The organism is Candidatus Chloroploca mongolica, assembly GCF_004762035.2.
Lineage (GTDB): Bacteria > Chloroflexota > Chloroflexia > Chloroflexales > Chloroflexaceae > Chloroploca > Chloroploca mongolica.
Genome location: NZ_SIJK02000013.1, coordinates 53,104 through 110,774, shown reverse-complemented (window position 1 = coordinate 110,774; position 57,671 = coordinate 53,104). Strand labels below are relative to the sequence as shown.

Annotated in this window: 49 protein-coding genes (1 of these 49 running past the window's edge); 11 read left to right on the top strand and 38 right to left on the bottom strand. The window is 58.3% G+C overall.

Annotation, left to right across the window (positions count from 1 at the left end; all coding sequences use genetic code 11):
• The 5 genes from EYB53_RS09595 to EYB53_RS09575 all read right to left on the bottom strand — a co-directional run.
• A protein-coding gene (locus tag EYB53_RS09595; RefSeq protein ID WP_256439694.1) for an AAA family ATPase crosses the window boundary here: on the bottom strand, nt 1-1,585 show its beginning. 1,664 nt of this gene lie to the left of the window's left edge; only the first 1,585 of its 3,249 coding nucleotides appear in the window; it begins with the start codon at nt 1,583-1,585; its stop codon lies beyond the left edge, outside the window.
• A gap of 77 nt (nt 1,586-1,662) precedes the next feature.
• On the bottom strand, nt 1,663-2,268 hold the full coding sequence (locus tag EYB53_RS09590) for a hypothetical protein (RefSeq protein WP_254150995.1): 606 nt from the start codon (nt 2,266-2,268) through the stop codon (nt 1,663-1,665).
• 27 nt (nt 2,269-2,295) lie between these two features.
• Nucleotides 2,296-5,076 (bottom strand): valine--tRNA ligase, encoded by a 2,781-nt coding sequence (locus EYB53_RS09585; protein ID WP_135477967.1) that lies wholly within the window; start codon nt 5,074-5,076, stop codon nt 2,296-2,298.
• 165 nt (nt 5,077-5,241) lie between these two features.
• Nucleotides 5,242-6,051: an SDR family NAD(P)-dependent oxidoreductase gene (locus tag EYB53_RS09580; RefSeq protein WP_135477966.1), complete on the bottom strand. Its 810-nt coding sequence runs from the start codon at nt 6,049-6,051 to the stop codon at nt 5,242-5,244.
• 24 nt (nt 6,052-6,075) lie between these two features.
• Nucleotides 6,076-7,212, bottom strand: coding sequence for an ArsA family ATPase (locus tag EYB53_RS09575; RefSeq protein WP_167857326.1), 1,137 nt, complete (start codon nt 7,210-7,212; stop codon nt 6,076-6,078).
• A gap of 223 nt (nt 7,213-7,435) precedes the next feature.
• Here EYB53_RS09575 and EYB53_RS09570 point away from each other — a divergent pair, with 223 nt between their 5' ends.
• The 6 genes from EYB53_RS09570 (at nt 7,436) to EYB53_RS09545 (ending at nt 12,897) form a co-directional block, all read left to right on the top strand.
• Nucleotides 7,436-8,074, top strand: coding sequence for a cyclodeaminase/cyclohydrolase family protein (locus EYB53_RS09570; RefSeq protein WP_135477964.1), 639 nt, complete (start codon nt 7,436-7,438; stop codon nt 8,072-8,074).
• A 9-nt stretch (nt 8,075-8,083) separates the two neighbouring features.
• The gene (locus EYB53_RS09565) at nt 8,084-8,941 is read left to right on the top strand and encodes a bifunctional 5,10-methylenetetrahydrofolate dehydrogenase/5,10-methenyltetrahydrofolate cyclohydrolase (protein ID WP_135477963.1); all 858 of its coding nucleotides are present in this window, start codon (nt 8,084-8,086) and stop codon (nt 8,939-8,941) included.
• A complete protein-coding gene (locus EYB53_RS09560) occupies nt 8,941-10,275 on the top strand; it encodes a phosphoribosylamine--glycine ligase (RefSeq protein WP_135477962.1) in 1,335 nt (444 codons plus the stop codon). Before EYB53_RS09565 ends, EYB53_RS09560 begins: the two co-directional genes overlap by 1 nt.
• Before the next feature lie 136 nt (nt 10,276-10,411).
• Nucleotides 10,412-10,897 carry a phasin family protein gene (locus EYB53_RS09555; protein ID WP_135477961.1) on the top strand — a complete coding sequence of 162 codons (486 nt, stop codon included), beginning with the start codon at nt 10,412-10,414 and terminating at the stop codon, nt 10,895-10,897.
• A 144-nt stretch (nt 10,898-11,041) separates the two neighbouring features.
• Nucleotides 11,042-11,572, top strand: coding sequence for a polyhydroxyalkanoate synthesis regulator DNA-binding domain-containing protein (locus EYB53_RS09550; RefSeq protein WP_135477960.1), 531 nt, complete (start codon nt 11,042-11,044; stop codon nt 11,570-11,572).
• A gap of 62 nt (nt 11,573-11,634) precedes the next feature.
• The gene (locus EYB53_RS09545; RefSeq protein ID WP_135477959.1) at nt 11,635-12,897 is read left to right on the top strand and encodes a patatin-like phospholipase family protein; all 1,263 of its coding nucleotides are present in this window, start codon (nt 11,635-11,637) and stop codon (nt 12,895-12,897) included.
• 82 nt (nt 12,898-12,979) lie between these two features.
• Here EYB53_RS09545 and EYB53_RS09540 read toward each other — a convergent pair whose 3' ends face one another.
• Nucleotides 12,980-13,594: a PspC domain-containing protein gene (locus EYB53_RS09540; protein WP_135477958.1), complete on the bottom strand. Its 615-nt coding sequence runs from the start codon at nt 13,592-13,594 to the stop codon at nt 12,980-12,982.
• A gap of 152 nt (nt 13,595-13,746) precedes the next feature.
• On the opposite strand from EYB53_RS09540, the gene EYB53_RS09535 reads away from it, so the two are divergent.
• On the top strand, nt 13,747-14,613 hold the full coding sequence (locus EYB53_RS09535; RefSeq protein WP_167857325.1) for a tetratricopeptide repeat protein: 867 nt from the start codon (nt 13,747-13,749) through the stop codon (nt 14,611-14,613).
• 51 nt (nt 14,614-14,664) lie between these two features.
• On the opposite strand, the gene EYB53_RS09530 is transcribed toward EYB53_RS09535, so the two are convergent.
• The 6 genes from EYB53_RS09530 to thrC all read right to left on the bottom strand — a co-directional run bounded on the left by EYB53_RS09530 (nt 14,665) and on the right by thrC (nt 20,036).
• Entirely contained in the window at nt 14,665-15,336 is a 672-nt protein-coding gene (locus tag EYB53_RS09530; protein ID WP_135477956.1) for a M23 family metallopeptidase, read from the bottom strand.
• Between the two features lie 2 nt (nt 15,337-15,338).
• A complete protein-coding gene (locus EYB53_RS26585) occupies nt 15,339-16,328 on the bottom strand; it encodes a glucosaminidase domain-containing protein (RefSeq protein ID WP_371879092.1) in 990 nt (329 codons plus the stop codon).
• The gene (locus tag EYB53_RS09520) at nt 16,325-16,849 is read right to left on the bottom strand and encodes a hypothetical protein (RefSeq protein ID WP_135477955.1); all 525 of its coding nucleotides are present in this window, start codon (nt 16,847-16,849) and stop codon (nt 16,325-16,327) included. The genes EYB53_RS26585 and EYB53_RS09520 overlap by 4 nt, the downstream gene beginning before the upstream one ends.
• 103 nt (nt 16,850-16,952) lie before the next feature.
• Entirely contained in the window at nt 16,953-18,170 is a 1,218-nt protein-coding gene (gene rlmD / locus EYB53_RS09515) for a 23S rRNA (uracil(1939)-C(5))-methyltransferase RlmD (protein WP_135477954.1), read from the bottom strand.
• Between the two features lie 12 nt (nt 18,171-18,182).
• Nucleotides 18,183-18,686, bottom strand: a complete 504-nt coding sequence (locus EYB53_RS09510) for a 3-isopropylmalate dehydratase small subunit (RefSeq protein ID WP_135477953.1) — start codon at nt 18,684-18,686, stop codon at nt 18,183-18,185.
• 6 nt (nt 18,687-18,692) lie between these two features.
• The gene (gene thrC, locus EYB53_RS09505; protein ID WP_135477952.1) at nt 18,693-20,036 is read right to left on the bottom strand and encodes a threonine synthase; all 1,344 of its coding nucleotides are present in this window, start codon (nt 20,034-20,036) and stop codon (nt 18,693-18,695) included.
• A gap of 175 nt (nt 20,037-20,211) precedes the next feature.
• Between thrC and EYB53_RS09500 the strand changes: the two genes are divergently transcribed.
• Nucleotides 20,212-21,213 (top strand): ABC transporter ATP-binding protein, encoded by a 1,002-nt coding sequence (locus tag EYB53_RS09500; protein WP_135477951.1) that lies wholly within the window; start codon nt 20,212-20,214, stop codon nt 21,211-21,213.
• A gap of 11 nt (nt 21,214-21,224) precedes the next feature.
• Nucleotides 21,225-23,465 carry a stage II sporulation protein M gene (locus EYB53_RS09490; protein ID WP_254150994.1) on the top strand — a complete coding sequence of 747 codons (2,241 nt, stop codon included), beginning with the start codon at nt 21,225-21,227 and terminating at the stop codon, nt 23,463-23,465.
• 259 nt (nt 23,466-23,724) lie between these two features.
• On the opposite strand, the gene EYB53_RS09485 is transcribed toward EYB53_RS09490, so the two are convergent.
• The 12 genes from EYB53_RS09485 to EYB53_RS09430 form a co-directional block, all read right to left on the bottom strand.
• Nucleotides 23,725-24,165, bottom strand: a complete 441-nt coding sequence (locus EYB53_RS09485; protein ID WP_209949604.1) for a nitroreductase family deazaflavin-dependent oxidoreductase — start codon at nt 24,163-24,165, stop codon at nt 23,725-23,727.
• A gap of 45 nt (nt 24,166-24,210) precedes the next feature.
• Complete coding sequence (locus EYB53_RS09480) at nt 24,211-25,158, bottom strand: hypothetical protein (protein WP_135477949.1); 948 nt, start codon at nt 25,156-25,158, stop codon at nt 24,211-24,213.
• 169 nt (nt 25,159-25,327) lie between these two features.
• Nucleotides 25,328-26,308, bottom strand: coding sequence for a class II fructose-bisphosphatase (gene glpX, locus EYB53_RS09475; protein WP_135477948.1), 981 nt, complete (start codon nt 26,306-26,308; stop codon nt 25,328-25,330).
• A 22-nt stretch (nt 26,309-26,330) separates the two neighbouring features.
• Nucleotides 26,331-28,454 (bottom strand): SulP family inorganic anion transporter, encoded by a 2,124-nt coding sequence (locus EYB53_RS09470; RefSeq protein WP_135477947.1) that lies wholly within the window; start codon nt 28,452-28,454, stop codon nt 26,331-26,333.
• Between the two features lie 43 nt (nt 28,455-28,497).
• Nucleotides 28,498-29,541, bottom strand: a complete 1,044-nt coding sequence (locus EYB53_RS09465; protein ID WP_135477946.1) for an agmatine deiminase family protein — start codon at nt 29,539-29,541, stop codon at nt 28,498-28,500.
• Nucleotides 29,542-29,546: 5 nt separating this feature from the next.
• The gene (locus EYB53_RS09460) at nt 29,547-30,431 is read right to left on the bottom strand and encodes a carbon-nitrogen hydrolase (protein WP_135477945.1); all 885 of its coding nucleotides are present in this window, start codon (nt 30,429-30,431) and stop codon (nt 29,547-29,549) included.
• A gap of 64 nt (nt 30,432-30,495) precedes the next feature.
• Nucleotides 30,496-31,512, bottom strand: a complete 1,017-nt coding sequence (locus tag EYB53_RS09455; RefSeq protein WP_135477944.1) for an MraY family glycosyltransferase — start codon at nt 31,510-31,512, stop codon at nt 30,496-30,498.
• 1 nt (nt 31,513) lies between these two features.
• Nucleotides 31,514-34,855: a hypothetical protein gene (locus EYB53_RS09450; protein WP_135477943.1), complete on the bottom strand. Its 3,342-nt coding sequence runs from the start codon at nt 34,853-34,855 to the stop codon at nt 31,514-31,516.
• A complete protein-coding gene (gene recN, locus EYB53_RS09445) occupies nt 34,852-36,609 on the bottom strand; it encodes a DNA repair protein RecN (protein WP_135477942.1) in 1,758 nt (585 codons plus the stop codon). The genes EYB53_RS09450 and recN overlap by 4 nt, the downstream gene beginning before the upstream one ends.
• Before the next feature lie 69 nt (nt 36,610-36,678).
• Nucleotides 36,679-38,754, bottom strand: a complete 2,076-nt coding sequence (locus EYB53_RS09440) for a diguanylate cyclase (RefSeq protein WP_135477941.1) — start codon at nt 38,752-38,754, stop codon at nt 36,679-36,681.
• Nucleotides 38,744-39,796: a uroporphyrinogen decarboxylase family protein gene (locus EYB53_RS09435; RefSeq protein ID WP_135477940.1), complete on the bottom strand. Its 1,053-nt coding sequence runs from the start codon at nt 39,794-39,796 to the stop codon at nt 38,744-38,746. The genes EYB53_RS09440 and EYB53_RS09435 overlap by 11 nt, the downstream gene beginning before the upstream one ends.
• Nucleotides 39,793-40,443, bottom strand: a complete 651-nt coding sequence (locus EYB53_RS09430; RefSeq protein WP_135477939.1) for a cobalamin B12-binding domain-containing protein — start codon at nt 40,441-40,443, stop codon at nt 39,793-39,795. The genes EYB53_RS09435 and EYB53_RS09430 overlap by 4 nt, the downstream gene beginning before the upstream one ends.
• A gap of 458 nt (nt 40,444-40,901) precedes the next feature.
• Between EYB53_RS09430 and EYB53_RS09425 the strand changes: the two genes are divergently transcribed.
• The gene (locus EYB53_RS09425) at nt 40,902-41,771 is read left to right on the top strand and encodes a hypothetical protein (RefSeq protein WP_135477938.1); all 870 of its coding nucleotides are present in this window, start codon (nt 40,902-40,904) and stop codon (nt 41,769-41,771) included.
• Between the two features lie 134 nt (nt 41,772-41,905).
• On the opposite strand, the gene EYB53_RS09420 is transcribed toward EYB53_RS09425, so the two are convergent.
• Genes EYB53_RS09420 through aroC form a run of 3 tightly spaced genes read right to left on the bottom strand, consistent with a single transcriptional unit; the run spans nt 41,906 to nt 44,559 of the window.
• Nucleotides 41,906-42,871, bottom strand: coding sequence for a prephenate dehydrogenase (locus tag EYB53_RS09420; RefSeq protein WP_135477937.1), 966 nt, complete (start codon nt 42,869-42,871; stop codon nt 41,906-41,908).
• 9 nt (nt 42,872-42,880) lie between these two features.
• A complete protein-coding gene (locus EYB53_RS09415; protein ID WP_135477936.1) occupies nt 42,881-43,474 on the bottom strand; it encodes a hypothetical protein in 594 nt (197 codons plus the stop codon).
• A gap of 14 nt (nt 43,475-43,488) precedes the next feature.
• Entirely contained in the window at nt 43,489-44,559 is a 1,071-nt protein-coding gene (aroC, locus tag EYB53_RS09410; protein WP_135477980.1) for a chorismate synthase, read from the bottom strand.
• Nucleotides 44,560-44,854: 295 nt separating this feature from the next.
• On the opposite strand from aroC, the gene EYB53_RS09405 reads away from it, so the two are divergent.
• On the top strand, nt 44,855-45,886 hold the full coding sequence (locus tag EYB53_RS09405; protein ID WP_135477935.1) for a gluconeogenesis factor YvcK family protein: 1,032 nt from the start codon (nt 44,855-44,857) through the stop codon (nt 45,884-45,886).
• Between the two features lie 80 nt (nt 45,887-45,966).
• Here the strand turns inward: EYB53_RS09405 and EYB53_RS09400 are convergent, their stop codons facing one another.
• The 11 genes from EYB53_RS09400 to EYB53_RS09350 all read right to left on the bottom strand — a co-directional run.
• The gene (locus tag EYB53_RS09400) at nt 45,967-46,953 is read right to left on the bottom strand and encodes an ABC transporter permease (protein WP_135477934.1); all 987 of its coding nucleotides are present in this window, start codon (nt 46,951-46,953) and stop codon (nt 45,967-45,969) included.
• On the bottom strand, nt 46,950-48,026 hold the full coding sequence (locus tag EYB53_RS09395) for an ABC transporter permease (RefSeq protein WP_135477933.1): 1,077 nt from the start codon (nt 48,024-48,026) through the stop codon (nt 46,950-46,952). Before EYB53_RS09395 ends, EYB53_RS09400 begins: the two co-directional genes overlap by 4 nt.
• Before the next feature lie 32 nt (nt 48,027-48,058).
• Complete coding sequence (locus tag EYB53_RS09390; RefSeq protein ID WP_135477932.1) at nt 48,059-49,621, bottom strand: ABC transporter ATP-binding protein; 1,563 nt, start codon at nt 49,619-49,621, stop codon at nt 48,059-48,061.
• A 120-nt stretch (nt 49,622-49,741) separates the two neighbouring features.
• A complete protein-coding gene (locus EYB53_RS09385; protein WP_135477931.1) occupies nt 49,742-51,058 on the bottom strand; it encodes a BMP family lipoprotein in 1,317 nt (438 codons plus the stop codon).
• Nucleotides 51,059-51,541: 483 nt separating this feature from the next.
• Nucleotides 51,542-52,651 (bottom strand): cellulase family glycosylhydrolase, encoded by a 1,110-nt coding sequence (locus tag EYB53_RS09380; RefSeq protein ID WP_209949602.1) that lies wholly within the window; start codon nt 52,649-52,651, stop codon nt 51,542-51,544.
• A gap of 107 nt (nt 52,652-52,758) precedes the next feature.
• The gene (locus EYB53_RS09375) at nt 52,759-53,583 is read right to left on the bottom strand and encodes a PfkB family carbohydrate kinase (protein WP_135477929.1); all 825 of its coding nucleotides are present in this window, start codon (nt 53,581-53,583) and stop codon (nt 52,759-52,761) included.
• A 24-nt stretch (nt 53,584-53,607) separates the two neighbouring features.
• A complete protein-coding gene (gene jag, locus EYB53_RS09370) occupies nt 53,608-54,303 on the bottom strand; it encodes an RNA-binding cell elongation regulator Jag/EloR (protein WP_097651801.1) in 696 nt (231 codons plus the stop codon).
• A gap of 16 nt (nt 54,304-54,319) precedes the next feature.
• Nucleotides 54,320-55,339 carry a YidC/Oxa1 family membrane protein insertase gene (locus EYB53_RS09365; RefSeq protein ID WP_135477928.1) on the bottom strand — a complete coding sequence of 340 codons (1,020 nt, stop codon included), beginning with the start codon at nt 55,337-55,339 and terminating at the stop codon, nt 54,320-54,322.
• A 105-nt stretch (nt 55,340-55,444) separates the two neighbouring features.
• Nucleotides 55,445-55,789, bottom strand: coding sequence for a ribonuclease P protein component (gene rnpA / locus EYB53_RS09360; RefSeq protein ID WP_135477927.1), 345 nt, complete (start codon nt 55,787-55,789; stop codon nt 55,445-55,447).
• A 71-nt stretch (nt 55,790-55,860) separates the two neighbouring features.
• Nucleotides 55,861-56,034: a 50S ribosomal protein L34 gene (gene rpmH, locus EYB53_RS09355; protein WP_097651798.1), complete on the bottom strand. Its 174-nt coding sequence runs from the start codon at nt 56,032-56,034 to the stop codon at nt 55,861-55,863.
• 203 nt (nt 56,035-56,237) lie between these two features.
• On the bottom strand, nt 56,238-57,671 hold a 1,434-nt coding region (locus EYB53_RS09350; RefSeq protein ID WP_216863621.1), incomplete at its 5' end, for a S1 RNA-binding domain-containing protein.

The following is a 57,671-nucleotide window of genomic DNA, read 5'->3' as shown; positions in this document are numbered from 1 at the left end:
GCATCTGGCTCAGGGTTGCCTCAAGCATTGCCATCTGAGCGGCGGCCTCCTGGGCAGCAGCGAGATCGTTGCGCCAGCGCGCCTCGTCGCGCAACTGCTTGTCGAGACGCGCCACCAGGCGGGCCTGCTCATCACGTGCCCCAGTGAGGCGCTCGGTTTCGCGCACAAAGGCACTCTGCAGATCGTTGGCACGCAGTTGCAACTCGCGCAATTGATGGAGCGTAGCATCGACCGTCTCGCGCTCGGCGAGCCGGGCCTGCTTCGCCGCTTCGAGCGGGGCGAGTGCCTCAAACTCAAGCGTCAGGCGGGCAAGATCAGCCTCGAGTTCACGCTGGCGGGCGGCGCGTTGACGCAAGCCATCGCGTCGTTCCGCAGCGCGTTCGGCGCGACTCCGCAACGCATTGGTGGCCTCACGCAATTCTTGCTGCAACTCTTTCCGCCGATCCTCCAACTGTTGCCACTGCTCGCGGAGCCCATCAAGGCGTTCGACCTCATCACGAGAGGCGGCAAGTTCAGCCAGACCAGCGAGAATCGCTTCCCGCTGCGCAAGCAGCGTCTCGGCACTTTGAATAGCCGCGTGCAACCGGGTCAGCGTCGTCTCGCGCTCGTGCTGCGCAGCGCGTAGCTCTTCGAGGCGACGGAGCACCTCTTTGCGGCGTTCGGCCTCTTGTTCAAGCACACGACGACGCTCGGTCGCCCGTTGATACTCAAGCTCAACCTGTTGCACCCGTTCTTCGATAGCCTGCACGCGGCGTTCAGCATTGTCGACCTCAAGTTGCCAGAAGGGTGCTCGTTCAGCCTCAAGGCTCAACTGTTCAATGCTGCCCCTGAGCGACATCAACTGATCGGAGAGCGCACGCGCACGCTCTTTGGCACGCCCCTCAAGCACCGCATACTCGCCGAGATCAAGAATCTCGGCGAGCACCTGCTTGCGTTCGGCGGGGGTACGAGCGGTAAACTCATCAGCGCGGCCCTGCAACAAAAACGACGCATTGATAAACGTCTGGTACGACATCCGCAGCAAACCCTCGATGAGCACCTGGGTCTCGCGCACACCCGTCTCAGCGATAGGACGCCAGCCCTGGGGCCCGGCGACCTGCAGGTCAAGCTGCGTTTTGCCAGAGGTCTGCCCGCCGCGCTTCCCGGTGCCACCGCGCTGGCGACGACGGCTCACCCGATAGCGCTGTTCGCCAAGCAGAAATTCCAGCTCGACACTCATCTCGCTGCACCCCTGAGCGATCAGATCATCATCGGGCATCCGCGCCGTGCCCCAGAGCGCCCAGGTCATTGCATCGAGCAGAGTTGACTTACCGGCACCATTTTCACCAGTGAGACAAACAACGTGCAAACCATCGAAATCGAGGGCAGGCGGGCCTGCCGTCGCACCATTTGCACGATAGCACATGAAATTATTCAGAGTTAGTCGAGTTGGAATCACGTCTTTTCTGGCTTCCCCTCTGCCGTCAAGCAACGTGCGACACTTGATCCGACCTGACGGATCTCGCCGTAGCGATATGTAATGATACCACCCGTGGGGGCACGGCGGCGCCGTGCCCCCACCATGCCCCCGCCGTGCCCCCACCATGCCCCCGCCGTGCCCCCACCATGCCCCCGCCATGCCCCCGCCGTGCCCCCGCCGTGCCCCCACCATGCCCTGCCCCATCACACCTGCCCTGCCTCCTTGCGCAATGCCGTTGACGAGACATCGAGCCGAAAGAGATCCTCAGGAATCTGCGTAAAGAGATCGGCCCATTCTTCGGCAAGATGCAGATCATCCAGGGTCGCAAACCGGCCCGCACTGAGCCGCCCGGCCACCAGGAAGTGGCATCCCGCCTCGCGCACCGAGCGCAATGCTTCGGCCATGTCCAGGTCGCCACCATAGTAGCGCGGCGCAAGCAGGCGCACTGCGGTATCGTAGCCAAGAAGGAAGCTCCGCCCTGGGTAGAGTCGGGCTTTTTCGGTGAAGAGGGGCGAGCGTGATAAGACTAGGGTGGAACGCCCAATAAATTGCCTTGCCCGCCGTTCGATCTCGCTGAGCGCCAGGGCGCCTTTGTCGGCATTGACGACCGCAAGCTCAAAGCTAACCGGTAGGCCGGTTAGCCGCGTGGCGGCCACTGCCATGCCTTCGTGGCCCGCGTGCAATGGGTTGAAAGCCCCCGAGAGGATCGCCCCCTCGGGTGGCTCATCAGGCCGAACCGCTCCCGACGGCTCCATCGTCACCGTCTGGAGCGATCCGGCCAGGAGATCAGTGATAAGCGCTGTGGGCATCAGGCGTTCGTGCATAGGCATATATGTCTAGGCCGAAAGATCGGTGAGACGGGCTTCCAGCGTCGCCAGCGTCACCCGGGCCGTCGCCAAGCCCTCACGTTCCCGTTCGACAATCGCAGCCGGTGCGCGAGCAACAAAGCCCTCGTTCGCCAGTTTGGCCTCGCGGCGCGCAACATCCGCTTCGGCGGCAGCCAGTTCCTTCTGGAGACGGGCCCGCTCGGCGTCGAGATCAATCATACCAGCCAGGGGAAGGTAACACTCCACCGACCCCAGCACAATCGTTGCCGCCTGACGCGGTTTCACGTCGAGGCTCTCAACAATCGTCAGGTCATCAGCACGCACGCGACCGAGCCGCGCAATCAGTGGCCCTTGTGCCCGCAACACATCGGTCTGAGCAGCACCAGCAATAATCGCCGTTACCCATTTCGCCGCTTCAACTTTGTACTCGCTACGAGCGTTGCGAATCGCCACAATCAACTCACGCACCAGCGCCCACTGCTGCTCGGCTGCTTCATCACGCAACTCGGGCATCGGCGTTGGATACGCGGCCAGCATGACCGTACGTGGCACCTCGGTATAGTGGCTTCGGGTTGGCATCGTGCTCGTCACATATTGCCACAACTCTTCGGTGACAAAAGGCATCAACGGGTGCAACAGACGCAGCGAACCCTCGAGGATCCCATAAAGCACGATGCTCGTTGTCTGCTTGCTCGCCGCATCGTGATCCAGCTGTACCTTGGCAAGCTCGACATACCAATCGGCAAAATCACTCCAGAGGAAATCCTGAATCTGCCGCCCCGCTTCACCAAGACTGTACGCCTCAAGCAGCCGATCCACCTCGGCCACCAGACGCGCATATGCCGAAAGAATCCAGCGATCAGCGAGCGTCAACTGGGGGCGAAGCGTCGCGATCACCCGCGCAAGATCACCCTCAGCCTCGGCAAAAGGCTCACGCAACTGATCCATGTCGAGACGGCTCAACACAAAGCGCGTAATATTCCAGAGCTTGTTGGCAAAATTGCGCGCCGCCTCGATGCGCTGCGGGTTCAGGTTCAGATCCTGCCCCGGCGTGCCACTGGTCGTCAGCGTAAACCGCAACGCATCCGTTCCCTGGGTATCCATCACCTCCAATGGATTGACGGCATTGCCAAAGCTCTTCGACATCTTGCGGCCATGCTCATCGCGCACCAGGCCGTGCAGATAGATCGTATGGAATGGCTCCTGGCCCGTCAGGTAGCATCCCATCATCATCATCCGCGCCACCCAGAAGAAGATAATGTCATAGCCCGTCTCCATGACGCTGGTCGGGTAAAAGCGCTGCAAATCCGCCGTCGCCTCGGGCCAGCCAAGCGTGCTAAACGGCCAGAGCCCCGAGCTAAACCAGGTGTCGAGCACATCAGGATCTTGCACCCCATCAGCGGGCGGGGCTTCATCAGGCCCGGGCACCACAATACTGCCATCGGGCAAATACCAGACCGGAATGCGATGCCCCCACCAGAGCTGGCGACTAATGCACCAGTCCTCGATATTGTCGAGCCAGTTGAAATAGATCTTCTCAAAGCGGTCGGGGATAATGCGTGTTCGGCCTTCGCGCACACTCGCCAGGGCCAGCGCGGCGAGCGGTTTGGTACGCACGAACCATTGCTCGCTGAGGAGCGGCTCGATCACCTCGCCACCACGCTGGCTAATGCCAACACTCATACTATGTGGCTCGGTCTTGACCAGCAAGCCCTCGCGCTCAAGATCGGCCAGCATCGCCTTGCGTGCCGCAAAGCGCTCGAGGCCAGCATAGGGGCCACCCGCTTCGTTGATCGTGGCATCTTTATTCATGATGTTGATCAACGGCAACTGATGGCGCTTGCCCACCTCATAGTCATTCTTATCGTGGGCTGGCGTAATCTTCACCGCCCCCGAGCCGAACTCCTTATCCACATAGTGATCGGCAATGATCGGGATCGTCCTGCCCAACGCCGGCAGCAGCACCTCGCGCCCAATCAGCGCCGCATAGCGCTCGTCGTCAGGCGCCACCGCGACCGCCGTATCACCGAGGATCGTCTCGGGTCGCGTCGTCGCGACCGTAATCCACTCGACCGCACCCGCGGCCCACGTTCCACTGCCCCAGGCCCCCTGCGGTGCCGACCACTCAGATGAGAGCACAGGATAGCGCACATACCAGATCGACACATTGCGCTGCTCGTACTCGACCTCAAGATCGCTCACCGCCGTCTGCAGCGCAGGCGACCAGTTGACCAGATAGGTATCACGGTAGATCAAGCCATCGTCATAGAGCCGCTTGAAGGCCGTATGTACCGCATACGAAAGGCCCTCGTCAAGCGTAAAGCGCTCACGCGTCCAATCGCAAGAAGCCCCAAGCCGCCGCAGTTGCTGACTGATCTCGCCGCCATAGCGCGCTTTCCACGCCCAGGTACGCCGCAAAAACTCCTCGCGGCCAACCTCCTGACGCGACGTGCCCTCACTCCGCAACAATTTCTCAACCTGGCTCTGCGTCGCAATCCCGGCATGATCCACCCCCGGAATCCAGAGCGTCTGATGCCCTTGCATCCGCCGCCAGCGGATCATCAGATCCTCGATCGTCACAAACATCGCGTGACCAAGGTGCAACTCACCGGTCACATTGGGCGGCGGAATCGCAATCACAAACGGCGGGCCGGGCGCATCATCGCGGGGCGCAAAAAAACCACCCTGCTCCCACCAGGCATAGAGTCGTTGCTCGACCTGCTGGTGTTCATAGGCTTTGGCCATCTCGGTAGGACGTTGCGGGGCACTCGCCTGGGCTTCCTGGGTCATAAACGCTTCCTCAATCAATGCTGCATCCGAAACTATGAGCCTGCACTATTATACACAGAGAACAGACTTGCTTCGCCCCGTTCATACAAGACAGATCGAGGCGCAAAGGCTTGATATACCTCTATACGGAGCTTTGCGCCTTTGCGCCTTTGCGTCAAAACTCTCTCAGCGTCGCTTGAGCGCGGCCTGCAAGAGTCGCCAGAGCGACCGGTGACGCGGCATCACCTCAAAGACCTTGCCCGAAACCCCGTCCGTCTTCGCAGAAGCCATCTTGAGCGCGAGCAGTGCCGTCTCTTCGGTGGTTGTGCCAAAGATCTCTTTAATCCGGGGAAACGCCTGCAGGGCCTCGGCAGCCTCGCCAAGCGCCTCCCATTCATTCGTCATATCGGTAGGCACAATGCCGGGGGCAAGCACATTAAAAGAGAGCCCCGACTGCTTGGCATGCTCGCGGGCCATACTTTCGGTCAAACGCACCACCCCGGCCTTGGAAACACTGTAGGCACCGAGAAAACGCTGCGCTCGCCTGAAGCCGCCCCCAGTGACATTGATCACCTTGCCATAGTTGCGTTCGAGCATATGCGGCAACACCGTCACACACCCATAATAGGTGCCCATCAAGTTCACCTGAATGACCCGCTCCCAATCAGCTTGCGGCACATCAAGCGTGCGGCCAAATGGCCCCGAGATGGCCGCATTATTCACCCAGATATCAACCTGGCGATACATCGAGAGCGCATGGACAAAGAGTTGCTCGACCTGCTTGCGTTCCGCGACATCGCACGCCATCCCGGTCGCATCAATTCCTTCGGCCCGTAACTGCTCGACCGTCGCCGCAACCGCTTCGGGGCGTGACGAAGAGACCACCACCCGAGCACCAGCCGTGCCAAAACATTCAGCCATTGCCCGCCCGATGCCGCGCGTGCTGCCGGTAATCACGGCCACCCGACCACGTAGAGAAATCGTTTTTCGCCCCATCACAGACTCCAGGCATAGAGAGAATTACGTACCGGTTTCTTTGCGCGGACGAATAATAAGGGTTTCGCCCTGCCGCGACGCTCGGATCGCGGTAATGCCACGCAACCCTTCTGGCATCAGCAAGTGACGACGATATGGTCCGGCACGAATAATAAGTTCATCACCACTCAACGTCAGCCCGAGCAGTTCGCGGGGGAGACCGGGGAGATCCAATGCAACCTGCGGATCAGGCAGCCCGGTCAGACGAATGGGGGCCGCTGGGGGGGCGCCAGGCAAGGGCGAGTCACCATTATACAGACGACTCCCCAGGGTCATCAGGGCCGCAAGATTATCGGGGGTTCCGAAGATCGGCAGGCCATACACCGGGCGGCCCTGCCAAATGGTACCGGCCTCTTGGATGACCGCTTGCTGTTCGGCCGCCATTGGTTCCAGTTCAGCGACGCCAGTCGGCATCAGCGGTGCAGCCACCAGCGACTCGACCGCCAATCCAAAGAGTTGCAACGCCGGAATATTGAGCCGCGCCTCGGCCAACCCTGAACGATCAGGCGGCAAAACATAGCGCACCCGCGAAAACTGGGAACTGACCATCTCGTCGCGCAAGCGCTCGAGTTGTACCCGTGCATCCTGGATCCGCCCAAGCCAGTCAGTTGAAATCGGTAAAAGCGCCGTAGGGATGATCGCCCGCGCCACCGATGCGCTCGAACGCCCTGGCCCACGATCCAACCCGATCAACAAACGCACAAACCAGCGAAAGGTGTCCGGTGCCCCCAGCGACCGTAGCAACGTCTCGGGAGGGCCGGCATCCGCACAAACCACATCATAGTCGTTCTTATACTTCTGGAGACCGGTGACAGCGAGAAAGAGATCACTCCCAGGAATAACCGGGAGCTCATCACCGGTGATCGTCGGATTTCCCCCCGAACGAATAGCCCCCCAGACTTTGCTGAGATCTTCCAACGGATCAATACACCAGAGATCAAGGTTTGGGCCAAGTGGGTGTGGTTCCACAGCGGAAGTAACCCCCAACAGCGAGGCAACTGGATGTGCCGGGCCGACGCTGGCAAGCAGCACCCGTGAGCCAGCCTGCGCCGCCGCTGCAGCCGTGACTGCCGCAGCGCGCGCGGTGACTCCGACGGGTCCAGTAAAAATTAGTGTTTGCATGCATTCCCTCTGGGCCAGAAAACAATCGCTACTCGGCAAGTGTAGCATACTTGTCGATCCTTCAGGCTGCTATAATACGTGCAGAGGCGCGGCAGCGCAGCCTGTGAACAACTTCATCACATCACGAACATAGCTGGCCGCAGCAACCAGCACCTAGTGTGCGGCCTCAGGATACCCGTCTATTGTATCAGGTCATACGAGCCTATCTGACAGGAGGCATACATTGACAGCTTCATTGGATCACCAGTCCCTTGGCACCTTTCTTGACACCCTCGCCTCACGCGCCCCAACCCCTGGCGGGGGTAGCGTTGCGGCACTCAATGGGGCGATGGCCGCTGGTTTGATCAGCATGGTCTGCGCCCTCACTATTGGCAAAGCACAGTACGCCGCAATTGAAGAAGATCTACGTGGTATCCACGACCGGGCCGAGACCCTACGGCGTGAATTGCAACACCTCGCCGATCAGGATATCGAGGCCTTCGAACGCCTCTCGGTGGCCTATCGTTTGCCCCGTACCACCGAGGCCGACGCAGCGGTGCGCCGAGCCGCCATCCAGCAAGTCACCCGTCAGGCCGCCGAAATCCCTTTGCGCACAGCCCAGGCTGCGGCAGCCCTCATCCCGCTCTGCACCTCCCTGGCCCCACAAGTTGGGCGCCTGATTGTCAGCGATATCGGGGTCGCCATCCTGATTACCAAAGCGACGATCCAAAGCGCGATCCTCAATGTCGAGATTAACCTTGCGGGGCTCGACGACCAGCAGTATGTGCGCGAAACACGGGCAAGCATTGAAGACCTTGTGGCGAACCTCAATGAAAAGACCGAGGAGATTGTCGCAATTGTGCGCGATCGCATCAATGGATAAGGATACGGCATGACACCCATCATTCTGGATGGACGCAGCCTGGCGCAAGAATTGCGTCAGGAGGCAGAATTGGAACTTGTCGAACTGCGACAGCGCCTCGGTCGCCCCGCCGGTATGGCTGTTATTCAGGTCGGTAATGATCCTGCCTCATCACGGTACGTCCGTACGATTAGCAAACTCTGTCATACCCTGGGCGCTTCGTTCCGCCTCGAACAACTCGCCGCCGACGCCCCACAAGACGATCTCCTCCGGGTTATTGCGGCCCTGAATAGTGCCGATGAAGTGGACGGCATCATGATCCAGATGCCGCTCCCGCCTCATCTTGATACCACCAGCGCAATCCTGGCCCTTGATTACCGCAAAGATGTAGACGGCGTCCATCCGATCAATGCCGGTCTCCTCGCGCAGGGTCGCCCCGGCATTGTGCCCAATACCCCCGCTGGGGGCATGGAACTGCTGCGGCGCAATGGTATTGAACTACGCGGTAAACGCGCTGCCATGGTTGGACGCAGCCCTGTGGTTGGGCGACCGATGGCCCAGTTGTTGACTACCGCTGATGCCACCGTCACCATCTGCCATTCCCGTACCGCCAACCTTGGGGACGTCTTGCGTACCTGCGAGATCGTCTGTGTTGCCGCAGGACGCCCCCGCTTGATCACCGCCGAGATGATCAGCCCCGGTACCGTCGTCGTTGACTTTGGCACGAATGTTGATGCAGAGGGTCAGTTGATTGGTGATGTTGATTTTGCTGGTGTCGCTGAACGCGCACGCGCGATTACACCCGTACCCGGTGGCACCGGTCCCGTGACCAACAGTATGTTGATCAAAAATATCATCACGGCGGCCCGTACACGGCTGGTGCAATAGTGAAGATCCTGGTACTTGGATCCGATGGACGCGCCCATGCTCTGGTCTGGAAACTCTTTCACCATACCAGCGCCGACATCCTGGTTGCGCCAGGAAATGGTGGATCATCCTTGCTCGCGCCTGTGGTCGAGCTTGATGCTACCAATGCCGTCGCGATCGCCCGCTGGGCTTTTAGCGAGCAGATCGACCTCATCGTGCCAGCCGATACGACGGCCCTGGCAGCCGGTCTGGTTGATGAGGTTGTCGCGATGCATATCGGGGTGTGTGGTCCGGCACTACGGGCAACTCGTCTCGAAACAAGCCGTTGCTTTGCCCGTGCATTTCTCGAACGCCACGGGTTACCCCTCGCCCCTGGGCGCGTCTGTGAGGATCTGGCAACAGCCGAAAAATATCTGGCCGCCCACGCACTGCCGGTTGTGATCAGAGCCGATCAACCCGAAGATAGCGATGGCGTCTATACCGAGCGCTACCCGGCGCTCGAAGGCCTCCGGGCAAGCTATGCCAATCGCCCGGTTGCTGGGCCAGAGGCCGGGGTCGTCATTGAAAGCTATCTGCCCGGGCCAACCTTCAGTTTTGCGGTACTCACCGACGGCAGCACCGCCTTGCCCCTCTTGCCCGTCCATACCTATGATCGCCTCGGGCCAGAACCAGCAAGCCCGCATGCCCCGGGGATGGGGGCCGCAACCGGCAATTCCGCCTATGCCCAGAAACTCGGACACTTCCTCCACACCCGCATCATGCAACCATTGGTTGCCGCCCTCACCCGTGACCAGATCCCCTACTGGGGCTTTCTTGGCATCGATGGAATTATTACCCAGAAGGGACCTGTCATCACCGGTCTTCGCTGCAGCCTGCGTGATATGGAAGCCCAGGCCGTTTTGCCACGCCTCGAAGACGATCTCGAACCACTGATCGAGGCAACCATTGCCCGTCGCCTCGACCAGATTGCCCCACTCCACTGGAAAGACGAAGCAAGTGTCGCCCTCGCCCTTGTGACAATGGGCTACCCTCATCACTACTCACCCGGCGCACCCATCACCGGGCTGAGCGAGCTTGATGAAGGCATCCTCGTCTTTCATGACCAGACCCGACACCCCGCCGGTCTGCAGTATGCCCCCACTCAGCCCCACCGCGGCCTCGGAACCTTATTCACTGGCAATAATTCTGGTTCCAGCGGACGACCAACGATCACCGGGGGGCATGTTCTTACCGTCGTCGCGATGGGGGCCACCCTGGCTGGTGCCCGGGGACGCGCCTTGCTCAACGCCGAACGCATCACCTTTCCGGGACGCACCTATCGTGAAGATATCGGCCTCCATCTTTTTCAGGCTTGACTCTCATGACGCAGTGTGTTATACTCTGTTTATAACGCAGTGCGTTAAAGTCTGCAAACGAAAAATGAGTGTGGTATGATACCACATAACAGGTTGCAGGGCTTGTTTATAGACACACAAGATTGAGAGGAAAATCATGACCGTAACACCTGATGAGGTCGAGGTTAACGTTCGCGAAATCGAAGAGCAGCCCGAAGCTGAAAAGCCGATGGTGCCAATCTTTGACGTTGTTCGCCGCATGATCATGGCGGGCTTTGGGGCCTTTGCGCTCACACGTGACGAAGCCGAGCAATTCCTGAACCGCCTGGTTGAGCGGGGGGAGATCGCGCAGAAAGATGCGCAGCATCTGATCGAAGAGACGGTGGGTAAATTCCGTCAGGTCGCGCAAACACCAACCGTGCAGGTCGAAAACAGCGTACAGAACCTGTCCACCCAGATGGAAACGGGCCTCGAGCAGATGCTGAACCGGATGAATATCCCTTCCAAGCGCGATATTGACGAACTGAGCGCCAAGATCGCCCAACTCGCCGCTCGCGTCGAGGAACTCCGCCGTGCGGATCCGGCCCCGGCAGCCAACAAGCCCCGTGCAGGCAAGACTGCTGATGGCAAAGCTGACGAATAGTCCTGTCATTCCCCCTGCGCTGATGAGCGCAGCAGGTCGATACAATTCGACTTGCTGCGCTCATCTGTATCGTCAACGCTGAAGCGCACGAATTGACACAGCGTGTTATAATAGACGTACCGCGCTGAAAGAGATCCGAGTGCTATGAATGTGATAAAGAAATACGCGAATCGCAAACTCTACCATACCAACCGCAAGCAGTATATTACGCTTGATGGCATTGCCAAGTTGGTACAAGAGGGCGAGCCTGTCCGGGTACTTGATAATGAGACGGGCGAAGATATTACTGCGGTCATTCTGGCCCAAGTGGTGCTTCAGTCGCGTGGGCGCAATGGCACCCAACTGCCCACCCAACTCTTAACCGGGTTGATCCAGGTTGGCGGCGATACGATCTCTAGTTTGCGACGTTCACTCGCAACGTCGCTCGGCGGGGCCGAAGTTATTGATGGCGAAATTGAACGTCGGATTGATTATTTGGTGGTTACAGGGTCGTTGACCGCCGAAGAAAGTCAGCGCTGGCGATATTTGTTGACCGGAAGTCATTTCAATCAACCTGCCGAAAATACCATTGATGCCATGCCGAGCCGCAATGACGTGGCTCGCTTACACGAACAGGTTGATGCGCTCTCTCTGATTATTGAGCAGTTAGCAAATCAACGCGAGCACGAGGTCTAAGTCGTTTGGGTAATCGCCTGGTGCGGCCCAGAGCCGTACCTACATTCCTAGATGGGGCATCTATGCAACGCAGCAAGACCGCCCTTGTGCTGGCGGGTGGTGGAGTCGCAGGGGCAGCGTACGAAATTGGTGCGATGTGCGCAATTGATCAACTCCTTGATCAAGTGTCGGTGAATGAGTTCGATATCTATGTTGGTACCAGTGCCGGTGGGCTGATCGCGTCTTGTCTCGCGAATAATATCTCCCCTCGCACTCTTCTTTCGGTTCTCAATAGTTCGCTGCTTGGCATTGACCAACTCGCACCGCAGCATCTCTTTTCACTCGATGTGCCGGGGATGTTCAAGCGGATCCAGCGGTTGCCTGGGGCTGTCGGTACGATGCTTCGCCGTATGCTGGCTGAAGGTGAAACCTTTACGCTGCTCGATACGGTTGAGTATCTCGCCTCTGGCTTGCCAACCGGGCTCTATGATACGCATATGCTCGAAAAGTATCTGCGCTCCGCTCTCTCGCAGCCAGGTCGAAGCAATCGCTTTGCCGATCTCCCCCATCAACTCGCGATTGTGGCGACCGATCTCGATACCGGTGAACGTGCGGTCTTTGGCAAACCACCCCTGCACGATATCCCGATCTCGCAGGCGGTCTGTGCTTCTGCGGCGATCCCCCTTTTCTATCGTCCTGTCTTGATCAACAATCACTACTATATTGATGGGGGTATTCGTGGTACCGCGAGCCTTGATGTCGCCATCGAGTCAGGTGCCGAGTTGATCGTTTGTATCAACCCAATGGTGCCGTTTGACAACCACAACCATAAACCCGGTGCCGGGCTCAATGATGAGGGCATTCACCGCGTGGGGAGCCAGGTCTTCCGCACCTTCATCCACGCCGGTCTTCATTACCATATGAAACAGGTGCGCCGTCGCCATCCTGAGGTCGATATTGTGCTGATCGAGCCGACCCGTGATGACCAGGTGATGTTTGGCGATAGCACGATGCGCTATCATACCCGCCTGAAGATCGCGCAACACGGCTATGAAACGGTCGCGCGCCACCTCAACGAGCACTACACCTACTACAAGGCAATGATGGGACGCCACGGGGTGCAGATCAGCAATAAACGCATTACCCACGATTTGCGCAATCTTGCCTCAGTGGGCAATGATGTGCGCAATGTCCACGCCGCCCTCGCCGCCGATGGGTCACTCCATAGCGCTCCGGCCGGGCTGGCCCATACCCTCGCTGAACTCGACCGCCTCATTACGCGCCTCGAACAACAACGCCAGAATGGCTTCCATCACGCTGCTCGGCCTGCCCATCAGGTCAGGTAATGCCGCTCGACGCGAAGAGGACACAAAGAACCGGCTAGCGGCGCTAGCCGGTTCTTTGTGTCCTCTTCGGGCCACGTCCTAGCTAACGCTTGCGCAAGAGCAGCATCCCCCCCGCAACGATCAACAACACCGGGAAGATCAAGGACATGTTGATCCCCAGTTGCTCAAGGAAGATCAAGCTCCCAATGCCCAGCAAAATGATCCCGAGTAAACGCCAGCTGCGTTTGCGCCGTGGCCCCCCCTCGATCACCAGATCGGTACCATAGGGCCGGGCAGGATCGGCGCCGACCGGAGCATGAGGATCAAGCATCTGGCCTGTATATGGGTCAAAACGGTAGACCGGTGCATCAGGTGCAGCCGCAAAACCGGCATCACCCCCGAGCCGCGTCTGGACTCCCTCCTGGCGTTGCCCAACCAGAACCTCACGCGCTATGGTGCCTTGAACCTGTTGCTGCTCATCAAGGTAGCCATAAGTTGATGAAGCCTGGTGCTGCTTCTTTGCGACCGTAGCTGCTGCGCCCCTGGGCATAATCACCCACAGGACAAGATAGATCGGGAGGCCAAAGCCACTCGTCAGCGTCACGACCACAAACAGTAACCGGACGATCACCGGGTCAATAGCAAAGTATTCAGCGAGACCACCGCAGACCCCCGCCACCATCGACTCGCTGGTGCTACGGGTAAGGCGCGCTTGCATGGGTTGCTCCTTCTCAGATCACAAGGCGGTCAATTCGCCGCTTCTATCCCTTTGACGGTGATCTAGTCACAATTGTTGCACCAGAGTGACGGTACATGTCACACGAGTCTTCTATACTGCATACAAAGCCCCACGAAAAGGAGTTTTCATCAATGTCATCACAGGCTCGCAAATCGTGGCCCACGCTCACCACCGGGCACCCCTTCAACTGGCTTAGCAAGCAACTCTTGCTTGTACCCGAAGCGGTGCTCTTGCTCGTGGTGCTGCTCTTCCACGTCCTGCTTAACGGTAGCCTGCTCACTGCCTTGATCGGCCTTGCCCTCATGCTCTATCTTGCGCTCCGCCTCAGTCTCTTGGGGATGGCGCGACAGGCCATCACGACAGCCAGCTATGCACGCGCCGAACAGGTGCTCGCATGGCTGCTGCGCCTCTATCCATACTCGGCCGATGCGTATGCCTTGCAGGGGGCTACCTTGCTGGCACGAGGCCAGAGCGAAGCCGCGATCATGGCCTTTCAGAGGGCGATCGCCCTCTTTCCTGCGCATCCCGAATTGCACGCAACGCTGAGTGCCGCGCTCCTCGATACTGGGCTCTTCCACGAAGCACGCCAGGCGGCAACCCAGGCCCTTGAGCTTGATCCACGTTCGGCAAGTGCCTACCTGCAACTCGCCGGAATCGAGGAACAACTGGGCAAACCCGTCGCAACCATCGAAATGCTCTTGCGCTCAGGGCTGGCCGTGCATCCAGCGCCTCCCGATGAAGCCGCGTTGCGCTGTGCGCTGATAGGTCTCTTGCTCAATCAGCAGCGCAGCCACGAGGCGAGACACATGCTCACCATGATTGAACCCTTGCTGCCAGCCTGTCCTGCCCCGCAACGTGCCGATATCCATTTCTATCTTGGGACGCTGCTCAACGCCATTGACGCGCCCGAGCAGGCCCGCCTCCATTTCGAGCAGAGTACGCAGCTCGACCCGCGTGGTCGTCACGCTGCCGATGCCTGGCGCGCAAGCAAGCGGTAAGCGCATACGCCCTGCGGTCCCAAAAACCATCACTGCGTATGCGCCATATGCTCAGGGTACTAGTTCGAACGGGCTGAAATCGAGGGGAGTGCGATTGACCCACGCACCATTGACCTTTTCCCAGACCTGATAATCAAGGTGCGGACCCGACGACATCCCAGTTGAGCCCATCGTGCCAATAAGATCGCCTCGGGCAACAGTCTGCCCGTTGCTCACCGTAAAGGTAGCCAGATGAGCATATCCCGTGCGATACGCATCGTTGACGATCCAGACATGATTACCAGCCGGATAACTATTTGGCGTGACGGTGACAACCCCGTCGTGGGTTGCGTAAATCGGATGGTTCCAACTACCCTGGGGATCAGCCATGCCATTACCGGTACTGTCGATCGCCAGATCAATTGCCCCCCAGATATGCGCCGGGGCATGAGAGCCAATGCCATACCCTTGCGTCATCACCGTACTGGTTGCCCGCAGCGGGTTGCCATAAGGACGTTGTGCGTCTGGTTGACCGCGCCCCTGCTGAGGTTCAGCGACTGCGCGTAGGCTATTGCCGTTGGCCGCAACCATTGCATTCGTCATGGCTGCCGGGGCAAGGCCTTGCCAACGCGTATACTGCACTGGTTCGTCGTCAGTGCGCAACCACAACGCCAGAATGCCAAGCGAGACCACAAATAAGAAGATCAACGGGCGTCGCCGGCTCTGAGCATAGTGGGCACCCATAGCTACTGTACCCCCTGGGTACGCCAGCGATCAACGAGATTCTGGACGACGTTGACATAGCCGTTGACATCATTTTCAAAGGAAGGTGCATAGACAGGAATAATATCAGCGACCGTTTGATGACCTCGCCCTTGCAGATACTCAACATCAATCAGACGGTACCAATCGGCAATGCCATCGTTCCACGAAGGATAATCACGAAACCGACCATAACAGGTTGGATACCCGGCGCAGATAATATTGCCAACATTATGCGTCGTTGAGCCATCAGGCTTGAGCCCGGCCCAACCCTGAGCGGTCCCAGCACCGCTCTCGTGAATGAAAAAGGCAACCGCAAAAGCCGGATCAATGCCACGCTGCTGCCCCAGATGAAACCATACTTCACCCGTGCCCGTAGCTGGTGAACCGTACGAAGCCAGGATGGCGTCAATTTGCTGTGGTGTCAGGCTCGGCGCGGCACGCAAGGCATAATCACCCGGAGGACGAACATCACTCAGAAAGACTGAACTGAGGCTATTAGCAACCTGCGGCTGCCCCTCAGAAAATACTTGTGTGCTCCAATTGCTGATCAAACCACCGTTACCATCAGGACGCATCAGCACCAGCACCAGCAAGCTGAGCAGGGCCACACCCCCAAGGATGATCCACTGCTTGAAACCACTGATTGATGGAGCAGAAGGCAGTGACGCAAGATGCATCCCCGTCCGAAAATGTGAGCGAGCCGTCTGATGTTCAAAGCGGATCGCCTCTTCGGTAAGCTCATCAAGACGCTGCTGCGAACGCAGCAGCGGTTCGCTTGCCTCTGCATACGCTTCACTGTCGCCAGGCAGTTCGTCGAGTGGGGTAGGACGTAGACGTGTGGGTAACGGCAGATCATCGCCTTCAAGCCAATCAATCGAAGAACGACGCATCCGTTGCACCGGTGGTGAAGCAAGAGGAGTCACCCTCGACGTACTGCGACGTCTGACTGGATCTTCGTCAAACCTGTTCACAGCTCCTGCTCCTGCATCATTTTTTGCTGCTCTTCTAGTGTTGGGAGACGGAAACCTTCGGCACGATTCAGGTAGATCATGTGCTCATTCCGTACCGTGGCGAGGAGGTCAAGGCGACCATCACGATCAATATCATATAGCGATAATATCACAGGCGTCAAATCTTCGCGTGCCCCAAAGAGGTACGGGCCAGGTAAGCTCTGCATATGCGTCGCATCTCCTCCTGGTAACGCTAGAATGACAACCTGACGATCAAGATTCAACCCGATGAACCGGGTTGGCCGACCGGCATCTTCCGCCGGATGCCCAACAAAACCTTCAAGATGGGTGGTACGAGGATGACCATAACGCACATCATCAAGCCGCTCGCCCGCCCACCCAACGGCCGCATCAATAACGACGTAACTTGCCATAGCGACAAGCAGGAGGGTGACAATATAGGCAACAATGTTGATGCTGCCTGGCAAACGTCTGACGGCGGTAGAATTGTTGCGGCCGATCTGTTCGCGTGTTGCTGCCATAGAGGCTCCCCGCTTTCCTCATACCACGGCTGGTAATCTTCAAGTTAAGAACTTTTGTTCTATAAAGATGATAGACATATGATATCAGAACAGAAGTTCGATGTCAAGTAGATCGATCGAGGATCGCCATGGTTTCAACATGCGGGGTATGGGGAAACATATCGTAGCCCTGCATGCGTTCCACCCGATAGCGGCGCGTGAGCAACTGCAAATCCTCGATCTGGGTCAGCGGATTACAGGAGACATAGACAATGCGTGCCGGGGCAAGGCGCAGCAGTTCGGCACATACATCAGGCCCCAGGCCCGTACGCGGCGGGTCGGCGACAACAAGGTCGAGGCGCGACGCCTCTGATGATTGCAAAAAGGGCAAAACCTCCTGGGCAAAAGCCTGTACATTCGTGACGCCGTGCGCTTCGGCATTCCGCGCCGCCAGCGCCGCACTCTCTTCGACAGCCTCGACACACATCACAGTGGCCGCGTGGGGGGCCAAGTGCAAGGCAAGTGTGCCAACCCCACCATAGAGATCGCCAACCGTGGGCAGAGCTTGCCCAGGCACAGCCGCAGCAATAACGGCGTCACGCACATCATCAAGCAGCCGTTCGAGCAAATGGACATTGTTTTGAAAAAAGGTATTCGGGCCAATCGCCAGTTCCGTCGCGCCGGCGCGCATCAAGAGGGTCTCGCTGCCCCAGCTACGTACCGGTGTGCCAAACGAGAGATCGGTTCGACTCGCATTGAGCAACCAGTGAAAGCCAACCACCCCTCGCTGCGCCAGGGCAACCTGGGCTAGCGCGTGCATTGCCGGTTCGTATTGCGGCCCTTCAGCCGTCACGACCGCGAGCAACAACGTATCAGAGGGGCTACGCCGGACAACAACGTAACGCAAAAAACCCTCGTGCGTACGCAGATTGTAGTCGGGCAAGCCAAGTTCAGTCGCACTCATCCAGACCGCTTTGGCCGCAGCAAAGGCGGCAGGAGGGATCAGGTGACATGTCTCAAGTTCAACAACATAGTTGAATTTGCCACGCGCACGCAGACCAAAACGGCCCTTGGTGGCAACATAATCCATCCGTGTACGGTACGCATATGGGTCGGGTGACGCCACAACCTCAAGTGGTTGCGCAGGCAAGCAAGGTGCGAGTTGTTCCGCCGATGCAAAGAGCCTGTTCAACGCCTCGGCTTTGGCCGCCACCTGGTCGCTATACCGACGATCCTGGAAGGCACAGCCACCGCACGTCGTTGTATGAGGGCAACGCGGCTCTTGCGCTTCACCTGCTCGTGCGAGGCTTGTCACCAGTGACCGAAACTCTTTGGCACGCATGCGCATCATCTCCTATTCGGCATACCCTTCGTCTTCAACGACACGGCGCATACGGGCCAGTAGCTGTGTCCGGCGCACGGCATCAAGCGTCGCCCGTTCAAGCGGTTCGTAGCACCAGGTTGTGTCAGCGCACGCCAGCGAGCCGCGTTCCAGATCAAGACGGACAAGACGTGCTTCGGTCAGCATCGTGCTTGCCTCGGGAAGGGCAAGGATCGGGAGCCCATAGATGTTCGCCATTGCGGCAACCTCGGGGTCAACCGCTGCACAGATCACTGCGGCAAACCCGACGGACTGCAGGGCAATGACCGCCATCTCGTGACCTTGCCCGGCTTTCATCATGCCCGTAACCACCAGCACATCACCCTCAACCACCCGTTCCGTCAGGCCCGGATCGACCGCAGCGAGACAATGCGCGGCAAGTAAGGCCGGATCACCACTGGCTGCAGTCGCATGATCAATAATCTGGTGCGGCCACAGATCCCCCTGGACACAACGGGCATAGCCGGTGAGAACCATGGCGCCTCAATTGAGCGGCAGTGCATTCATGCGCTCGTCGAGCACACGACGCACGGCATCAAGCTCAGCCGGCAACTCAATGGGCGGATTCGCATACTGGCCGACAACATCACGCAGGGTATGTTCGTGATAATCCACCTTGAAACGGCTAAACTTCAGACCGTGGGCCGTTGAGACAACCACAACCTGATCGGCGGGGTGGATAATGCCCCGATCAATGAGCTTAATTGTTGCCGCAAGCGCAACCCCCGTATGCGGGCACGCATATGCCCCGGTGCGGTCGGCCCGTGCTGCCGCATCAGCCAACTCTTGCTCGCTCGCCTGTTCGACAATGCCATTGAAGCGTTGGAGCATCGTAATCGCCCGGTTAATGCTGATCGGGTCGCCGATCTGGATCGCCGAAGCGGCCGTCGGACGGGCCGTGATCGGCTCATAGCGCCAATCATTGCAGAAGGCCCGATAGAGCGGATTGGCATGCTCGGCCTGGGCGCAGACAATGCGGGGCAATCTGGTGATCAAACCCAACTCATACATCAGCAACAGGCCCTTGCCGAGGGCAAAGGTATTGCCAAGATTGCCACCGGGAATGACAATCCAATCGGGAACCTGCCAATCAAACTGCTGCACAATTTCGATCCCAACCGTCTTCTGCCCTTCCACGCGCAACGAATTGAGTGAGTTAGCTAGATAAATGCCACTATTCGGATCGGCTGTCACGTCGCGCACAATGCGCATACAGCCATCAAAGTCAGTATCCAACGAAAGCACCGTCGCGCCGTGGGCAATCGGTTGCACCAATTGCGCCACACTGACTTTGCCCTTGGGCAGAAAGACGATCGTCGGAATACCCGCCGCCGCCCCGTAGGCCGCAAGCGCCGCCGAGGTATCACCCGTCGAAGCGCAGGCAATCGCACGGATCGGTTTGCCTTCACTCATCATCTGGCGCACCACGCTGACAAGCACGGTCATGCCGAGATCTTTGAAACTACCGGTATGACTATTGCCACACATCTTGATCCAGAGATTTTCGACCCCGATCTCGCGCCCGAAACGCTCAGCCCAGAAGAGGTTTGTGCCACCCTCAAACATGCTCACGATATTTTCATCGTCAACGGTTGGGCAGACCCACTCCTTTTTCCCCCACACCCCAGAACCAAACGGCCACGTCGTCCGCATCCAGCGCCCCTCAAAGAGGCGCCGCCACTCATCAGCACTCCGCTGGCGCAAGGCATCGAGATCATGGCGCACTTCGAGCAACCCACCGGAACGTGAATAGTAGACAACCTCGGTCAGGGGATAGCGCTCATCCGGGTCATCCTGGGCAGCAAACCAGGCACTATACGGGGTCATAATCGTCCACCTGAGGCACTTGAATACGCGGCAAGCTTCTGTGCAAACATTCGAAACGTTGCACACCTGGGCATGTATTATACCATTCCTTATCCTTCACCTGCGACGAAACAGGGTACAATGACTCAAGGGAAAACCTGTCGATCGTCCACCTCAACAACTCGGGAGTTTGATCATGATTGAGGCCTATCAACTAAGCAAGCAGTTTGGCGGCTTCCACGCAGTACGTAGTATTGATCTTGAGGTGCATCCCGGTGAACTACTTGCCCTGCTCGGACCAAATGGGGCGGGCAAGACCACGACCGTGCGCATGCTCGGGGCCATTCTGCGCCCGTCGAGCGGGTACGCCCGGATCTGCGGCCTCGATGTCGTCGCACAAGCGCAGACGGTGCGTGGCAAAGTCGGCCTTCTCACCGAATATCCGGGTCTCTATGGGCGCATGGCGGCCCTCGAGTATCTCGATTTTTTTGGCGGCTTACTCGGGCTCGATCCACGTCAACGCAGTGCGCGCGCCAATCTCCTGTTGCAACAGTTTGGTCTATGGGAAGCCCGCCACCGGCGTCTGGACGGCTATTCCAAAGGCATGAAGCAAAAGATTGCCCTCGTCCGTGCCTTGATCCACGATCCGCCGGTGCTCTTTCTCGATGAACCAACGACCGCCATGGATCCGCAGAGCGCCCGCACCGTGCGCGATGCCATCGGTGAGTTGCGCCAGGCTGACCGCTCGATCCTGTTGACGACGCACAATCTGGCCGAGGCCGAAACGCTGGCTGACCGCGTTGCGATCATTCGTGGCGGGCAAATCATTGCGCTCGGCACCTTTGCCGAATTGAGCCGCCAGTTGCTCGGCGAGCCGCTCTTCGAACTGGTCTTCGCTGCGCCATACACAGGTGCCGAGGCCGAACCGCTGCTCACTGATCTCGTCACTGTCGAAGACACCAACGAAACACGTCTGCGCTTCCGTACCGCCGCGCCCACCCAGGTCAATCCGGTCATCCTGAGCCGCCTGACTGCACGCGGGATGCCCGTCGTGGCTCTTGCTGAAGTGACCCGTAGCCTTGAGGATGTCTATTTGCGTATCGTCGCCGATGATTCTTCGTTTGGCCGCACCATACCCGAAGCGACTGAAACGATCATGGCCAACTTAAATCCAGAGCTTGACTCGGCAAAGCTATGAAGACCAACCATATGCTCGCTATTACGCGACGTGAAGTGCGCGAAACCCTGGGCGATTGGCGCGTCGTCTTACCGATGCTGCTCTTGACCCTGATTTTGCCCCAGTTGCTCGTCGCAGCCTCATCGCAGGTCATCCGTTTTGTTGACGATCCCGATCTCGCTGAACGCCTCGTGCCTTTTGCCGCCCTGCTGGTCGGGTTTGTCCCTGCAAGCTTTTCGTTAATTACGGCGCTCGAGTCCTTTGTTGGGGAACGTGAACGCAATACGCTCGAGTCGCTGCTTGCGATGCCCCTCTCGGACAATGAACTCTACCTCGGCAAGCTTGCTTCGTCACTCCTGACGCCGCTGCTTTCGAGTTTGATCGCAATGCTGATCTTTGTTGGCCTGTTACTTGGCTTTCGCCCCGATCTCTATTTTGGCTCAATGGATCTGTCGCGCCTGCTCTTGCTGGTGCTCCTGATTACCTGTATGGCCGTGGTAATGGTAACCGGCGCCGTCGTGATTTCGTCACACATCACGACCGTGCGTGCGGCCAACTTGATGTCGAGTTTTATCCTCATCCCAATGGTGGGGATTATGCAGATTGCAGCCTTTCTGATCATCAACGGTCGGTGGACTGAGTTGTGGCTGGTTGCCGCCGCCCTAGTTGTCCTCGGCGCACTGTTGATTCGCATCGGTATGCGTACCTTCAGCCGCGAAGAACTCCTTTCACGTGAGCATCTCCAGGGCCAGATCAGCTGGAATATACCCATGCCAGCCTGGTGGAGAGAACGCCGATCACAGCGCAAGGCACATCAAACCAGGTGGTCGCAATCGGCAGTCTGGTTGATTGCCCGACGTGAACTGAACGAGGTCATCACCGACTGGCGCGTGCTTATTCCTCTCTTCACCTTGATTTTCGGGTTACCACTGGGGTTGCTGGCTGGGGTAAATCTGGCCCTCGACTTTGTTGAGGGCGAAGGAAATATCGCTCGCCTGGTTCCTTTTGTTGGCCTGCTCGTCGGATTTGTTCCCGCCAGTTTTGCCCTCATTACGGCCATCGAGTCCTTTGTCGGCGAACGCGAACGCAATAGTCTCGAGTCGCTCCTGGCAATGCCCGTCTCGGATCGTGAACTCTACCTGGGCAAGTTGATCGCCGCCTTGATCGTGCCCCTCGTTGGCAGCCTGACCGCCATGTTCACCTTTCTCGCGGCCATCCGCCTTGTCTTTCCGCGGCTCTACCTGGTGGGTATGCAGCCCGAGACACTGCCCCTGCTGATCCTGATGATTAGTGTGGTGAACCTGCTGATGGTTGCCGGGGCCGTGGTGATTTCGACCAATACGAGCAGCATCCGGGCCGCCACGCTACTCGCTTCGGCTGTCCTGGTGCCCACCGCCGTGGTGATCCAGCTTCAAGTCCTGCTCTTCATTGCCCAACGCTACGATGTGCTCTGGTATGTGCTCGCCGGTCTCTTTGTGGTTGCGCTCGCCTTTATCCGCAGTGGCATGGCCGGTTTTAATCGCGAGGAGATCCTCTCGCGTGAACATGATGACCTCAATCCAAGCCACATTGCGGCGACCTTGCGCAGCTTCTTCCGCGAGCACCAGCCTGCTGGGGTTCCCGTAACAGCGTATCACGGGTTGGCCTTTTCACCACGCCGGTTTTATCGGTACGAATTTCCGGCCCTCTTGCGCGAGTTGCGCTTGCCCATCCTGGCCGTGCTCCTTGTCTCCATCGGTGGAACCTGGCTGGGGCTCAACCTTGCGCCCTCCATCTTCAATGTTAATATCCAAAACCAACTTGGCAATCCTCCGCCTCCCTCGTTCTCGTTGGCAGCGTTTGTCCTTGCCAACAATCTGCGCGTCTCGGTACTCTCCAATATCTTTTCGGTGATCAGTTTCGGCATCTTTGCCCTGATGGTGCCCGGCGTGGCGTTTGGTCAGATCGGCTTTTTTGCCGGTCAACTGGCTCGCGAAGGCGGCGACTGGCTGGCGCTCGGCAATGACAGCCCGTTGCAGTTTCTGCTAGCGTATGTGGTGCCCCACGGGATCATCGAATTGCCCACGTTTATCCTCAGCGCCGCCCTGGGCCTGCGGATTGGCGCGGCTTTGCTTTCGCCGCCGCCTGGGTTTAGCCCCGCCGATAATCTGCTCTGGGCCCTGGCAAATTTCGCCAAAGTCTGGATGCTCGTGCTCGTGCCGCTGATTGCACTTTCGGCGCTCGTCGAAGGGCTGATCACACCACGCATCGTGCTGATGCTCTATGGGGGCTAGGGCGATTGCATCTTCCGCCAATGCACCCCGCCAATGCACCCGCAAGGGCACCCGCAAGGGGTGCCCCTACACCGGATTCGGGCCCCGCCCCGGTACGGGCACCCCTTGCGGGTGCCCCGTTGTATCCGATTTCGTATGATGCAATCGCCCTACTATGGAGGCTGAGTCAGCTTGCCCTAGTTACACTGAGAAACGCCCGTATAGCGGGCGCTTCTCAGTGTAACCACTAAAGTTTGGAGGCGTGGCCCTCAGTCGATCCTTATTCAAGTACCATAATGGGAATAACCCGCCCGTCAGTGTTGTTCTGATACGACGCATAGCCAGCATAGAGGGCAACTGCTCGCTTCCAGAGGTGGTCGCGCTCTTCGCCTTCGACTTGGCGCGCCCGATAGGTTGTGGTGCGTCCGGCAATATGTACCTGGCACGCGGGGTTGGCCTTGAGATTGTGGTACCAGGCCGGATGTTTCGTTGAGCCGTAGTTCGAGGCGATCAGCACAATCCGTTCGCCATCACGCAGATAGACCAGCGGAACCGTACGCGGTTCACCACTGCGTGCCCCCGTGGTCGTCAGCATCAGCGTTGGAATGAAAAAATCAAGAAAGAGGATCTGTCCTCCACTGGCTTGATAAAAAAGATGGTCAAGCGGTTGGATCACCTTGCGAACAACTTCGACCCCGATCGTTGACCCAAGAAAGCTCACAGCACTTTCTCTCATCTGTGTCAGTAGATCATTTTGCATATGTTTTTATGAGACAGGTAAACCATATTCGTGCGCAACATCACGCAGCGTATGCATTAGTTCAATCGTCGCTCCGATTTCAGCTTTGTTAATCGAGACGCTCTCGACCACAATGCCCAGCGGGATCTGGTTGAGATAGGGTTGGTCGAGGATGCGCCGCAGCAGCTCCCGACACACCGCAATCGAGCGACTCAGCGGGGCTGGATCATCTAAAATTGCCGCTGCCGTGGTGTCGGGAATAGCAATGCCGAGCCAACGCATAAAATTCATGGTCTGTGGACGACCTACCGGGACAAAGTCGAGCAGCATGCGTTGTGGCTGCTCATTGCGTGCAGCACAGTCACGAACATAATCGCCAAGCAGCCGGATCGTCGGCTCGGCATCATAGACCGCCTGCGAGATAAAGTAGCGTATCCCTCGCTGCGCCTTCTGAATCAGGCGGAGACTCTCGCTCCGTTCAGCCCCATGACGCTCGGCAATCGCGACCCCACCAAGCACAAAGCCAGCAGGATGGGCCGCAGCAAGCTCGGTCGCCCGCGACAGCGCAATGCTACTCTGCGCAGCTTTGGCACTCGACAGGCCAACCAGTGACAGATAACGCACCTTATGCTGGTCAGCCGCCCGGTCAAGCCATTCGGGCCAACTCTGTTCGTTTTCGGTGGCAATGCATTTGTAGGTCACCACCGGCTTGCGCGTCAACTGCCGCAGCAGGGTGGCATACGGCGGTGAGTCAACAGTCGGGAGAAAAGGGAACGGGCGCGGCTCACTCGTCCGCGCTGATTCGTCCTGAACATCATAGACGACCAGGCCGTCGAGCGGAAGATCGGCGACGCGCTCGGCGAGCCGCGCTGCCGCACCGAGAACCCGGTCAGCCGGGGCATCAGCGCGTGGCGGGGTTGTTCCATAGAGCAGCGCAAAACGCTGCGGATCAGCCATCGTTGTTTCAAGTGACATAAACCCATCCATCCCTGCGGGAAGGCGCAACGGAACCTGCGGCCTTATGCGCATTACGTTGGTGGCCTACGGCCCCCAACCACATTTCCTGACCGAGCCAACCGCCAGCAATGCTGGCGGTTGGCTCAGGCAGGCATGAATCTAGTCTAGGCTAAAAATGCTCTGGCTGTCAAGGTGTTTCCGGTTGAACCAGATGCTCAGCGACAATCATACGGCGGGTTCGGGTTTCACTTCGCAAGATCAGCGAATTGGTCGTCGCCCGTGCGCCCTCAAAATGCACCCCGTGCAACAAAAGGCCATCAGTAATGCCCGTCGCCACAAAAAAGATCTGATTGCTGCGCACCAGATCATCACACATCATTGTCCGACGTAGATCGAGACCCGCCTCAACGATTGCCATACGCTCTTCGACGCTCTGCGGGGCCAGGCGCGCCAGCATCCCCCCGCCGAGGGCCTTGACCGCACATGCGGCCATCACGCCTTCGGCAGCTCCCCCCGCCCCCATCAAGGCATCAACCGGTCCATCAGGCAAACTCGCGAGCACAGCCCCCGAAATATCACCATCATCAGCCAGCATCACCCGCGCCCCAGCCGCCCGGATCTCGGTAATCAGATCGGCATGACGAGGCCGCTCAAGCACAAAGATCACAAGGTCACGGATCGCTTTACCTTTGGCACGAGCAATCAAGCCAATCGTCCAGGCCGCCGGAGCCGTTATGCACTCGGGCACCAGGGCCGGGGCAACGACCCGATTGACGACGATCTTTTCCATATAGACCGCTGCACTCGACGCCCACATCGAGCCTTGCGGTGCGACGGCCGCGACGGCAACCGCGCCCGGTCGCCCCCGCGCCAGCAGACGGCGTCCATCAATCGCATCCACCACTACATCAACGGGCACCCCTTGCCCGCTACCTACCCGCTTACCGCCGGGCAGCGCACTCCGCAGCCGCAGCCGTCCACCTTCACAGATCACAATCTGCCCATCGAGATCAATCGCCGCCAGCGTCTCACTCATCGCCTGACTCGCCGCGAGTTCAGCTTCCTGGCGATATCCACGGCCCATCCAGCGTGCAGCGGCCATCGCCGCCGCCTCGGTGGCCCGCACGAGATCGAGCCCCGTATTGCGGTGGAGTTCTGGCTCGCTCATCGATGTTCCTCTCCCTCTAACCCTATGTCTCAATCGCCATCAACAGATTCTGGCCTTCCCAACTCAAAAGGCCACCGCTCAAGATGCGAATGTTGGCATACCCCTGTTCACTCAGGGCAAGAAAGGCCCGTTCACTCCGACGGCCACTGCGACAAACCAGGATAAGCGGGGCTTCGCGCGGCAGATCCGCCGGATTGATCAGCAGGTCACTCAGCGGAATCGAAATTGCCCCCGGGATATGGCCCAACCGAAACTCACGTGGCTCACGAACATCAACCACCAGAGGGGGCACCTCATTGTGCATCATCTTCCAGAGTTCATGGGCCGCAACCTTTGGGGCCGTAGCACTGCCAAGGGGCAACAATGGAATGGGGGGAGCCCCACCCGGCAGGGTACGTTTCGGCAGCGTGTGGCACTCACGAAAGGCGCGCCACTCGCACTCATAGATGCAGACGGCCGGATCAAGAATCCGATAGAAGAGCGTCTCAATGGCTAGATCTTCATCAAGAAAGCGAGCCGCCCCAACCTGATCATAAAACCCAGTCAAACGCATGCGTTCAAGCACCGGATCGCGCACCCGCACAAAATAGATCTCGCCGCCGCGATCCCGCACGACCCGCCGCACATTTTCAAGCATACGAATGCCACTGATATCGCAATGCTGCACGCTGTGCATGCGCAACAACAAAAACCGTTGACCAGGTGGTGCATCAAGGATGCGGAGCAGTTCCTCTTCGATATGATTGACGGCCCCAAAATAGAGATCACCCAGCACATCAACCACCGCCAGTTGGGGACACTGCGAACGCTCGGGAAAAGCCGACCAGTGACTGAAGGTCAGGTCAGGCAACACCGCGACCACTCGCGGCATACTGGTGCGCAACAGATAGTACCCCAACGACATCAACACCCCGATCAAGATGGCAAACTGCAGCGGGAGTACCAGTGTCGCCAGAAACGTGACCACCATAATCACCGCATCGCCAGGCGCTCCACGCCAGATCCGCTTCATCGAACGGAGATCAATCATACTCCAGGCCGTCACCGCCAGTGCCCCGGCGAGCACAGCCAGCGGGATCTGGCCAATCACATCGGTCAAGACCAGTGCCGCGACCAGCACAAACACGCCACTGAATGCATTACCAAGCGCCGTCATCCCGCCGGCCTGATAGCTGAGCGCGGAACGGTTAAACGAACTCGAACAGGGATGTCCGCCAAAAAAACCGGCGGCAATATTCGCAATGCCCTGCCCAACAAATTCCTGATTGCTATCAAGGCGCTGGCGCGAATGGCTCGCCACCGCCCGCGCAATGGCAACGGCCTCGACCAGGCCAATCAGCGCAATCGCAAGGGCCCCATTCGCCAGTTGACCAATCAGATTGAGATCGAAGAGCGGCAGTGACGTAAAGGGCGGCAAGCCCTGTGGCAACATGCCGAGCAGACGCACGCCCTGCCCTTCAAGTTGCAACACCCAGGCACTCAGACTGATCGCCGTCACCCCAACCAGCACCGCCGGCACCACGCGGGTGACCCGCGGCCAGAAAATGATCAAGACAATCGTCGCCACACCAAGCACAAGCGATGGCAAATGAACAGCCTCCAGCTGCGACAGCGCCCCGATCACCGAGCCAAGCGGGCCTTCAGTTGCGGGGATCGACAGGCGTAACATCGGGCCGATCTGATTTGCCATGATCAACAGCCCAGCGCCCGCCGTAAAACCCACCGCCACTGAGTCAGAAACAAAATTCACCAGAATCCCGAGGCGCGCAAGCCCCATCAGCAACCTGATCAGCCCGGCAAGCACGGCAAGCAACCCGGCCGCCAGCAGAAACTCCGGCGAGCCAGGCAGAAAGAGCGGGGCCAGAATCGAAAGGGTCAGAATCGAAGCTGTATTGGTTGGGCCACTATTGAGATGACTCGAAGAACCCCAGAGTGCCCCAACCATCGAGGCAACAAACGCCGTATAGAGCCCCATCGTTGGGGGAAGACCGGCAAGCAGCGCAAACGCGAGTGCTTGAGGAAGCAACACGAGGCCAACCGTCAGCCCGGCAAGCAGATCAGACCGCAGGGCGACAAGAGGATAGCCACGGAAGAGACGCACCGGCTGGCTCAACAACACCGGCATCGTCCGCAAATAAGCCAGCATGAGCCTGTCTCAATAGCGGCGGTGTGTTACACCGCCAAACGCGTCACTGTGGTGGTGCAGGAACCTGCTGGGTTAGACAATGCCAGGCCCCGAGGCCCCATACCAACTCGGTACAATCGAGTCCCACCACCTCACGCTCAGGGAAACACTGTTGCAGAATGGCCTGGGCTCGCTGATCATTGACATGGTTGAAGAATGGCACCAGTACCACCTGGTTCGCGACATAAAAATTGGCATAACTGGCGGGCAAGCGTTGACCTTCGTACACCACCGGTGGGGGCATCGGCAGCTTCAACACGGTCAAATGACGACCGGCCAAGTCGGTCATATGATGCAAGCGGGCGAGATTCTCTTGCAACACGTGGTAATTCTCATCAGACGGATCTTCTTCCACGGCTGCGAGCACGACCCCCGGGGCAACAAAGCGGGCGATATCATCAACGTGCCCATCGGTATCATCGCCCACAATGCCCTCACCGAGCCAGAGGATGCGTTGCACCCCAAGGTACGCACAGAGTTGCGCCTCGATCTCGAACTGACTCAGCGTCGGATTGCGGTTCGGATTGAGCAGGCACTGCTCACTCGTCAGCAGCAACCCGGTGCCATCCACCTCAATCGAGCCACCCTCCAGCACCATCGGGTTCGCAAAGCAGGGCGTATCAAGATAGGCCGCCATCTGGCGGGGGATCTCGTTATCGAGTTCAAAAGGCGGATATTTGCCCCCCCACGCATTATAGTCCCAGTCAAGCGCCGCCACCTGCGGCTCTTCATCACGCACCACAAAGATTGCCCCGTGGTCACGGCACCAGGCATCATTGGTCGGAAAACGATGAAAAAAGAGTTCACCCGTTGCCCCGGCATCAGCGAGCAACGCCCGCGCCTGAGCTTCCATCGCCGCATCATTCACATTGATATGCACCGGCTCAGAGCGCAGCAAAATTGCCACTGCCTGCGCGTAGATCGGCAGAATTGCCTCAAGCTTGCCCGGCCAACTTGCTTCATTGTGCGGCCACGATAGCCATGTCGCCTGATGGAGGGCCCATTCCGGCGGCATCCGGTACCCAAGTTCAACTGGAGTTGCGCGCATAGCTCTCACTCATCAATAAAACGGCGCGTGATGTCGGCATAGGCATCGATCCGGCGGTCACGCAGGAACGGCCAGTGGGTACGCTGCACATCAAGCTTGCCCAGATCAACCGGCACAACCAGCACCGCAGGCGTATCCACTGGCGCAAGCGCCAGGATTGTACCCTGGGGATCACTCACAAAACTCTGCCCCCAAAACTCGATGCCACCCTCGGGATCACCTTCGTGACCAGTGCGATTCACGCTCACCACATAACATCCATTGGCAACGCCATGCGAGCGCTGGATCAACTCCCAACTCTGGTGCTGAGCCTCGCCATGGGCGGCCTTTTCAGAAGGATGCCAGCCAATCGCCGTCGGATAAAAGAGGATATCTGCGCCACGCAGGGCCGTCAAGCGAGCACCCTCGGGATACCACTGATCCCAGCAGATCAGCACCCCAAGCCGCCCAAAACGCGAGGGAAAGACCTTGAAACCAAGATCACCGGGGGTAAAGTAGAACTTCTCATAGAAGAGCGGATCATCGGGGATATGCATCTTGCGATACTTGCCGAGATAGCTCCCATCGGCATCCAGCACCGCAGCGGTGTTATGGTAAAGACCTTCGGCCCGCTTTTCAAACAGGCTGATAATCAAAACCACCCCGAGCTCACGGGCCAGTTGACCAAAGCGCTCGGTGGAAGGACCTGGGATCCGCTCGGCCAGTTGAAAATGATCATGATCTTCACGCTGGCAAAAATAGAGTGACCGGAAGAGCTCGGGCAAACAGATGATCTGCGCCCCACGGGCGGCAGCCTCACGAATGCCCGCCTCGGCTCGACGATCATTCTCGGCGGCCTCAGCCGTCAGTTGCAACTGCACCACCCCGAGGTGAACCTGCTGAGCGGCCATTTTTCTCCTCGTCCCTGGTCTGGTCGATCCATCTTCAGCATTGTACCATAGACCAGATGATCCCCTATCCAGATCCCCCACGAGGACATACCCGTTCCAGCCAGATCAGCGCCGCAATCCCCACCGCAGCCATCATCCCCGCCACAAAATAGGCCTCAACCATCGTGGCCCGCGTCAGGTAGACCCCCACCATTCCAGTCGCACCACCAAGCAGATAACAGGTCAGAACCGCCTCGCGCCGGGTCAACCCGAGCGCATGCAGGCGATGCGACAGGTGATCTTTGCCCGCCGTCGTAAAGGGGTTGACTCCACGCCGAAGCCGTGAGACAACTACCAGACTCGTGTCAAAGAGTGGCACCGCGAGAATGCAGAGCGGCACCATCCACGTGACCACCGGGGTGTTGCTTGGGAACCGCAGCTTGATCGCCAGCGCCGCCAGCATAAAGCCGAGAAAGAGACTGCCTGTATCTCCCATAAAGACAGTCGCCGGGTTGAGGTTGTAGCGTAAAAAGCCGATGCATGCCCCGATTAAGGCCGCCGCCATCGCGCCAACCAGCACCTGTCGTGGCTCGTTCATCGCGGCAAGCAAGAGAAAAAAGGTGGCCGCAATCGTGGTGATGCCACCCGATAGACCATCCATATTATCGAGAAAGTTGACCGCATTTGTAATAATAACCACCCAGAGCAACGTCACCAACCAGTTGAGCCAGATCAGCGGAAAGAGTTGTACCTGTGTACCACCAAGTAACAAGACGATCCCGGCCAGCAGTTGGCCCGCCAATTTCGCCCGCGCACTGAGGCCCCACCGGTCATCGGCCAAGCCAAAGATCGAGACCAGGGTCGCTCCAACCAGGATCGCGATCAACTCGACAATATACGCCCGATCACCAAACAAAATCAGCGCCGCCACAAAACTGCCATAGATCGCCAACCCACCCAACAGCGGCACCGGGGTGATATGCAGATCACGCACGCGCGGCACCGCAACCACCCCCGCCCGCAACGCCAGACGCCGCACCAGCGGCGTCGCTAGCATCGAAAAGGTCAGCGCGACGATGGCGATCAGGGCCGTCTGGATCATGCTACGGTGCTCCCTGCAATTGCTCGAAGTAGGCAATCAGTTGTTGCGCCTCAGCAATCGTGGCTTCGTTCCCCGTCCCCACCTCAAGCCGCCCGATCAACGCTCGCAATTCGGCTACCGCATCGGCATGCCGCGACACTTCGCTTAGCACAATCGCATAGTTGCGAATATAGTTGAGGTTATTTGGTTCGAGTTCAGCCGCTCGAGCATATGCAACGAGCGCCGCCTCGGTGTCACCACCACGCACCGACAACAGACCAGCCACCGTGTGCAGCAAGGCAAGATCGGAGCGCAAGCTTTGCGCCGCACTGCTCTGCGGGTCAAGCTTCTGGTAACGTTCCTCCTGGGTGGCGATCACGCGCAGGTAGGCATCACGCAACTGCAGGATCAGCTCGGGCTGCTCGGCTAGCGCATTGGCGACATTCTCAATTGAATTCACCGTCTGGCGGGCCGAAATACCGATAGCCTGACTATACGCATTGGTCGCCGCAATCAGATCTTGATTGCGCGACAGCGTCAGATCGGCAAGCCTGATATACGTGTCAACATAACGCTGGTCAAGCGCCGCCGAACGCTGAAGCAACTCCTCGGCCCGCGCAAAAGCGGCCTGCGCCTCTTCCGTCTGCCCCTCGGCCATCAACTGATCACCCTTGAGAATCAAGACCCCCGCAAACTCATTCAGCAGCGTGACATCCTGGGGGGCCAACTCTTCGACCTGATCATACCAGTCGAGCGCATTTTCGAGGTGTACCGGGTCATTCGACCAGCGATACCAGACACTGTTGAGCCGCCCAAGATTGGCAAAATGGTCTTTGTTCAGTGGGCTCCGGTTATGCGCATGCAGCAAGACCGCCTCGGCATAACTCATCAATTCATTCGGGGTACTCTGTTGCACAAAACTGGCAATCGCACTACTCGAGTCAAGCCCCAAGAGCACCGTGAGTTGGGGATCATCTTTGGGGGTTCCTAGTTCAGGGCTTTGCGCACGCACCGTATCAGCAAGCGACATCAGAACCCGCCCAAGGTTCAAATAGTAGAAATCCTCGCGGGCATTGAGCCGGATCGTTTGCAGATACTCATTGAGCGCCATGATCAAGCCATCAGCCGACGTCTCAGCGCGTTCACTCAAGCCCTGGGCTTGCTGGAAATGCATATCGGCCCTGATTGGATTGAAATTAAAGCTGAAAATGGCGATGAGGGTGAGGACGGCAACCATGCTATAGGCAAAGATCGGCCCCGCTCCCGGCACCGTATTGCGTGAACGCGCCGAGTTGCCTCCCCGTGCAACCTGCTGACCACGAACCGGCCCCTTTCGTCGTTTGCCGCTCGCCTGTCCACTACGGTGCGCCTGCTCAGCACTTGCGCCGTCTTCAGGTACGGCAGCCACGGCTGGTTCCAGTGGTGCAAGCGAGAGGCGATAGTGCCCCGCGAGCGCCCCACCCGTCACGGTCATTGCCAGCACCATCCAGAAGTGAGTCAGGGTCGAGACAATGGGAATACCCGTCAAGCCCTCGACAAACGTCGCGGTAATTGTGCTCAAACAGGCAATGAAGAAGACCTGCCAGCGCCAACTAGTGCTGTTGCGCATCAGTTTCCAGCTCAAGAAGACAAAGCTCACGAGCAGGAAAAGATAACTTACCAGGCCCAACAACCCCCGGGTCACCAGTTCATCAAGCAGCGCCTGGTGGGATCGGTCTGGTGAAGCCCCACGCGCCTCGATATTGGCAAGCGAAGGTGGATAAAACGGGTTAAACGCGACAAACATGCTCTCGGGGCCCCAGCCAATTACCGCACGCACCGGATCGCTCATGATCAACGCGATCGCACCGCCCGCATGCTCATCGCCAATCCAGATCAACCGCCGTACCAGGCCCGTACCTTCGCCCACTTCGAGCAAACGCCCCATGCGCCCGATGTAGGGCACATCGCGCAGTTGCTCAAACACCGGTGCTTTCGACAGGTTGAACGTGATCAGAAAACCGCCGACAGCCAGCGTCAACGTCACCCAACCGATCAAAAGACCACGGAAGAGGCGCGCACGCGTCATCTGATCGGTCGCCCTGGCGTGGCGCAAGGCTTGCCACAGCACAAGCGAGAAGAAGACAAAGAGCCCCGCACCGAGACCAATCCACGGGCCGCGACTCTGCGAAAAGACAATCGCAACGAGCAGCATCAGGGTCGCCAGGCCGGCCGCCGCCCCATCAAGCAGCCGACCGGCACGGGTTGGCTCAAGCGGGCGACGCGGCAACGTCATGCCCAGGGCATACGCCCCGATCAGCGCGGCAAGCGACGCAAAAAACCAGATGCTCCAATCACTTGCATGAGCCGCCTGATCACTGGTCAACAGCGTCTGCGCCCCACTGCCCGCCGAGATGGCAAACTGCAGTGCAAAGAGCAGCAGAAAGCCCATCGTGAAGAGGCCGGGCCAGAGCGGCATGCGTCGATCACCCCGGTCAAAATTGATCGTCAGCAGCCACCAGATCGTCGTCGTCGCCACAATCGAACCCGGCCAAACCCACCAGTAGCGTGCATCAATAACCCGAATCACGGCCCCAAATTTAATCGTCGCCAGCAAGAGCATCAAACCAGCCAGCACCAGCAGCGCCCGCACCAGGGTCCACAACCACTCACGCCCGAGCAACGGCCCCGCCTGTGGGGCCGTTGGGGCATCACTGAAGGCAACCAGCATCCGGTAGAGCGCGAAGGGCACGATCATGATCATATAAGCGGCCACAAAGATCGAGTTGCCCATCGTTGAGGCAATGCGGGTCAGTACATCGCCGCGCCAGGGCAACGGATCGAGGCCGAAGTGCTGCAAAAGCCCGTAGCCCGCTACGGCGATCCCCGTCGCAATCATAATGGTGACCATGCGTTCAAGCTGTTCGCGGTGGCGCAATGTCACCAGAATCACGATAAATAGCATGATATACGAGAGATTCGTATACGTTCCCTGAAGGCGCTGGTACGATCCCCAGAAACTCATCCAGGGCGTCACCGAGGTGATCGTTGTCAGCAAAAAGACCCCTGCATACACTGCGGTTGGCACAGCCAGAGGAATGGCCGCAAATCTCCGCCAAAGTGGCGGCACCGGCGTGGCCTCTTCGGGCGGGGGATCGGTTACGGCAGGTTTGCGTTTCTCACGTGACAACCAGGTATCAAGGAGCCCAATCAGCACGGCGGCGGCCCCGACCAGCGCCAGCGAACGCACCACTGCGATCTTATCGGGTTCGAAATGGCGGGCCGAGTAGAGATTAAAATAGAGCGGAATAAAACTCAGTGCAAGCAACCAGCTGGCCTCGGCAATACGTGCCGCCCAGCGGCTGACAGAAGTGTTCGCAGTCATGGCGTAGGTACCTGTCGATTCGCTTTCCAGGCAATGGCCCGCTCGATAATTTCGCGGGCGTTCGCGCGACTATGCTCGCTGGGGCTTCCATCAAGCATCGCCGCGAGTTCATCAATCCGTTGGTGGTCATCAAGGCGTTGAACCTGTGTACGCGTACGTTCAGGGTCAAACTCTTTGCGAATATGGTAATGCGTATCGGCAAACGCAGCGACTTGTGGAAGGTGCGAGATGCAGATGACCTGATGATTCTCGGTGATCGCCCAGAGTTTCTGACCGACCACCTGGCCGGCCCGCCCGCCGACGCCAACATCAATCTCATCGAAAATGAGGGTTGCGACTTCATCGACCCGTGAGAGAATTGATTTCAGCGCAAGCAGCAAGCGAGCACTCTCGCCACCCGAGGCAATCTTCGCCAGGGGCTTGAGTGGTTCGCCAGGATTCGGCGCAATTTGAAATTCAACCTGGTCAATGCCAGTGCGATCAACCGCCACCTTGCGACCCGCCGAAGGTACACCCTGCGGATCAGGCGTCTGTTTGATGCTCACAAAGAAGCGCACCTGCGGCATTGCTAGATCGCCCATCGCGCCTTCGATCCGTCGGGCCAGTTCATCACCAACCTCGCGTCGTCGCTGCGACAATGTAGCGGCAAGGGTGCCCAATTCGGCCAACGTTGCAGCCTCGTGCCGTTCAAGTTCGGCAATATGCACCGCGCTATTTTGCAAGCGCTCAATCTCGGTCTCGGCACTAGCCGCCCGTTCGACCAGACTGGCAAGATCGCCGCCATATTTGCGCTGCAAATCACGCAGTACCGTCAACCGATCCTCAAGGGCATCAAGACGGCCTGGATCAGCATCAAGCCCGAGGCGGTACGTACGCAGCGCCGCCGCCAAGTCTTCAAGCTGGTAATGCAACTCGCTCGCCGTCGTCGCCATGCTCTCTACCGAAGGATCAAGGCGCGCCAGTTCGACCAGGTTTCCGGCAACCGTTGCGATCAACTCGATGATTGGACGCCCAGGCGTACGTCCACCTTCGCGCCCCGCATACAGGTCGGCATACGCTTCCGTCGCCAACCCGGTCACCCGCGCCATATTCTGCACCACCTGCCGCTCACGCACCAGATCTTCTTCTTCACCCGGTCGCACCCTGGCGGCAGTCACATCCTCGATCAGAAAACGCAACTCTTCGATCCGCGCCTGACGCTGGGCCTCGTTGCGCCGCAGATCGGCCAACTCATTGCGAAGACCGCGGAGGATCTGCACCTGGGTGGCAACCTGTTCGCGCAGGGAAAGCAGTTCCCCAAAACGATCAAGCATCTCAAGATGCGTTCGCGGATTAAAGAGCGAAAGCCCCTCGTGCTGCCCATGGATGTCAATCAAGCGCCCGCCAATCTCCCGCAGCACCGCCGTATTGACCGCACGCCCATTGATCCGCGCTACACTCCGCCCCGACTCAGCACTGATCTCACGCACAACGATGACTTGCCCGTCATCCTCATCAAGCAGATCATGCTCACGCAGCAGCGGGGCTAGTTGGGGACAATCGTCGAGGCTAAAGACACCCTCGATCCGCGCACGCGTGCAACCCGCTCGCACAAACGTAACATCAACCTTTTCGCCCCGTAACATGCCCAGCGCATCAATAATGATTGATTTGCCCGCCCCGGTCTCACCGGTCAACACGGTAAAACCTTCACCAAGGCGAAGGTGTAGACGATCAATAATGGCAAAATCACGGATCTGCAGCTCAAGTAGCATAGGAAAATAATGGCACGCACAAAAGAGCTATGGATCACCACTAAAAAGCATTGTACCACAATGCCTCTGCTAATGCGTTTCTGCCTGTTTCCAGGAACAAACACGATTGCGTCCAATGCACTTCGCATGGTAGAGCGCCTGGTCAGCCCGCCAGATCAATTCACCCAGGGTCGTGAGGTCGGGCTCAAGTGTCGCAACCCCAAAGCTCATTGTGATCTGCACCGGCCCACTCAACGTCTCAATGGGCGTATGCTCGATGGTCTGGCGCAATCGCTCGGCAACCTGCATTGCTTCACGCAAATCTGTCTCTAGACAGGCAATGATAAACTCTTCGCCGCCATAGCGGGCAACAATATCTAACGGGCGAACCTGCTTGAGCGCCTTCGCTACATGCTCCAGCACCTGATCGCCAACAGCATGGCTAAAGACATCATTCACCCGCTTGAAATGGTCAATATCCATAAAGATCGTCGAAAGTTTGCCCCCATAACGCTGCACGCGCCTGAACTCGGCTTCGGCCAATTCACTGAACCGCCGCCGATTGTAAAGCCTCGTCAGCGGATCAGTTCCAGCCAGCATATAGACTTCGCGGAAGAGCCGCCCATTCTCGAGTGCCGTGGCAACCTCATTGGCGAGCACCTGCATCATCGTTACCTGACTCGGCGTATACGTCTCTTCCTGCTGACTTCCAAGCGTCAAAAGCCCGAGGAGATGCTCTTGATGGAGCAACGGGAGACCCATCCAGCTCTTGAAACTTGTTACCATGGGAAGATCGAGCGACGCCAGGGCCGCTTCATCAAGCATGAGCGGCATCCGACGCTGCATAATCTCGGCAAATGGGGGCTGTTCAGGACTGAACTCTTCACCAACCAGTCTGGCCTGCCATTCAACAGGATGGGCAGAAACAAGGCGCAGGGTGCTCTCTTCTAATAATAAAAGAAGTGACTGGTGATTCGGCACTATCTTATCAAGTTGTACTAATACTTGATGCAACATCGCATCCATATCAACATTCGAGTTGAGATGGGCCATCATCTGGCGCAACTCTTCCGTCAAATCACGTTCACTCCGTAACGAAGCTTCCGCCTCGCGCAGCATCGAATAGGTGCGCGCATTGGCCAGGGCAAGCCCACACTGATTGGCAATCGCCAGGCCCAGATTGAGGTATTGATTGCGATATTCGGGAAAGGTGATATGCCGTACAACCACCAGGCCAAAGGTCTCGTTGTGATAGCGAATCCGCAGATAAAAGCCCTCTTCCTGAGGAATAAGAGCGTGATCACGCTCCATCGAGGCCAGTACCTGCGCAAGTTCAGCGTGGCGTGCAGGCTGATCGTGACCATCTTTGGCAAAAACAGCGACAATCTGATGACCCTGGATCTGGGCGTATTCTAGATTGTTACAGCCAAAGAGCATCGCAAACATATGGCGAATCGCGGTAATGGTTGTTTCTTCTGAGCGAATCTGCGAGAGATCAACGAGCAGATCAAAGGCCATCGCATATTCGGCAATTTTGCGATTCGCGTCTTGCAAGACTCGTTTCGTCTCGGTTTGCGATGTTTTGAGATACCATTCTAAAATGACCTTCGCCAGGTAGAGCTTGAGATAATCAAGCCCAATCGTCCGCACCCGATACGGCATGTCAAGATAGGCGGCAAACGCTTTTACCCCGGACAATGCCTCTGGATCCGTCCCGGTATCAAGCAACAACAACTCTTCGACCGCCTCGTGAAAGTAGTCACGGGCCAGCGCTTGATCAAACCCCCAGGCATACAGATGCGCACGCCAGGCCCGCAACCAGCCCGGCGAAAGCAGGTAGGCCCCGCGCTTCGTTTCAGTGTCGATCAACTCTGGCCCCGCGAGCATGACCAGACAGTGGTTGAGATGAATCAACTGCGTCTGAGCGTCTAGCTTCGCCGGGAGTGCATCGGGTGTTGCCGCACATGCGCCAAGCACGATCAGATCAGTTCGTAACGCAGCAACTGGTCGTGCAAAGATCTGGTCGGTATGCTGCAACAATTGCGGTCGCCCGCAGGTCAGTGCATATGCTTCAACGGTTACAAAAGGATACCCAAGTTCACGGACAGCCTGCGCTACATCCTCATAATAGTGTCGACACACGCGCAGACAGAGCTTACCGTTCATTACTTACCCAGTCGAGGGGATACTGGCCCCAGCGTTGTACCGCTTCGCTGATCGCCATCAATGTCGTTTCGGGCACCTGGAAGGGGATTTCGCCATGATTATCGGCGAGAATAAAGCCGCCCCCACGCCCAGCCGCCGCAAGCGCCGCCTTGACGGCCGCCTCAGCCTCGGCTTCCGTCCAACGACGCATCTCAATCCCATTGAGATTGCCAAGCAGACTCACCCGGCCCGCGACTTTCTGCTTCATCAAGGCCAGATCTTCCTCGATACTGACCGCAACCGCCAGCGCCCCCGTCTGCGCAAAATCATCAAGCAGCGGCATGCAGCGCCCCGACGCTACATGGGTTGCAACCGGCCCTTTGATCCGTGCAATCACGTCTTTACTCAGGCGATGATCAAAGTCCAGATATTGTTCCCGTGAAACCACCGTGGTTGAGGCAACCGGATCAAAATAGCAGATGGCCGTCGCCCCGGCGTCAAGCTGCGCATTGGCCCAGGCCACCGCAAATTCTGCGTTGATCTGCAAGAGCTGCTTGACCAGATCAGGCCGTTCGTACATCCACGTCAGATACTGCTCGAAGCCCAGTTGCATCACGGGCAATGAGAAGGGGGCAATCACAACCCCAATGATCGGCATCGCATCTTCACTGCGCGCGCGCATCTGCCTGATCGCATCCAGAACACGCCCAAGGACAGGCGAGGTTTCGACCACTGGGGCTTTGAGGGTGCGCATATCTTCCGGCTTGCGGATCATGGGCTCGCCAGCGTTGGCCGGACCATCATCGCTCAAGATGACCTCGCCCCCCCACGCCTCGACCTCCAAGGCTGCATAAAAAAGTGCGTAGAGGCAGTCGTTTTGATACTTGTGCGCCATCCGCAACTGACCTTCAGCCACATACTCGGCATGCGCGAAATAGTCTCGCAGCGACAAGCCCAATTCACGTGCGCCATGCATTGTGACGAGCAGAAAGAGCGGCACCCGATCAGGCTCCTGATGCCCAAGCGTCGTCAAGACCCGCTCTAGTGAAGTCATAGCTGTCATGCGGATGCCTCCAACAAACTCGTCACCAGCCCAACACTATCCGACGCCGTGTAGCCCACCGCATCGGCCCCGACCTCTTGCCAGAGCTGTCGGTCAAACCGGAACGGGGCACCACCGACTATGATTTTTGGTCGCCATCCTGCCGCATCGAGTCTCTGCCGTACCGCTTTGACCTGCAACGCCGAGGGCAGCATCAACACTGAAATAAGCAAGATAGCAACCCGTTCACGCACAACCCTGGCAACAAGATTATCGGTGTCAATCCGACCATAATCGCTGACGACAAAGCCACCCGAGCGTAACGTCGCATAGACCATCCGCTTGCCCAGCATATGGTAGTCTTCGAGCACCGCAATCGCGATGACAGGTTGTCTTTGCTGCTGGACATTCGCCGCTGGCAAGAGCGTATCAACAATCTCTTCACAGATACGCCCGCTCATATAGACCTGAGCCAGCGATACGTCACCTTGCTCCCAGCGTTCACCAATCACTTCAAGCGCCGGCACGATGAGTTGCTCAACCATTATGACCGGACTGATCTCGGACACAAGTTCTTCGAGGAGGCGCCGCACTTCGAGGCGATCAATGGCAAGCAAGGCTTCGAGAAATACGTTACGTTGTGCGTCAATGTCTCGTTCTGCCGTCATAAGAACCTCTCTCGTTGTCCTTCGCTGGACAGAATGCCTTGTACCATCTCATGGTACAAGCCCAGTGCCCTCACATTGGAAGAGAGACAGTTATCCCCAGGAAAGATCTCTTCACCGGGGCACCAAGGCTCATACACCCTGAGGCTGATCGCGTTTGTAACCAGTACTCGGAAGTCAAGGATAATCCGGCCAAAGGCTGATCTTGTTTGTAACCGGGTTTATTATACTCATCACAGGTCAGGCGTCCGGAGCGACAGACGAGTCCCTGACAGATACCTCTAATAACCCCACTGTCGTCCCCTTACACCCCCAACGGCTGCCATATGGCAGCCGTTTCCACATGAAGGAGGCATATGAGACGTTCCCGCTCACCATCCAGGCAACCACCCAGATCACGTCATAACTCCCGACGTTCTATCCTTGCAATGGGGATGTTTTTCGCGCTAGGAACACTTCTTGTGATCGTTGTGTTGGTCACGAGGCTTCCTGCAAGCCAACCGACACCCGTAACCCCGATCGCAACCGACGGATGCCGCGGGTTGCCCGCATTTGCCCCTGCCTTCGCTGCCGAAGCCGGAGGTACGCTGGCGTTGGCAACCGATCGCACCGAGCAAGGCCTCGTTCTGCTCACCGACTCAACCGTCTATCAGCATCCAACCTGGGATGATGCCGGCTACCTCGGGGCCATGGCCTATGATCATATGGGCAATGTCTATGTGGCTCCCACCCCGCGGATTTCACTGCAAGATAACCCCCTGGCAGGCGTGACCACCCTCTGGCGGGTTGACAGTGCAACCGGGATCATGAGTCCCTTTGTGACACTAGAGGGCGAGGCCGGCGAACGCAATCCCTTTGGCATCCTGGGCCTGACCTATGCCTGTGGGCTTGACCGCCTCTTTGCCGGGACAGTCATCGGCTCAACCCCTGGCGAAGAACGGGGCGGCATCGTTGCGATCGATCGAGACGGGCAACAGACCAGCCTGGTGACGGGCCTTGATGTGATGGGAGTGCTCGTTGTGACAACCCCCGATGGCTATGATCTCTATGCGGGCCTGGCACGGAGCCCTGATCTTATTGCGCTCCCGCTCGATGCCAACGGAACCCCCAGCGGGCCACTGCGCCCCCTCCTTGATCTCACCACCGCTGGGGCCACTGCCGGCGAACGCGCCCGCAAAATGCGCCTCGTCGGTGACGAACTCATCGTTGATCTAGTGCCCTTCAACTTCTCATTGCAATCGAGCGCCACCGGCAACCCACAGGCTCGTCAAGCCACCTGGGGGTGGGATGCTGATCTGGGCGCATGGGTGGTGCGGGCCTCAGCGCGGTAAATAGTTTGTCAACTAAGGTTTCTGGTGTTTTGCGAGCCTGGGTGCGCGCACCTACGCAAAAACCTTTGCGCCTTTGCGTCAAAACAACCGCCTTCTTGGCAAGCTATTGGGTCTAGCCCGAGAGAAGAGCGATCTTACGGGCGACGCCGGGGGAGGCGAAAGGTGAGCAGGTTGCGGCGTTCCGGTTCGGGCTGATCCAAGAAGGCATCTTCACCGGGGCGCAGGCCAGGCCGCGTCTCAAGCCAACCTTCGCGTTGCTCGCGTACCCGTTGCAGCAACGGCTCGATAGCCTCGGCGTCGCCCTCGTCAACCTGATCGCGGACTTCCAACAGAAAGCTGATCATCTCGTCGATCCAGCGATTGAGGCCCACGCGATTGGTCAACAGGATATCGCGGTGCATTTCAGGGTCACCCGAGGCAAGCCGCGAAACATCGCGAAAGCCCGTCGCCGCCAGGGCCGCCATCTCTTTCCAGGCCGGGCTGCGCCCGGTGATCTCGACCAACCCGACCGAAAGCAGCATAGGCAAGTGCGAGATACCAGCCACATAGACATCATGCTCTTCAGGGTCGATATAGTACGGCTTGGCTCCGACCGTCCGCACCATCGCCTCAACCGCTTCAAGCGCCGCCTGAGGGGTACTTCGCCCGGTGGTTAGACAATAGATCGCCCCTTTGAAGAGATCCGGATCAGCGGCAGCAGCCCCGGCCTTCTCTTTGCCTGCCATCGGGTGCCCACCAACATAGGCCACCCCCAAAGGCAACGACTCAGCCCAGTGTGCCACTTCGGCCTTGGTGCTCGCAACATCAGTCACAACGGTGCCTGACGCCAGCAGCGGCCCAAGCTGGGCAAACACCTCACGGATCGCAAGCACCGGGGTTGCCACCACAATAATCTGAGCGTCACGCACCGCCTCGACCAGCGTCCGCGCCTCGCGATCAATCGCCAGCCGCCCGCGCGCCTCCTTCACCGCCCGCTGATCACGATCCCACCCAACAACTTCCAAGGCACCCAGTGGCGACTCACTCACCTCAGCCGAACGCAACGCCATGCCAAGCGACGTACCAATCAATCCCAGCCCGATAATGCTTATCCGAACCATGCATGCTCCTTAGACTTCGCCGCTTACTTCGGCACGCACCTGCGCGAGAAAGAGCAATTCAGCAATCACAACCACCACTGTCAGCAACAGCAAACTGACCCACGTGAGCACCCGTAGACCGGCGAGCATGGCAATCATTGCCACTAGCAGGCCAATTTCATACGACTGACGACGCACCCGCCGACTATCAAGCGCTCGCGCCCGTGTGCGAAAGAGGCGCAGGCTGGCAGCATGAAGAAAGGGACGACTGACCGCCGCCCCAACTAGAAAGAGGGCTACGATGAAGAGGGCGTAGATTGGCAGATCAGGCAGATCAAGCAGCCAGTCTTGTGGTGCAGGCACAAAGGCAAGAATGTAGAGCAACAAAAACGAACCGACGGTGCCCTCAATCGCCAACCCCGTCAGACCCATCGCCCGCTCAACCGGGATAAAGGTCAACAGCGGAGCCGTCAGGGCCAACCCATAAAAGAGCAGCCGCTGCAGCGCCAAGACTGGATCAGCCGGCGAAAGCCCGCCAAAAAGTAACAACGCCAGCGCTGCCGCCCAGCAGAGGCCGGCGATCGCCGCGAGCAACAACGAGATTTGCGGTCGCGCAAGATTCATAAGGTCACTCGGCGTTATACTCGTGCCGTACGCTGGCGCAAGAGATGGTCAGCCAGCACAAGCGCGAGCATGGCTTCAGCCACCGGCACCAGACGCGGTAGCACCGTCGGATCGTGTCGCCCTCGCACCTCAATGGTCGCCGCATTGCCCTCGCGATCCACCGTTTGTTGGGCCTGCGCAATGCTCGCTGGCGGCTTGGCAGCCAGGCGTACCACAATCTCTTCGCCTGTCGAAATGCCACCGAGGATTCCTCCGTGGCGGTTGCTTACTGTGCCAATGCGCCCATCCTCGCGGCGCACAAAGGGATCATTATGCTCAGAGCCACGTAGCCCGGCGACACCAAAACCTTCACCGAACTCAACCCCTTTGATCGCTGGGATCGAAAACATAGCCTTACCGATATCAGCCTGCAGTTTATCAAAGACTGGCTCACCCAGACCAGGTGGCACACCGCGGGCACGAACCTCGACAATGCCACCAAGCGAGTCGAGCGACCGACGCGCCAGATCAACTCGCTCAACCATCAACGCAGCCACCCGAGCATCCGGGCACCGCATAATATTGCGCTCAATCTCGTCCTCGTCAAACACCTCGGCACACAGATCACCCATCTGTAGCGTGTAGGCAATGATCGAGATGCCTTCGCGAGCGAGGAGCAAGCGGGCAATCGCCCCACCAGCGACCCGCCCGATGGTCTCACGCGCACTCGAACGCCCACCGCCCCGCCAATCGCGAAAGCCATATTTGGCGTCCCAGCTATAATCGGCGTGGCCGGGTCGATAGAGATCTTTGATATTTTCGTAATGCCCCGACTTGGCGTCGGTGTTGAAGACAAGCATCGTAATCGGCGAGCCAGTGGTGCGCCCCTCGAAAACCCCCGACAGGATCTGTACCTGATCGGGTTCCTGCCGTTGTGAACTCACTTTGCTCTGTCCAACACGGCGACGGTCAAGCTCACGCTGGATCGCCTCAGGTTCGAGAGGCAACCCGGACGGGCAGCCATCAACCGTGCATCCCACGGCTGGCCCGTGCGACTCGCCCCATGTGGTCAAACGAAAGATCTGCCCAAAGCTATTGCCTGCCATACGAATGTAACGCCTCCGGCTGAAGCTCGCGGGGCTTGCCCCCCCAAGCCCGACTTCTTGCCAACGCAAGCAAGCTTCCTGGGGGGCGCTACCCCATACGCATGAACGGGGAAACCAACGCGTATGCTGGCTTTTTTCGCCACCACAAGCCTGATTTCGGGGGGCCTGCGGCCCCTAAACTCCCTGCCAACATAACATAGTTTTCAGGGCACGGCAAGTCGGAAGTCCTGGCCGAAAAGAGAAGGATCTGCCGTACAATTAGGCTATGGTAGAGTACGACGCCAGGAGATAAAGCATGACCAACGGCATAGATGAGGGAGCGGGTTTCAAACTCGTAGCGATCGGTGGCGGTGGTGGGGTGAGCCAGGTATTGCAAGGGATGCTGCCCTATCATGGCAAACTTACCGGGGTGATTGCAGTCACCGATACTGGGCGCAGCACCGGGGTCGCTCGTGAACTTGGGGGCATCCCGGCCCCCGGCGATCTGCGCAATACGCTCGCCAAACTTGCCCACGATCCCGATGACCTGCTCGCACGGTTGATGCAGTATCGCTTTGTTGCACCAACGCTGCCAGCCCTTGACGGCATGGCCTTTGGCAATCTCTTGATCGCTGCCCTGGCCCAGATGACCGGTGATTTTGGGCAGGCAATCACGATCATCAGCGCGATGCTTGCTTGTCGTGCCACCATTCTGCCCGTCGCAACCGTTGATGCCCATCTCTGCGCCGAACTCGCGGATGGCAGCCTGGTCGAGACCGAACTGGCCGTACGCGGCCTCAACAAACCACCACTTGCCCGCCTCTTCCTCAAACCCGCTTCAGCCCCCGCCAATCCTGCGGTGCTTGCCGCAATCAGTGAAGCCGATTTGATTGTGCTTGGCCCGGGCAGTTTCTTTACGTCGGTGCTCGCCTCGTTACTCTTTGAGGGCATGATCGACGCCCTCCGCACAAGCAAAGCGCAGATCGTTTTTGTCTGCAATACCACCACGCAGCCAGGCCAGACCGACGGCATGAATGTCTATGCGCATATCGATCACCTGGTCGCTCTGCTTGGGCCGGGCACCTTGACGGCCGCTTTGATCAACCGCAGTGAAGATCTTGATCCTGCGATCCTGGCGGCCTACGCCGCCGAAGGCGTGCATCTCCTTGAGCCTGACGACCAGGAACTGGCCCGCATCGCCGAACGCGGAGTCACGCCACTGGTGCGCAGCCTCACCGAAACCCCCTCAGGCAAACGCGAACTCTGGAACAAACAGGACACCATCCGCCACGACCCTGCTTTGATCGGCATGGCGCTCTGGAAACTCATCCTCGATCAACGCCCCTGAAACCCATTGTTTTTCTAGCACAAAAGGCCAGCGAAGTTGGCCTTTTGTGCTAGAAAAACAACGATTCTCGGGTCACGCCCTCAAGGGCGCTCGAAGCGTTGCCCAAGGGCCGCAGGGGCGGCAACGGCCAACCGTGAAACAAGCATCGCGACAGGGCCGCGCAAGATCGGTGGGAGACTCGCAATCCGCCGGAGCGCTTGCGGGCTAGAGACCAGGTTGACCAGCGCCAACACCAGAATCATCAGCACAAATGGTGCCACCTGGAAGACCTGTGTTGGTACACCTGCCATCGTACGCTGCGAGCGAAGCGCGACAATCTCAAGCGCGGCAAAGAGATAGCAGCCAAAAGCGACTCGCCACGGGCGCCATCCTCCAAAAATCACAATCGCCAGCGCTATCCATCCCATGCCAAAGGTGTGTCGGTACGACCAACCCTGCCGAAGATCGAGCGAGTAGGCCGCCCCGGCGATGCCCACCAGTGCCCCCCCAAGAATGCACATCAGGTAGCGCATCCGTGTCACGGGGACCCCACGCGCAAACGCCGCCGCAGGTCGCTCGCCAAGAGCCCGCACTGTCAAACCCATGCGCGTATGAAAGAGCATCCACCAGATGAAGGGCACCAACAAAAAACTAAGATAGATCAGCAGATTATGCCGAAAAAAGATCACCCCAACGATTGGCAGATCAGCCAGCAACGGAATCGGCAGAAACGGCACTGATGGGCCAGGCACGCGCACCACTGGTGCACCAAGAAACGAGGAGAGCTCAATCCCAAGCAGCGCAAGCACAAAACCCACCGCTGTCTGTGACTGGCCCAGCGTGAGGCTGAGGATGCACAGGATCAGGGCTATCGCCGCCCCGATCAGCGCCGCCGCGCCAAAGCCCAGCGGAACGCTGCTGGTCACAAGGGCCACCGTGAACCCACCCATCGCCCCGAGCATAATGGTGCCATCAAGCGAGAGATTGATCACCCCCGAGCGCTCGCTGAGCAACGCACCCATCGTGGCAAAGATCAGCGGTGACGCCGCCGCAAGCACGGCCCCCAGATCAATCGCTAGCTGGTTCATGCCCTTCTCCTGCGCTGCATCAAACCGCGTGATACCAGGGCAGCCAGCACGAGTGCCCCTTGCAAAACACCGGCAATGCTGCTATCAATCCCCAGAGTCAGGGGCAACTGCACACTCCCAACGGTGAACGTCGCAAAAACGACCGCGACTGGCAACACCCAGATCGGGCGGGCCAGCACGAGCAAGACCACCAGCAAACCAATAAGGCCAACCCCACTCGAGATATTGGGAATCAGTTGGTGAAAGACGCCAAGCACCTGAAGGGTGCCGGCCAGACCAGCCAGCAGGCCACACCCTGCCATAGCTTGCGCCATGCGTTTGACCGCTGGCACACCCAGACGATCAGCCGCTGCCCCATTGAGCCCGACCGCCCGCACCTCCAGCCCCCATCGCATCCGTGACAGTACCCACCAGACTATTACCAGGGACACAAGGGCAATAATTGGCGCAAGCGGAGCCAGGCGCAACGAGCCGACCGTAGGCAACCAGAGTTCGCGGGGCAACAGCGCCGTCCCCGAAGAAGAAGCGCTCCCTTCGCGCCGCCACGGCCCAAGAATGAGATAGAGCGCAATGCCACTGGCAAGAAAATTCAAGCCCAGGCCCGCAAAGATCTCGTTCACCCCTGCTCCGAGGCGCAAACTCGCCGCCAGCAGGGCCCAGATCATCCCGCCTGCCGCACCAAAAGCAAAACTGATCATCCAGAGCAACGGGGGGGGGAGATCGGGAAAGAGCCGGAGCGGGATCATCGCCGCAATCGCCCCGAGCACGACCTGCCCTTCGATCCCCAGATTATAGAGACCTGCGGCAAAGGTCAGCGTCAACCCACCTGCACAGAGGATCAACGGCGACGCAAGCATCACCATATCACCAAACCGGATCGGGGTACTGAAAGCACCAAAAAGAAGGATCCGGTATGCATCAAGTGGAGCCACATCAACCGTCAGCAACACCACGGTTGTCAGCACCAGGGCACCGAGAAAAGGCAAGACCAGACGAGCCAGATAATCAGCGAGATCAGCTAGCCGATATGTCGTGCGACTGGTGAGTTGTCCTCCCGCGTCTTGAATCTGCATAACAACTTCAGGCTAACGCCCTTCAAGGTGCGTCAAGGCGCACTGCGTTCAAAACCGACGCCACCAATCAACTCGGCCAGCCGTGCCCCAGTCAACGTAGCCCGCGGCAACAGGGCCGACATTTCGCCCGCAAAAAAGACCAGGATCTCATCACTATAGGCCATGAGCTCATCAAGATCCGCCGAAGCAAAGACCACCGAGCAGCCAGTGGCACAGCGTGCCTGCAAGCGTTGCCAGATCCCCTGGGCCGAGGCCACATCAAGCCCGCGAGTCGGCTGTTCACAGGCCAACCCGCGACAAGCATCGGGCACCAGCGCAAGCATCGCCCGCTGCTGATTACCGCCAGACAACGCAATGAGTGGAGTGATCGGGGTTGCCTTAATTTCGTACGCCGCAATTGCATCACGGGCCGCCTGTACAGCAACTTGCCGATCGACGGTAATCCCCGCCGGTTGCAACAGCGCAAAATGATCAGTCAAAGAGAGGGCACCGACAATGCCATCACGCATGCGATCAGCCGGTAAGTATTCGATCCCGGCCTCGCGGTAGGTGCGCGTGCGTGCGCGCGTCATATCCACGCCATTGACCAGGATCCGGCCACTATCGGGGTGCAGACGACCGGCCAGCAGACGGAGCAAAAGCTGCTGTCCACTCCCATCCAGTCCCGCCAGGCCAATGACCCGCCCCTGCGGGATCCGCAGATCAACGTTGCGCAGCCTGACCATGCCCTCACGGGCCGTGACTTGCTCAAGCTGCCAGACCAGCGGTGTCGTTGGACTAGCCTCAGAGGATCGCTCATCCTGGCCTGGATGAACCACAGGGACACCCGGCGGTTCATTCACCGTTACCCCTGCCAGCAACAACGCCTGTCCACTTGTCTGAACAATCCGTTCACCAAACATCAACTCGAGCAAGCGTTGCTGTGGTTGCGGCATCGGTAACTGTTCACCGACCAGTTGCCCGGTGCGCAGCACACTGACTGTATCGCACAGCGCTGCAACTTCATCAAGTTTGTGGGAAACAAAAAGCACGGTATTGCCATCAGCGGCCAACTGGCGCAGCGCTTCAAAAAGAGCCTGGGCCTGGGCCGCCGTGATCCCGGTCGTTGGTTCATCAAGAATGAGGGTACGGGCCCCACAGGCGAGCAGGCGAACAATTTCAAGTTGCTGTCGTTGCCCAACCGTCATAGCCCCGACTGGCGTATCAGGGGCAAGGGTAAAACCGAGGCGTTGCGCCATCGTGGTCAATGTTGTCCGAGCCATCGCCCGTGAAGGAAAAGCACGCCGCGGGGCGGCACAGAGCAGATTCTCTAGGGCCGTAAAACCAGGCACATCAAGCGGATCTTGATGCACCATACCCACCCCGGCCCCAAGCGCATCGCCCGGCCCACGCAGCCTGACGGGTTGACCGTCAAACTCAAGCTGACCCGCATCGGGCTGCAGAAAACCCGACACGAGTTTCATCAGGGTACTTTTGCCTGCCCCGTTCTCACCCAGCACGCCGTGAATCTTGCCCGACGCAAAGCGCAACGACAGCCGATCGTTGGCACGAAGGCTGCCGAAGGTTTTGGTTAAGTTCGTGACGGCAATTTCCATCGCACACCCGGCTTCTTACGCTGGTTCCATAAACCTAGGGTTTCGCGGCGGAACAAGCCAGCATAGCTGGCTTGTTCCGCCGCGAAGCGAAGATATTTGGCTTCCGCAGATCCTTATGCGCTACGGCGCACTCTGCCCTTCGATACCCTCAAGCAGCTGCGGTGTATTCCAGACTGCCAGATCATCAGCAACCTCACCATCAGCCACAAAGACCGTGCCATCCTGGAAGTTCAGCGGCCCAGTAAAGAGATTCAGACTGCCATCGGCCAGTTTGCTGATGAAATCATCAAGCAGCGCCCCATTCTCAGGCGTCAAACCCGCCCCTTTGATGAAGCCAATCATACTGGTATCGGGATTATTGATATCGTTCCAATCCGGCCCGATCCATTCCCACTGTGACTCAAAACGACCTTCCATCGCATCACCGAGAATTTCGGTATAGCGTGGCCCCCAGTTAAAATAGGGCACCCCAAGACAGACATCCTCACCTTGAGCACAGGCATCTTCGTAGTCATACGGCACCGCCCAGACCGTTCGCCCGGCTGCCGAGGCCTTATTCGCCTCAACTAACCCCTCGGTTGTATCAATGCCCGAGATAATGACATCGTTGCCTTCATTGATAAAATCAGTTGCCACACGGGTCGGATCAAGCGTAACCCCAGGAATATTGAACCAGAAGCCAATCCAGGTCACCTTGAAGTCAAGGCTATCAGCCGGCTGATCACGGTAATTTTCCCAGCAATACTTCGCGCCAAGATAGGTCGAGTTGACCAGACGACGTGTCTCGGGGTCAATCAACGGGCCCAGGTAGGCCAGTTTGCCCGCGTCGCTCTGCAGCGCAGCGGCACAACCTGCCATCATTTTGCCATACTCCATGCGCCCCATCAGATTGGTCAGATTGGATGGCGCACTCCCCGTCAAGACTGCATCACCCGAGGCATGCAAGAAATAGACATCCGGATGGGCTTCGGCGGCAAGCTTCGTTCCGTCAGCAAATTCGGCGCTATTGGTAATCACAAACTTCGCGCCCTGGTTGATCAACTCCTCAATCGCTTGCTCAACCTGGACGTTGGGGCGGTCAGCGGGATTGACTTTATCAATGTAGATAAAGCGTGACCCCGGCAAACGGGCCTGGGCATACTCAGCCGCCGCGAAGTGGGCCTGGTTCCAGCCACCATCATTCGTCGGGCCAACCAGAATCATCCCAAAGACAAACTCTTCTTCAGTCGGGGCTTCGGTCGCTGCGGGTGGCTCGGTGGGTTGAGTCGCTTCAGCCGTAGGCTCAGCGGGGGCATCTGTTGGCGCAACCGGTGGCGCACCGGTAGCCTCGGGGGCAGGAGCAGCGGTCGGTTGCGCGGCGGGGGTTGTCCCACACGCGCCCAGCAGCAAGGCGAACAGAATAAGCAGGGCAATGAACCGGACGGGTGGCTGACGCATGGTTTGCGCTCCTCTGGTACCTGGACAGGCCGGCAATAACAAATGCTGACAGCAACGTGGAGTTGCTGTCAGCATTGATGCATTCGCACGAAGACAATGGTTTTACAACGGGCTCGTGCCCTTTGCCGCGTCATCGCTGGCGTTCATATATTAAGTTCAGGTTAACAACTACGGGTGAGTATACTCTATGCCTGGATGCGTGTCAACCTGGATATGCTGCCAGCGCAGGGCGATTGCATTATACGAAATCGGATACAACGGGGCACCCGCAAGGGGTGCCCGTACCGGGGCGGGGGCCAATCCGGTGTACGGGCACCCCTTGCGGGTGCCTTGGCGGGGTGCCCTGGCGGGTGCGGGTGCCCTTGCGGGTGCCCTGGCGGGTGCCCTGGCGGGGTGCATACACGGAAGATGCAATCGCCCTGGCTGCCAGCTTCGCTGGCAGCCAGGGCTACGTCGAGGATGTGTATGCACCGCACCGCCAACTCAGTTTGCGATGAAGAGATCGCCAACTAATCCGTCAAGTGTCGGCTGAAACGGCCAGAGCATAACCCCCGCTGCACCTGTAGCACGGCTCGTGGCAAGCCCAATCCGCAGATCACGTCGCAATTCCTCTTCGTTGCGCAGGGTTCCGGGGCCAGTTGGAAAACCGAGTTCAGTAATGACGATCGGTTTTTGCTGAGGCAAATTCTTCAATTCAACAAGCGCACGGCGGAGATCAGTGGGAAAACCGGCTCCATAATACCAGTGCTGAGCATAGCGCCCCGAATCATACGGATCATTGTCATAGTAGTGAAACGAGTAGAAATCCACCAGATCTGCCGGTGAAGCATAGAGTCCAGCAGGACGGAAATAGCTTTTACCAAAACCCATCCCAATCGTTATCGGGCGGCCAGGGTCAAAGGCACGCACATCGGCGCTCATGCGTGCGAGAAAGACTACTCGATGCCAGGCCAGTTCACGGCATAACGGAAAATCACCATTATCCCAGTCCCAGCACCGCTGGTCCATCGGGCTGCCAATATCAGGCTCATTGAAGAGATCCCAGCCGAGCAGACCGGAACGTCCTGCGAGATGGCTGACGACCGGGCGAATATGCAAGGCAGCGGCAGCCTCGTACTGACCACCGTGCAGCTGATCTTGCGGAAATTTCGCCAGCAAGACCGGCAAGACATAGATGCCGTGGCGATTGGCGCTGGCAATCATGGCATCAAGGTGCGCCATGGCAGGGGCTTGATCATACGCTTCACTCGTTGTCCGCGCGCCACCAAACACATAGTAATTGAGAAAGATCCGGATCGTATTAACGCCAAGCGTCTGCAGGCGCGCCATATCGGCATCAATCAACGCTTGATTCCATGGGCAGCGTCCATCCGCTCCGAAATGCAATTCAGGGCACCCAGGTGGGGCACCAGTATAGTCAATATAGTTGACGCCACGCACCTCAAAGGGTTGTCCATCGACAAGCAACTGATCACCAGCCACCGTCACGGCAGGCAAACTCGGCCCACCTTGCGCACGCGCCGTGCTCCGCCGGGCCTCAGCCGCATCTAAACTTGTTGCGCCTAGCACAACCAAAAGGATCACTAGCGCCATCTGTCCGATTGGTCTACGCCAACAAGATGAGCTCATCGTCAACCACAGCCTCTCATACCAATTAACCGGTGAGGTATCCGCATCCGTACATGGACATGGTATCACATCTAGAGACGAGCCAACACCGCGTCACGGTTGGTCAAATTGCCTAGACCTCGTCCTTCAACCGCCAAGGCAGCCGCAGCACTGGCAAACTGTGCGGCAGCCAGCGCATCACCGGTCTCAGCCAGATGCACGAGCATCGCCGCAGCGAAGACATCGCCCGCACCAGTTGGATCGTATTCCTGCGCAGGGCACGCAGCGAGTGGATGGCTCACACCATGCTGGTAGAGCGTCGCCCCTGAAGCACCGCGCGTCACCACAACGAGCGGGCAATGGCGCGCATAACTCGCGACCAGCGCTTCATCACCAGCCACATCCTCAATACTAACCACCAGCAGATTGATCCGACGCAACAATGCTGGCGGCGGCAGCCAGCGGCAGGGTTGCACCAGCGCCGGCAGAGGTTCGGTCCAGGTTCGCATCCAACCCTGGGGTGTCACCACGATCAACGCCTCAGGAAACGCCGTGATCATCGCAAGATCAAGTTCCTGTGCAACAGGAGCCAGATGCACAAGCCGGGCGGCGTACCAGGCGTGAGGCAGATGAGCAAGCACAAGCGGCGAAGCCAGCGCGTGCAGCCACTGACTTCGCCGATGAGCATCATAGCGATTTTCAAATGTCGTCACGGCTGGTGAAGGCACCAGAACGGTCTGAACACCTTCCTGATCGGGAAGGAGCGCCGCTGGAGTGCCCGCCGTCGCCATTGCGGCGGTCAAACCCAGACGCACCGCTACCCCCGTCGCATAACGTACGCTGCCCCCAGGCGCAAACCGGCCATCAGGCAACCGATCGTACGTAGCATGCCCGAGGGCAAGAAACTGCGGCACCATCGTCTTCAACAGCCTAGCAACAACTTATGAGCGTGCCGGAAAGATCACAATCTTACGATTCTCACCCTCACCCGAACTCTCGGTATAGATCGTCTTATCATCACGGAGCGCAAGGTGGACAATCCGACGCTCGTAGGCCGCCATTGGTTCCAGCATCATCGGGCGACCGGTCTGGCGCACCCGTTCAGCCATCCGGCGGGCCAGACCTTCGAGCGACTCCTGGCGACGCTGGCGATAATTGCCAACATCAACGACAATTTGCGGCCACTTCTGCACCTGACGACTCACGAGCAGATTAAGCATAAACTGAAGAGAACGCAGTGTCTCGCCACGGCGACCAATCAACAGGCCCATTGCCTCTTCATCGGCCCCCTCGACGTGCAGCGTGATCGTCTCTTCGACATCACCTTTTTGCCCAGGCACCCGCGAGACAACTGGCGTCACATAGGCATGGATATCCATACGTGCGAGCAACTCATCAAGCACCGTCTGGGCTATCGTCTGCACATCATCGGTTGAAGAGGCTCGAGTGATCGGAAGCGCAGACACTGGTTCGTCATCATCATCATCTACCACCGTGACACGTACCAGGGCCTCATCTCCAGCCTCGCCAGGCTCGAGCACCGCGATCATCACCTCGTCACGATCTTTGCCGAGCTGCGCCAGGGCGAGCTCAACGGCTTCAGTGACGGTGCGTGCGCTGATCTCGATGCTTTTCATAGTCTTCCTTTTACTCCTATTTGCGTCTACGATTGCGGCGTGGACTTACCTGTCCTCGCATCTGTGCCTGGGATGCCTTGTTGACCTGTTCTCCTGGTTTATCCACGATCAGGTCAGCGCCACCTTCGGCGCTATTCGCTGATGCTACCGCAGGCTGTAACTCGGTCAACGGACGCATCACACCCCAGAAATCAGCACGTGTGGTTGAGACAGATGCTTCAGCCGAAGCACCCGTGTCGGTGGCAACGGCGGCAACTGCCGGTGCAGGCAATGTCGTTGACTTGCCATCCGGGGGCAAAAACTTGAGATAATTGGCCAGCGAACCCCACCCGGTAATGAAATACTGTTGCACCACCCCAACCATGCTGCTGACAACCCAGTAGAGCACCGCACCCTGAGGGAAGGTGAAGGCGATATAGCCAAACACCAGCGGCATAAACATCATCATCTGGGTCATCATCTTCTGCTGGGGATCCTGCACTCGCGGGGTCGCCATCACCGTCTGCAAGAACTGGAAGACAATCGAGAGAATCGGCAGCACAACATAGGCCAATCCTGCAAAACCATTGGCCCCAAACGTGACGCCACCGGGATCAATCAGACCAAACAACTGTTGTGAAAAGACTGCGGCAACAGCAGGATCTTGTAACGCTGCTTCAGCCGCAGGACTCAGATACTGGCGTCCCTGTTCACCACCAAACAGGTGATAGACAGCCTGATACACACCAAAAAAGATCGGCAGTTGGAGCAGCAACGGCAGACAACCACCAACCGGATTAACCTTATGCTCTTTATAGAGCTTCATCGTCTCTTCTTGCAGCTTTTGCGGATCTTTGCCGTACTTCCGCTGCAATTCTTTCATCAACGGCTGAAGCTGCTGCATTCCCCGGCTCGAACGAATCGAACTCAGGGTGAGGGGCAAAATAAGCAGGCGTGCGGCAATGGTAAAGAGAATAATGCCAAGGGCCACATTGCCTGTAGCTGATGAAAACCAGATCAGCGCCTGCTCAAGCAGGCCAACAAACCATGACCACATATGGTCTCCTCAACGTATGCGCACCCTTGACGACCTAACCATCTTCTTCGGCTTCACACCACAGGTGCACGGGTACCGCAGGGGCGAATATAGACACTCAACAGGTTAAACGCTGCGCCAGAGTTTTGCCTGGCGCAGCAGCCCTTCAACTAACTGTTGCAACTGTGGGAAAGGTAACTCACCCACTTCAGGCTTACGCACAACAAAAACGAGATCATAGCCTGTTTCAACGTAGGGCAAAGCCAGACGAACAGCTTCACGCACCCGTCGCTTGGCTCGATTGCGTATCACTGCGCTTCCCAGGTACTTGCCAACGACAAAGCCACAACGAAGACGGTGTGGTCTGCCGATCCGCACGTACAAAGTCAGCAGCGGTGACACGAAACGTTGACCCTGGTTTCGCACACGCCGAAACTGTTCAGGATGACGCAAGCGGAGAGCACGTTTCATATCAGATCATGACACCATAGCCACGGCTTCAGGCGTGTTGTGATCGTACGCTGTGCGACGTGCAGCACCATTTAGCGATGCCCACGTCGCACCTGACGACGCTCATCGCTCACCGACAGCTTATAGCGACCCTTGATGCGACGGCGGCGCAGGATGGCACGCCCATCTTTTGTCTCCATCCGTGAAAGAAATCCATGTTTACGCCGGCGCGGAATGCGCTTGGGCTGCCATGTACGTTTTGGCATATCTACGCTCCTCTCTATATGACAAACTCAGAGTATTATACGTGCCACGTTCGGGCAGTGTCAAATACGTTTCCCCCAGGTGCGAATACTTATTCCCCACGTTATCAGGTGGGTGTGAGCGGCTAAACCACTCACACCCACCTGATAACATGGGGACTGGGGTTTACATCCCAGACCGTTGCGCAAGCCCAGGCAAGGGCAGACTACTCGTCGCGGCCAACCTGCTGCAACGTTCGTTTGATAGCATCACGCTGGCGGCGATCCTGGCGCTCCTCTGGTTCGTCGTCAAAGTCCTGCTCTTCACGCTTATTTGTTTTGCGCTCACGACGCGGCGGAACCGATCCACCAAACTTGCTGAGCAGATCTTCGAGGGTTGCATCACCAACGAACTCTTCTTCAACATCCTCGGTGCTATACGTTTCGGGCTGAACGGCATTGCGACGCTCACGTTCACGCTCACGGCGCTCGCGGCGCTCACGCTCGCGCTCACGCCCGGCCTTGGCCTCGGCTGCGGATGAGGCAAAACGTGCTGCCGCTGGTGCATTCGCCGAACTGGCCGTCGCACGTGACTGGGAGGGGGCATTGCCCGTCGCCGGAGCGTAGCCCTCTTCGTCACCCTCGACCATCGCGTCGTCATCGGTCTCTTCAAGCCGCATGGTCAGGCTTATCCGCTTGCTCTGCTGGTCAACTTCAAGCACCCGGACACTGACCTTATCGCCAACGGATACGACATCCTCAACCCGATTGACCCGATTCGACGACAGAGCTGAAATATGAACCAGGCCATCGCGCCCAACCCCGATATCAACAAAAGCACCAAACGGGGCAATACCACTGACCACACCTTCAAGAATCTGATTGGGCTCAAGCTGCTGCATCTTCTGCGAGCGTTGCGCACGGCGCAGGCTCAAGCTGATGCGCGTTCCATCGGGGTCAACTTCGAGGATCTTGAAGGAGAAGCGATCACCAACTTTGACCGCATCTTCAGGCTTTTCAACCCGTCCCTCAGCCAGTTCACTCACGTGAACCAGGCCATCCTTGCCCACACCGATATCCGCAAATGCCCCAAACGGTGCATAGCCAGTAATGACCCCTTCGACCACATCACCGATTTTCAACGAAGCAAGGCGTTCTTTGTCAACCTCGGCACGCCGTGGACGATTCGCCGTGCGTGGCGCCCCACGGACAACCTCAGCGCCACGTTCGCGTTCACCGCTACCGGTTCGCATCGTCAGACTAATCCGGCGCGCTTCGGGATCAACACTTTTGATACGCACGTTGACGGTATCGCCAATTTGCACCAGATCAGACGGGGTATCAATGCGGGTATCACTCATTTCCGAGATATGCACCAGACCATCGCGCCCAACCCCGATGTCAACAAAAATGCCATAGAGCGCAATCGACGTTACACGGCCTTCAAGTTCCATCCCCGCACGCAGATCTTTGAGTTTACGTGGGCGCGAACCATCCTCGGCCACCGGGGTAAAACTAGCGCCGGACTCGGCAGAAGTTTCGCCTGTCACCACTGGTGCAACTGTCGTGGTCTCTTCGGTCACGGCTGCAACTACCGCTTCCACCTCGGGCGTGGCGACCGCTTCCACCTCGGGCGTAGTGACCGCTTCCACCTCGGGCGT

Excerpts from the sequence above, each read along its gene's own strand:
- EYB53_RS09590 (WP_254150995.1), bottom strand. The coding sequence starts at position 2,268 with ATGCCCACAGCGCTTATCACTGATCTCCTGGCCGGATCGCTCCAGACG.
- EYB53_RS09585 (WP_135477967.1), bottom strand. The coding sequence starts at position 5,076 with ATGACCCAGGAAGCCCAGGCGAGTGCCCCGCAACGTCCTACCGAGATG.
- EYB53_RS09580 (WP_135477966.1), bottom strand. The coding sequence starts at position 6,051 with ATGGGGCGAAAAACGATTTCTCTACGTGGTCGGGTGGCCGTGATTACC.
- EYB53_RS09575 (WP_167857326.1), bottom strand. The coding sequence starts at position 7,212 with ATGCAAACACTAATTTTTACTGGACCCGTCGGAGTCACCGCGCGCGCT.
- EYB53_RS09565 (WP_135477963.1), top strand. The coding sequence starts at position 8,084 with ATGACACCCATCATTCTGGATGGACGCAGCCTGGCGCAAGAATTGCGT.
- EYB53_RS09555 (WP_135477961.1), top strand. The coding sequence starts at position 10,412 with ATGACCGTAACACCTGATGAGGTCGAGGTTAACGTTCGCGAAATCGAA.
- EYB53_RS09550 (WP_135477960.1), top strand. The coding sequence starts at position 11,042 with ATGAATGTGATAAAGAAATACGCGAATCGCAAACTCTACCATACCAAC.
- EYB53_RS09545 (WP_135477959.1), top strand. The coding sequence starts at position 11,635 with ATGCAACGCAGCAAGACCGCCCTTGTGCTGGCGGGTGGTGGAGTCGCA.
- EYB53_RS09540 (WP_135477958.1), bottom strand. The coding sequence starts at position 13,594 with ATGCAAGCGCGCCTTACCCGTAGCACCAGCGAGTCGATGGTGGCGGGG.
- EYB53_RS09535 (WP_167857325.1), top strand. The coding sequence starts at position 13,747 with ATGTCATCACAGGCTCGCAAATCGTGGCCCACGCTCACCACCGGGCAC.
- EYB53_RS09530 (WP_135477956.1), bottom strand. The coding sequence starts at position 15,336 with ATGGGTGCCCACTATGCTCAGAGCCGGCGACGCCCGTTGATCTTCTTA.
- EYB53_RS09520 (WP_135477955.1), bottom strand. The coding sequence starts at position 16,849 with ATGGCAGCAACACGCGAACAGATCGGCCGCAACAATTCTACCGCCGTC.
- rlmD (WP_135477954.1), bottom strand. The coding sequence starts at position 18,170 with ATGCGTGCCAAAGAGTTTCGGTCACTGGTGACAAGCCTCGCACGAGCA.
- EYB53_RS09510 (WP_135477953.1), bottom strand. The coding sequence starts at position 18,686 with ATGGTTCTCACCGGCTATGCCCGTTGTGTCCAGGGGGATCTGTGGCCG.
- thrC (WP_135477952.1), bottom strand. The coding sequence starts at position 20,036 with ATGACCCCGTATAGTGCCTGGTTTGCTGCCCAGGATGACCCGGATGAG.
- EYB53_RS09500 (WP_135477951.1), top strand. The coding sequence starts at position 20,212 with ATGATTGAGGCCTATCAACTAAGCAAGCAGTTTGGCGGCTTCCACGCA.
- EYB53_RS09490 (WP_254150994.1), top strand. The coding sequence starts at position 21,225 with ATGCTCGCTATTACGCGACGTGAAGTGCGCGAAACCCTGGGCGATTGG.
- EYB53_RS09480 (WP_135477949.1), bottom strand. The coding sequence starts at position 25,158 with ATGTCACTTGAAACAACGATGGCTGATCCGCAGCGTTTTGCGCTGCTC.
- glpX (WP_135477948.1), bottom strand. The coding sequence starts at position 26,308 with ATGAGCGAGCCAGAACTCCACCGCAATACGGGGCTCGATCTCGTGCGG.
- EYB53_RS09470 (WP_135477947.1), bottom strand. The coding sequence starts at position 28,454 with ATGCTGGCTTATTTGCGGACGATGCCGGTGTTGTTGAGCCAGCCGGTG.
- EYB53_RS09465 (WP_135477946.1), bottom strand. The coding sequence starts at position 29,541 with ATGCGCGCAACTCCAGTTGAACTTGGGTACCGGATGCCGCCGGAATGG.
- EYB53_RS09460 (WP_135477945.1), bottom strand. The coding sequence starts at position 30,431 with ATGGCCGCTCAGCAGGTTCACCTCGGGGTGGTGCAGTTGCAACTGACG.
- EYB53_RS09455 (WP_135477944.1), bottom strand. The coding sequence starts at position 31,512 with ATGATCCAGACGGCCCTGATCGCCATCGTCGCGCTGACCTTTTCGATG.
- EYB53_RS09450 (WP_135477943.1), bottom strand. The coding sequence starts at position 34,855 with ATGACTGCGAACACTTCTGTCAGCCGCTGGGCGGCACGTATTGCCGAG.
- recN (WP_135477942.1), bottom strand. The coding sequence starts at position 36,609 with ATGCTACTTGAGCTGCAGATCCGTGATTTTGCCATTATTGATCGTCTA.
- EYB53_RS09440 (WP_135477941.1), bottom strand. The coding sequence starts at position 38,754 with ATGAACGGTAAGCTCTGTCTGCGCGTGTGTCGACACTATTATGAGGAT.
- EYB53_RS09435 (WP_135477940.1), bottom strand. The coding sequence starts at position 39,796 with ATGACAGCTATGACTTCACTAGAGCGGGTCTTGACGACGCTTGGGCAT.
- EYB53_RS09430 (WP_135477939.1), bottom strand. The coding sequence starts at position 40,443 with ATGACGGCAGAACGAGACATTGACGCACAACGTAACGTATTTCTCGAA.
- EYB53_RS09420 (WP_135477937.1), bottom strand. The coding sequence starts at position 42,871 with ATGGTTCGGATAAGCATTATCGGGCTGGGATTGATTGGTACGTCGCTT.
- EYB53_RS09415 (WP_135477936.1), bottom strand. The coding sequence starts at position 43,474 with ATGAATCTTGCGCGACCGCAAATCTCGTTGTTGCTCGCGGCGATCGCC.
- aroC (WP_135477980.1), bottom strand. The coding sequence starts at position 44,559 with ATGGCAGGCAATAGCTTTGGGCAGATCTTTCGTTTGACCACATGGGGC.
- EYB53_RS09405 (WP_135477935.1), top strand. The coding sequence starts at position 44,855 with ATGACCAACGGCATAGATGAGGGAGCGGGTTTCAAACTCGTAGCGATC.
- EYB53_RS09400 (WP_135477934.1), bottom strand. The coding sequence starts at position 46,953 with ATGAACCAGCTAGCGATTGATCTGGGGGCCGTGCTTGCGGCGGCGTCA.
- EYB53_RS09395 (WP_135477933.1), bottom strand. The coding sequence starts at position 48,026 with ATGCAGATTCAAGACGCGGGAGGACAACTCACCAGTCGCACGACATAT.
- EYB53_RS09390 (WP_135477932.1), bottom strand. The coding sequence starts at position 49,621 with ATGGAAATTGCCGTCACGAACTTAACCAAAACCTTCGGCAGCCTTCGT.
- EYB53_RS09385 (WP_135477931.1), bottom strand. The coding sequence starts at position 51,058 with ATGCGTCAGCCACCCGTCCGGTTCATTGCCCTGCTTATTCTGTTCGCC.
- EYB53_RS09380 (WP_209949602.1), bottom strand. The coding sequence starts at position 52,651 with ATGGCGCTAGTGATCCTTTTGGTTGTGCTAGGCGCAACAAGTTTAGAT.
- EYB53_RS09375 (WP_135477929.1), bottom strand. The coding sequence starts at position 53,583 with ATGGTGCCGCAGTTTCTTGCCCTCGGGCATGCTACGTACGATCGGTTG.
- jag (WP_097651801.1), bottom strand. The coding sequence starts at position 54,303 with ATGAAAAGCATCGAGATCAGCGCACGCACCGTCACTGAAGCCGTTGAG.
- EYB53_RS09365 (WP_135477928.1), bottom strand. The coding sequence starts at position 55,339 with ATGTGGTCATGGTTTGTTGGCCTGCTTGAGCAGGCGCTGATCTGGTTT.
- rnpA (WP_135477927.1), bottom strand. The coding sequence starts at position 55,789 with ATGAAACGTGCTCTCCGCTTGCGTCATCCTGAACAGTTTCGGCGTGTG.
- rpmH (WP_097651798.1), bottom strand. The coding sequence starts at position 56,034 with ATGCCAAAACGTACATGGCAGCCCAAGCGCATTCCGCGCCGGCGTAAA.